This is a genomic window from Pumilibacter intestinalis, from assembly GCF_943193005.1.
Classification (GTDB): Bacteria; Bacillota; Clostridia; order Christensenellales; family Pumilibacteraceae; genus Pumilibacter; species Pumilibacter intestinalis.
In genome coordinates, this window is sequence record NZ_CALPCH010000008.1 from 1 (window position 1) to 57,671 (window position 57,671).

Below are 57,671 nucleotides of genomic sequence, written 5' to 3' on the forward strand. Positions count from 1 at the left end.
GTCGCTTATAATAAACACGCCGAGCGGAGAAGCGGGCATACTGTATCACACATTGCCTATGGTTACGGTGCTGAAATCGGGAACGATAAAAATGAAGCGTAACGGCAGGTGGATGGAGGCGGTAAATTCCGACGGGTTCGTATCGGTAACGAGAGAAAAAGTTACGGTGCTTTCGCAGAACTGCGAGTGGCCGCACGAAACCGACTCCGAGCGCGGAGAGGAAAACCGAGATATGGACGACGAGGAGCGCAAGGCGAAATCCATATACGAGTATAAAACGGCTAAAGCGCAACTTGCGGCGCAGTTCGCGAAACTCAAAATTAAAAATTACGGAGACTGATAAAATGTAACATGCGTTATTACTGCGGCATAAATAACATTGCGCTTTGCTTAACGGCGGCGTATGGAGGTGACAAGCGCGTTAAGGCTTGAAATCAATCTCGATACTTTGAGAAACAATCTTGCCGCACTGAAAAAACTTACTCCCGCCCGTATTTGCGCGGTGGTTAAAGCCGACGCATACGGGCACGGAACCGGCGTGCTCGCCGCGCTTACGGAAGCGGACGAATTCGCGGTATCGAGCGCGGGCGAAGCTCTGGAAATATCGGAAATAACCGACAAGCCGATAAACATACTTTCATCGCCCGATAAGACCGTTTCGGCGGAATACCGAGCTAACGTGTTTCCGTCGGTATCGGATATAGCCGATTTGGAGTTTGCGGCGGCGCGAGGAGCTAAAGCCGTAAACATAAAAGCGGATACGGGCATGAGCAGATACGGTGCGCCGCTCGAGCGGTTGGACGTTTTACTCGAAGCGGCGGACAAACTCGGCGTAAAAATCAAGAGCGCGTTCTCGCACGTGTACCATATTTCCGAGGCGGAAAGGCAGTTTGAGCGATTTATGACAGGCATACAACCCCTAAAAGACTATATTCCGCAAAAGCACATACTCGCGAGCAACTTTGCGGTTTTGCCCGAGTATATGCACCTCGATATGGTAAGACCGGGAATTGCGTTGTACGGCTACGGGCACGAGTCCGTTAAGCCGATTGCCAAAGCTTTGTGCGGCGTAACTCTTGTGAGAAATGTGAGCGAGTCGGACAACATAGGCTACGGCGTGTTTAAGAGCGGGCGAGTGCGTAAAATAGCCGTGCTCGGAGCAGGTTACGCCGACGGCGTGCGGCGCGTAATCGGAAATTCGCCGCGATACGTGAGCATAAACGGTAACATGTGTCCGCTTATAGGACAGGTTTGTATGGACGCCGCAATGGCGGATGTGAGCGGGCTTGACGTGAAAGCGGGCGACACTGCATACGTTTTGTGCGCCGAGTACAACGCCGACTCGATAGCAACGGCGTGCGGCACTATAAGTTACGAGGTTTTGACGGGTTTCGGAAAGAGGGTAAAAAGATATTACGTTCGGGATTAGGTAATGGAAAAAAGGCAAGCGAGAAAAATATTGAAAGAAATACGTGCGAACGTAACCTACCGCGCCGAAAAAGAGGATAGAATATGCGCGGCGGCGTTGTCGCTCGCCCGAGATTTTTCCAAAATATTCGTATACGTTTCCATGGGCACGGAGGTTTCCACTCGCGGAATTATAACGGCTCTGCTCGAAGAAAAGGAAATATATGTGCCGTACACGCTTGCCGACAATTCCATGCACGCCGTTCGCCCGCATTTGCCTATGGATTTCGTTGTTTGCGGCATGGGCAACGTGAAATCCGACAATAATATTTATTACGACGGACAAGCCGACTTGATAATTACGCCGCTGCTCGGGTTCGACTCGAACTGCAACAGATTGGGTTACGGCGCGGGATGTTACGACAGATACTTCGAAAAGTATCCGAACGGAATAAAAGCGGGGCTTGCGTTTTCCGAACAGCAATGCGAAATATCTTTGGAGAGTTCGGACTTTCCTCTCGATATGATAATAACTCCCGACGGGATAATAAGGAGAAACAATGGATAAGACAAAGAAAAACGAAATCAAGCGTTATGTTTTGAGCACGCTTACGCTTTACGGGTTTTCGCTCATCTTCGGGCTTTTGAGCATGATATTCATCATAGACAAAATACCCGAGTGGCTGCAATTCGTAATCAGCTTTGTGTTTGTTGCGCCTACCGCGTATATATCTTTTTCGCAGGGTAAGGCGCAGGGCGAAAAGATATTCAAAGAAAACGCAAAGACCACTCTTACGGATATTCATTCCGAGCAGGCTTTGAAAATACCCGAATATAAGTGCGTGTTTCACGTAATCGGCTTTATCGTGCCGCTGTATATTTTGCTTATTTTGGCGGTAATACTCAAAAACAACGTGTTGCAGTTTATAGCCGTTATCTTCGAGTTTCCCGCGGCTCTCATGTTTTCGTCGGTGGGACTGCTCGATTTGGCAAAGCCCTCCGCAGTAACGCTCGCGGTGTTTTTGCCCTACGCTCTCGTGATAGCGGGTTTGTTTGTGCTCGGCTATATTTTGAGCGTGTTGCGACTCAAACGCCGTCACGCCGATATCAAGAGCGAACTGAGGACCTTCGATAACTGACATGAGAGTTATAGCAGGAAAATACAGGGGTAAAAAATTGCTGCCGCCGCCCGATAAAAGCGTTCGCCCTACCACCGACCGAATAAAGGAAACGGTGTTCAATATACTTGCGAGCCGATACGGAATAGGCGGGAGGGTGCTCGATTTGTTTTGCGGGAGCGGCGCGCTCGGAATAGAGGCGTTGTCGCGCGGGGCGGAACGAGCCGTTTTTGTGGATAAATCGCCGCAAAGCATACGCCTTACATACGATAATCTGAAAGGCATCGAAGAGCCTTGCGATGTGTACAATACCGATTACAAAGTCGCGCTGTCAAAACTCGGAACCGCGTTCGATATGATTTTTCTCGACCCGCCGTATAATTGCGGGCTTGAGGCCGAAGCGATTAAAATAATTGCCGAAAAAGGTCTTTTGAATAAAGGCGGCGTAATATTTACCGAACATTCGCGTGAAAATAGCTTGATAAATTTGCCGTCATCATATATAATAGACACACGACATTGCGGCAATACGAGTATATCGTTTATTACCGTTGCGGAGGTTTAGCATGAAAGACAACGGGCTTCTTGCCGGCTCGTTCGACCCGTTCACGTACGGGCATTACGATATAGCCGCGCGGGCGGCGAAACTGTTTTCGCACTTGTATGTGGCTGTGGCTGCAGATACGGGCGATAAGAGATGCGTTGCGTCGCTCGACGAACGTATGGAAATAGTAAAAAAATCGGTTGCGGATATTCCCAACGTGTACGTGTACGCGTTCGACGGATTTTTAACCGATTTCGCACGCGATATCGGAGCGTCTACTATAGTGCGCGGATTGCGTACTTTCAAAGATTTCGAATACGAAAAATCGCTTTCGCAGGTATACAAATCTCAATGGAGCGATATCGAGTCGGTATATTTGATATCCACGCCCGAATATTCTCTTATATCGGGCACTATAGTGAGAGACCTCGCGCTTTCGGGCGGTTCGCTCGGCGGATACGTTTGCCCGTCGGCACGCAATCTGATAGAAAAAATTTACGGTAGGAGATGACCGGTAATGGACGTAATGCGAATAATAGACGAACTCGAAGCCGAACTCGGCGAACGCCGCGGCGGACTGTTCAGCAAAAAAATAGATATAGGCAAATGCGTACAGCTAACCAAAGCCATTCGCGGAGCTATGCCCGATGCGGTGCGCGAAGCCGAGTATGTGGTTGAGAACAAGCAAAAAATACTCGAAAACGCCGACAGCGTGGCAAAGAACACCATTCGAGAGGCGGAAGAACGCGCCGAACACATAATCGACAATTCCGAACTCATTAAACGCGCCGAACTGGAAGCCAAGCAACTTATGGAAACGGCGTACATGCAATGCGACGCGCTCGTGGATAAGACCAAAGCACACCTCGATATTATGTTTAGAGACGTGGAACAGTTTTTGCAATCTTCTTTGGCTATGATACGAAACAACAGAGAAGAACTGCGCGGAGCAATGATAGTTAAGACCAACAAAAATCAGTAAGGTGAGATATGTTTGAAAAAGTAAGGGCGGTGTTGTCGCCCGAGGAAGTAACCCAAAGAGTGCCTTTCGGCAACGAACTAAAGAAGATAAAGCAAAAGCGCGACGGCATATTGCGCGATATTTTTACGGGCAAAGACAGCCGATTGCTTTTGATAATAGGACCGTGCTCTGCGGATAACGAAGACGCGGTGTGCGATTACGCGTCGCGGCTCGCAAAACTCAACGAGCGCACCAAAGAAAAAATATTTATTGTTCCCAGAGTGTATACCAACAAACCGCGTTCGCGCGGCGAAGGGTACAAGGGAATGCTTCACAATCCCGACCCGCACAAGGGCACGGATATTTTGGAAGGCATATTGCATTTGCGCAAGATGCACATACGCGTTGTGAGCGAAAGCGGGCTTACCTCCGCCGACGAAATGCTTTATCCCGATAACCACGCCTATCTCGAAGACGTTTTGTCTTACGTTGCCGTGGGCGCGCGCTCTACCGAGAACCAACAGCACAGGCTTGTCGCGAGCGGCGTCGATATTCCCGCGGGCATTAAAAACCCCATGAACGGAAGTATTTCGGGAATGCTCAATTCCATTTACGCGGCGCAGATAGCAAACGAATTTCAGTACAGAGGGTGTCAGGTTAAAACGAGCGGCAATGCTCATGCGCACGCCGTTTTGCGCGGAAGCGTGGATATATACGGCAACAACCGCCCCAATTACCATTACGAGGACTTGGTGGGGTTAAAAAAAGAGTACGAAAAACAAAATCTCGCCAATCCCGCCGTAATAATAGACACCAACCACAGCAACAGCGACAAAAAACCTCTCGAGCAAATACGGATTGCGAAAGAGGTGCTCACCGTTCGCAAAGAAAACGCGGAACTGCGCAAACTCGTGAAAGGGTTTATGATAGAAAGCTATATAGAAGACGGAAACCAATCGCCCGAAGGCAACGTTTACGGCAAATCCATTACCGACGCCTGCCTCGGATGGGACAAGACCGAGCGGCTTATATGCGATATAGCCGAGTCGCTTTGATTATTCGGTTATAAGTTTTCTGTTCCAAAAAGCGTTGCCGTCTTTGCTCGTTATAAGCGAGTAAATACTGCCCGCAAGCGCGTCGGTTTGCGCCGAAAATAACGCGTCATCGGATAAATTCGAATAATCGGCGTTTTTCACTGCCAAGCCCGTAAGTCCGTTTATAAGACTCTTGCGGGCTTTTTTAATTGCTATCAACCTTGCCGCGGCGTTTTGCGAGCGTTGCACCGTTTCGCGGGTTATTCCGAGCAAAGTTTGCAAACATATGCGTTTTATGCGACTCATAGTATAGCGTTTGCTCTTGGATTTTGCTATAATTTGAGATAGGGAAGCGTATTTCGCGGCGTTTTCGGATATCTTGATATCCAAGCCTTCGGCGGAGTCGAAAGCGTTCGCTATGTTTTTTGTGCGCAGAGCGTGCACGGAGAGAGCTTCGTAAAGTTTTTGGTTTACGGGATATCGCTCGAATTCGTCAATCATCAATTCGAAACTTTCTTTCGGAACGTACGGTTGCAGTTCGCCGTATCTTTTTTGCCCGAGCAGTTCGCGAGCGGCGGCTGCCGAAATATATTTGCCTACGGTTTCCGTGCTGTTGTAGCCGTTGCCCAATCGCTTCACGAAAACGGGCGCGATATCGCAATTAAGCTCGTATATGGCTTTGAGATATTCCACGGCGAGCACGTTGTTGGGTTTAGACAGCACCTGTTCGCAGTCTTTTATTTTTGGCGCGGCGGATACCGTGGCGCGGGTTAACGCGGCGGCATAAGGCATTCCGTCGCTTAGCGCGTTTTTAAGCGCGTTAACGTAAGTTTGGTTTTGCTCGCACTGCACCTCGGCAATGTTTTTAACCGTTTCGCCGCAGTCCTCCGCGCCCATTGCCAAATACTTTACAAAGGGTATGCGGCTGATTGCGCGTACCGCGCCGCGAGCGAAAATATTGCCCGCCGAGCAGGAGAATACCGCCGGCATTTCCGCAACTATATCCATGCCGCCGCGAAGTGCGGCGAGAGCGCGAATTTGCGGCGAAACCACGGCGGGTTCGGCGCGTTGGGTGAAAAAACCGCTCATCATGCCCAAAACGCAGTCTGCGCCGCTCAAGGCTTTGGCTTGCGCTATGTGGTAAGCGTGTCCGCTGTGGAAAGGATTGTATTCGCATATAATCGCTACGGCATTCATAAAAACATTATAGCAGAAAAGATTTGTTTTTACAAGGATTTCGTTGACAATACTCTTACGCGGTGATATAATATTATCAATATAATTTTCCCGAGATTACGGACAAGTAACGCCGAAAAACGTCTATAAGAGAGCGTCGCCGCGGCTGAGAGCGTCGCAGAAAGGTTGTCGGATTGCGAAACCGCCGTATAGGAGAGCGTGTTGACCGAGCGCATTCATCGGTCGGAGAGGTTGCTTTTTAGCAACGAACAAAGGTGGAACCACGGTAAATACCGTCCTTTGGCTTATGCCGAAGGACTTTTTTTATTAGGAGGAGACGGACATGAAAATCAAATTGACCGACGGAAGCGTAATCGAAGCCCAAAAAGGCGTAACCGCGCTCGAAATCGCCGCGCAAATCAGCGAGGGGCTTGCCCGCGCCGCTCTTGCGGCAAAAGCGGACGGCGTACTCGTGGGGCTTGACTACAGGATAGAAGAAGACTGCGCTTTGCAAATAGTTACGTTTAAGGACGAGGAAGGGCGCGACGTGTACCGCCATACCGCGGCGCATATAATGGCGCAGGCGGTTAAGAACGTGTTTCCCACCGCCAAGCTCGCTATAGGACCTGCGGTTAAAAACGGATTTTATTACGATTTCGACTTCGAAGAACCTATCACTTTGGCGGATTTCGATAAAATCGAAAAGGAAATGCAGGCGATAATAAAAGCCGATTTTCCCATAGTGCGCACCGAGGTAACGCGCAAACAGGCTCTCACGCAAATGAAAGGTTTCGACGAGCCGTATAAAATACAGCTTATAGACGAGCTTCCCAAAGACGAGAAGATAACTCTTTATACGCAGGGCGGCTTTACCGACCTTTGCCGCGGTCCGCATTTGCCGAGCACGGGCAGGGTTAAAAATTTCAAGCTCACTCAACTTGCCGGCGCGTATTGGCGCGGAAACGAAAAGAACAAAATGCTCACCCGCATTTACGGAACGGCGTTCGAGAAAAAGTCGGATTTGAACGAGTATATAGAGCGCATGGAAGAAGCCAAGAAGCGCGACCACAACAAGCTCGGGCGCGACCTCGGTATATTCATGACGAGCGACGTTGTGGGGCAGGGATTGCCCATACTCATGCCCAAAGGCGCGAAAATTCTTCAGATACTGCAGCGTTTTGTGGAGGACGAAGAAGAAAAGCGCGGGTTTATGATAACCAAAACTCCGAATATGGCAAAGTCCGATTTGTACAAGATATCGGGGCACTGGTATCATTATCGCGACAAAATGTTTGTGCTCGGCGAGGTGGACGAACACGGCGAAGCGGTGAAAAAAGACGACGAGATTGCGGCGTTGCGCCCCATGACATGTCCGTTTCAATATCAAATATTCAAAAACGGCTTAAAATCTTACCGCGATTTGCCGTGCCGTTACAGCGAAACGGCAACCGAATTCCGCAACGAGGCGTCGGGCGAGATGCACGGGCTTATAAGAGTAAGGCAGTTTACTCTTTCGGACGGTCACATTGTTTGCACCAAAGAGCAGGTTGCCGAAGAGTTCAAACGCTGTCTTGATTTGAGCTACTATTTCCTCGACTGTTTGGGTATGCGCAACGACGTATCGTTCCGTTTCAGCAAGCGCGGCAAAGCCAAGTCGGATAAATATATTGACGACGACGAGGCGTGGGAAAACACCGAAGCTATGATGAAAGAAATTCTCGACGAGTTAAAGCTCGATTACGTTGAAGCGGACGACGAAGCGGCATTTTACGGTCCCAAACTCGACGTGCAAACTACCAACGTATACGGAAAAGAGGATACGCTCATTACAATTCAAATCGACTTTGCGGCAGGCGAGAGTTTTGATATGCAGTACGTAGACGTAGACGGCGTGAAAAAGACTCCGTACGTGATACACCGCAGTTCCATAGGTTGCTACGAACGCACGCTTGCAATGCTCATAGAAAAGTACGCGGGCGCGTTCCCGCTGTGGTTCAGTCCCACGCAGGTGCGCGTGCTGTCGCTTACCGACCGCACCGCCGCAAACGCAGAGCGTATAGCCGAACAATTGCGGCTCGAGGGCATACGCGCGGAAGCGGACAATCGCAACGAAAAAATCGGTTACAAAATACGCGAAGCGCAGATGGAAAAGATACCGTATATGCTCGTAATAGGAGACAAAGAAGCGGAAAGCGATTGCGTATCCGTTCGCGGCAGGAGCGCGGGCGACCTCGGGCAAATGAAATTAGCCGACCTTATAGCAAAACTCAAAGAAGAAATCGAGAAAAAGGTGTGTTAAATATTTGACATTTGCGCGGATATAGTCTATAATTTATCTATAGAAAGCAAACGGGTTTCCGTTTCACCGGCAGATTTCGTTCTCGCCGCGTTCATAAAACTTTACGGCAATGTATTTTGTTTGTGCGTTTTAGAGCGGAAGTTTGCTTTCGCTCTATTATTTTTGTGGAGGAACACGACTATCAATCTCAGAGACGTTGAGCTCAACGAAAGAATTTGCGACCGCGAAGTTCGCGTAATAGACGACGATAATACTCAGCTCGGTATTATGTCGGCTATGGAAGCGAACCGCATTGCCGACTCCAAAAACCTCGACTTGGTAAAAATAAGTCCTACGGCTACGCCGCCGGTGTGCAAAATCATGGATTTCGGCAAGTTCAAGTTCGAAATGCAAAAACGAGAGAAAGACGCGCGCAAAAATCAAAAGATAACCGAGCTCAAAGAAGTTTGGCTTTCTATGACGATAGACACTCACGACTTGGAAACCAAAGCCAAAGCCGCGCTCAAATTTTTGAAAGCGGGAGACAAGGTGAAAGTTTCCATACGTATGAGAGGTAGGCAACAGGCGCACGCGGCGTTGGGCGTGGAGGTTATGCGCGACTTCTACAAAATAGTGGAAGAAGCGGCTGTAATAGACAAACAGCCCACTACGGAGGGTAGAAATATCCTCATGATTTTATCACCTAAAAAATAACTTTATCGGAGGATATAACTATGCCAAAAATGAAAAGTCACAGCGGCGCGAAAAAGCGTTTTCGCGTAACCGCTTCGGGGCGCGTGAAACGCGCTCAGCAAGGCAAAAACCACATCTTGACCAAAAAGTCGCGTAAGCGTAAAGACGCTCTTCGTCAGGGCGCATACATGGCTTCCGACAAAGAGGCGCGTACCATCAAATCGATGATACAAAAGTAATAGCGGGAGGTAACTAATATGAGAATTAAGAGAGCGGTTAACGCCGTTAAGAAACGCAGAAAAATAATGAAACTCGCCAAAGGATACTTTGGCTCCAAGTCCCGTTCGTATCGCATAGCGAGAGAAGCGGTTATGAAATCGCAGATGTACGCATTTGTGGGGCGCAGACTCAAAAAGCGCGATTTCCGCAAACTTTGGATAGCGCGTATAAATGCGGCGGCGAGAATGAACGGTTTGTCTTACAGCAAATTTATGCACGGTCTTAAAGTTTCGGGCATAAACCTTAACCGTAAGGTACTTGCCGATATTGCCGTGAACGACGCCGCAGGCTTCAAGGCGTTGGCGGAAACAGCCGGTAAAGCGGTTGCTCAGTAGCCTGAATTCGGGGTGCCGTTGTGCGGCGCCCCTTTTTATATGCAGATAACGCCTATAGTTTCGCGCTCGAACGCTTTGATTAAAAAGATACGTAAACTGCGCGACAAAAAATACAGAGAGCAATTCGGAGAATACGTTGCGGAAGGTAAGCGTTGGGTATCGGACGCGTTGCGAATTTGCCCCAAAAACGTGGTTGCCGTGCTTTGTTCGTCGGATACCAGATGCGAGTACGCCGATTTCGTTATAGAGGCATCGCTGTTTGCCGAACTTGCCGATACCGAGAACAGTCAGGGAGTAATCGCCGTAATGCGTATCCCTACGTTTTCGCATAGTCCGAGCGGAAATCACTGCTTGTTTTTAGACAGGGTGAGAGACCCCGGCAATATGGGTACTATAATTCGCACCGCAGTAGCGGCGGGTTATACCGATATAGTGCTTCGCGATTGCGTAGACGTGTTCAATTCAAAGGTTATACGCAGTAGTATGACAGGCATACTAAGCATAAATCTGCATTTTGACAGCAAATTATCGGATTTGAAAGAGTGCGGATATACCGTAGTTGCCGCCGACCTTCAAGGCGAAAATATTTTCGAAACCGATTTTGCGGCTCAAAAAGTTTGTTTGGTGATAGGTAACGAAGCAAACGGCATAGACCCGTTGCTGTTGCAACAATGCGACAAAACCGTTACCATACCCATGGAGGGCGAAATAGAGTCGCTCAATGCCGCCGTAAGCGCGGGAATACTCATGTATCAACTCAAATACCGAAATAGATAAAAGGAGAAACAATAACAGTATGTCGGGACACAGTAAATGGGCTACCATTAAGAGAGCAAAAGGAAAGACCGATGCGGCGAGAGCCAACGTATTCACAAAGATAGGGCGCGAACTTGCGGTTGCGGTTAAAGCGGGAGGACCCGACCCCAACAATAACGCCAAATTGCGCGACGTTATTTCCAAAGCCAAAGCCGCCAATATGCCCAACGATAACATAACCCGCAGTATAAAGAAGGCAAGCGGAGAGCTCGGAAGCATAAACTACGACGCCATTACCTACGAGGGTTATGGTGCGGGCGGCGTTGCGGTTATAGTGGAGACGCTCACCGACAATAAAAACCGCACGGCGGGCGACGTAAGACACATTTTCGACAAGTGCGGCGGTTCTATGGGAACTACCGGTTGCGTGTCTTATCTTTTCGAAACTCGCGGCGTTATGCTTGTTGAAAAGAAGCCTACCGATGACGACGACGAAATGATGATGCTCGCGCTCGATTGCGGAGCGGACGATTTCAATGTGGAAGACGGCATGTACGAAATTCTTACAAATCAAGCCGATTTTTCGGCGGTGCGCGAAAAGTTGGAGGCGCAGGGCGTGGCGTTCGTGAAAAGCGAAATCGCAAAAATTCCCTCCAATTATATAAGCGTGGACGACGCCACTCTTCCGAAAATTCAGCGCATGCTCGATATGTTCGACGATAACGACGACGTGCAAAACGTATACCACAACGCCGAACTGCCCGAAGAAGAGGAAGAAGAATGATTGGCGTTACCGCAAGTTGCGCTTTGGCAAAAGAAAACGCACATGTAATCGCTCTTGCCGATACGCGGGATAAAAACAAAATGCTCGAGTTTGCCGCCGCCGCCGTGCTCGAAAGCGCGGCGGAGATTTTAGCCGCCAACGCCAAGGACGTTGCGCATTGCGAGCGCGGCGCACAGTTTGCGGACAGACTTATGCTGAACGAAAGCCGCCTTAAAGATATGGCGGAAGGGCTTGAAAAACTTATAGAGCTTCCCAATCCCATAGGCGAAATCGCCGAGGAATGGACTGTGCCGAACGGCATGCGCATAAGCAAAGTGAGAGTGCCGCTCGGCGTTATCGGAATAATATACGAAGCTCGCCCCAACGTAACCGTAGACGCGATAGGATTGTGCATAAAGACGGGCAACGCGATAGTTTTGCGCGGCAGTAAAGAAGCGTATAGCTCAAATGAAGCTCTCGTTGCCGCCGTAAAAGCGCGTTTGCGTAGCGGCGGATACAATCCCGAGTTTATTCAGCTTATTCAAGACGTAAGCCGTGAGGGCGCGGAAACGCTTATGACCTGCCGCGATTACGTGGACGTGCTCATTCCGAGAGGAAGCGCGTCTTTAATTCGCACCGTAGTGGAAAAATCCACCGTACCCGTTATAGAAACGGGAGCGGGAAATTGCCACGCGTATATAGAACAAACGGCGGATATCGACAAGGCGTTGGATATCGTGCTTAACGGCAAGTTGCGCCGCCCGAGCGTGTGCAACGCTCTCGAAAGTCTGCTCGTAGACGAGTCGGCGGCGAAAAAGTTTCTCCCCGTAATTCTCGGCGCGCTCAAAGAAAAGGGCGTTGAGATTGTCGGTTGCGAAAAGACGCGTGCCGTTTGTCCGTTCGTTGTGCCCGCGTCCGAGGATGATTACGCGGCGGAGTATCTCGCTTTGAAAATTTCGGTAAAGGTGGTTCGCGGAGTCGAGGAGGCGTGCGAACATATCAACAAATACTCAACCAAACACAGCGAAGTGATAGTTACCGAAAGCAAAGAGGCTGCGGAATATTTCACGTCGCGTATAGACAGCGCGGCGGTTTACGTTAACGCGTCAACTTGCTTTACCGACGGTTTTCAATTCGGGTTCGGAGCTGAGATGGGAATTTCCACTCAAAAACTTCATGCCCGCGGTCCGCTCGGACTGAAACAGCTTACAAGCGAAAAATACGTTATACGCGGCAACGGTCAAGTACGCGCTTAGCGACTTAATTGCCAAAGGAATACGTTTATGGATGAATTCGAAGAATTATTCGGAGAGAAAAAGCCCGAGAAAAAGATTGCGGGCCCGGAGGGACACCGCGCGAGAGTGCGCGACGCCATGGAGCGCAATCCCGAGTTGTCGGGTTTCGACGACTACGAGCTTCTCGAATATTTGTTGTTTGTCACAAATCCGCGAAAGGACACCAAGCCGCTCGCGAAAGAGTTGATACGAATATTCGGTTCGTTGTCGGCTGTGCTGTATGCCGATTACGGAGAATTGCGGCGTGTTCCGGGTGTGGGCGACCTTACGGCGCATTTGCTTTCGAACGTGTTGCATATCGTTATGCGCGCCGAATATTCACGTTTCGAACACCCTTGCCGCATTACCACCGCGGCGGATACGGCGAGATACATGTACGCTCGTTTCCTCGGCAGAACCAAAGAGGTTTTGTTGATGACGTCGCTTAATATTAACGACGAAGTGATACAAACCGACGAGATTGCGGCGGGCTCGGTGGACTCCGCGCCTTTCGATTTGGTGAAACTTTTGAGAATTGCCGACAGAAACGGAGCGAAGAAAATAATTCTCGCGCACAATCATCCCGGCGGAACTCTCGGTTTTTCGGATGCCGATATAGAGTCTACCGCGCGGGTGATAGAGTGTTGCAATCTCACGGGCTACACGTTTAACGACCATTTGATATTCGTGGGCAACAGGTACATAAGCATGTTCGCCAAGGATATGATGTCGTCGGTTATCGCCGAATGCGGAAAAGCGTATAAAGCGGCGAACGATATGGCGGCTAAAGAATTATCGCGGCGAGCGAGAATGATAAAAATAGGCGAAAAAACCGCCCTTAACGCCGAAAACGACGGCAAAATGGCGGTTTTGAACATGTATAAACAGGTAAACGCAATGCCCGAAAGCGAGCGGTTAAAGATTATAGGCGACCTTATTCGTTCGGTAGAGCTGTAAAATATATCAATTTAAGCGTTCTGCGAGTTTTTTGAGTTTTGCTACGCGTGCAAGCACCGTCCTTTTTGACGGTCCGCCCGCTGTTTTTCTTGCGGCTACTATATTCTGTATTTTAACCGTTTGCAAGATATCCGAGCCGAACATATCCGAAAATTGTTTGTATTCGTCTATCGAGAGTTCTTCGAGTGATTTTTCGTTGTCGCAACAATAACGTACGAGCATGCCAATCGTTTTGTGAGCGTCTCTGAACGGCATTCCTTTTTTTACCAAATAGTCGGCGCAGTCGGTTGCCGCGGTGTATCCGCCCGACGCGCCGTTTTGCATTATATCGGTATTGAAAGTAAGCGAGGGGAGCAGGGCGGTGAAAATTTCAAGGCATGCTTTAACTGTATCTTCGCAGTCGAACACGGCTTCTTTGTCTTCCTGCATATCTTTGTTGTAGGCAAGCGGCAATCCTTTCATTACCGTTAAAAGGGTAACGAGGCTGCCGTATACGCGCCCCGTTTTGCCGCGTATAAGCTCGTTCATATCCGGATTTTTCTTTTGCGGCATTATGCTCGAGCCCGTGCTGAATTCGTCGCTTAGGGTAACGAAACCGAATTCGTCGGTTGCCCAATAAATGAGTTCTTCGTTAAAACGCGACAAGTGCATCATTATAAGCGAGCAGTCGGAAACGAATTCTATGGCAAAGTCGCGGTCGGATACTCCGTCGAGCGAATTTTGCGTAACGGCGGGGAAATCGAGGAGTTCGGCAACCCTGTTTCTATCGAGAGGATAAGAGGTTGTTGTGCATGCTCCGCTTCCGAGCGGCATTACGTTTATGCGCTTGCGGCAGTCGGCAAGCCTGTCGGCGTCGCGCAGAAACATTTCGCAGTAAGCCGACAGGTGATGAGCAAGCGTTGTGGGTTGCGCCTTTTGCATGTGGGTGTAGGCGGGCATATACGTTTCGGCGTGAGTTTCCGCCAAATCGCACAGCGTGCTTACGAGCGCGGACAAAAGCCCTATGATTTCGGTTACGCAGTCGCGCATGTATAATCTGATATCGAGCGCGACTTGGTCGTTTCGCGAACGTCCCGTGTGCAATTTTTTGCCGACCTGCCCGAGCCTGTTTGTAAGTTCTTCTTCAACAAACATGTGAATGTCTTCGGCGTCGGCTATTTTGAGTTTGCCGCCGTTTATATCGTAAAATATATCCGACAACGCACGGCAAATGCTCTCGGCTTCGTCTTTGGGAATAATTCCGCACTCGCCGAGCATGGTGGCGTGGGCGATACTGCCCATTATATCGTGCTTATACAGTCGCTTGTCTATCGGAAGAGAACGGTTGAACGAGTCGGCTTGCTCGTTGAGAGCCGACTTGAAACGCCCTGCCCACATTTTCATATCGGAAATTTCGTCCTTTTATTTCTTTTTGTTTCTTTGCAACATTTTCGCGCGAACTTTAAGCGGCAATCCGAACAGGTTGATAAAGCCCGCCGAATCCTTTTGGTCGTAAACCTCGTCCGCGCCGAAAGTGGCTATGTCCTCGTCGTAGAGCGAGTACGGAGATTTTACTCCCGCGCCTATTATATTGCCTTTGTAGAGTTTTATGCGCGCCGTGCCCGTTACCGTTTGTTGGGTGGAGTCTACGAACGCGCTCAACGCTTCGCGAAGCGGGGTAAACCAGTTGCCGTCGTATACGAGTTCGGCAAAACGAAGCGCAACCTGTTCTTTGTAGTGCGAGGTTGCTCTGTCGAGAGTTATCTCTTCGAGATTGCGGTGCGCCGCATAAAGTATTGAACCTGCGGGGTTTTCGTAAACGCCGCGCGATTTCATGCCCACAAGGCGGTTTTCCACCATATCGCAAACGCCTACGCCGTGTTTCGCGCCGATTTCGTTGAGTAGCGCAAGCAGTTTTGCGGGCGAAAGCTTTTTGCCGTTTACGGCTACGGGCGTGCCTTTATCGAATTCGATTTCCACGTATTCCGCTTTGTCGGGAGTTTGAGCTATGGGCTTGCTTATGAGCAGCATTTCGTCTTGCGGCTCGTTCCACGGGTCTTCCAAGTCGCTTCCTTCGTGCGAAAGATGCCAAATGTTTCTGTCCATGGAATAGGGGTGCTTTTTGGATACGGGCACGTCGAGTCCGCGCTCTTCGGCGTAAGCGATTTCCTCTTCGCGCGATTTGATATCCCATATGCGCCACGGGGCGATAATTTTCATATCGGGACTGAGAGCTTTTATGGAAAGCTCGAACCGAACTTGGTCGTTTCCTTTGCCAGTGCAGCCGTGGCATATCGCAGTCGCGCCTTCGCGTTCGGCTATTTCAACGAGTCGTTTCGCTATAACGGGTCGAGCGAAACTCGTTCCGAGCAAATATTTGCCCTCGTAAACCGCGCCCGCTTTGAGAGTGGGGAACACGTAATCGCTTACGAATTCTTCGGTAAGGTCTTCTATGAAGATTTTGGAAGCGCCGCTTTTGATTGCCTTTTCGTTGAGCGGCGCAAGTTCTTCGCCTTGTCCTACGTCGGCGGCTACGGCTATAACTTCGCAATCGTAGTTTTCTTTCAGCCACGGTATGATTATGGTGGTGTCCAGTCCGCCCGAGTATGCAAGAACAATTTTCATTTTTTCCATTATCGGCTCCTTAGCGTCAATCACTTGACTTAAATTAAAAATAATATTATATTTATAATAATACATTTTATCGGATTTTGCAAGAAAATTACTGTACAAATGCAAGAAAACAGGAGACGGATTTGACTATTTTGGGTATAGACCCCGGATATGCCACCATAGGCTACGGAATTGTGAATAAAGACGGGGCTTCGCTTAATGCGATAGACTACGGGGTTATACAAACGCCCAAGGAAGAAAGTATTCCCGTCCGTCTTGCCATGCTCGACGACGCGCTCACCGCCATTATAAACAAATTCAAGCCCGACGCCGTTTCGGTGGAAGAACTTTTTTTCAACACCAACATAACCACGGGCATAAAAGTTGCGCAGGCAAGAGGGGTGATACTCTTGTGCGCGATAAAGAAATGCGGCAGATTGTACGAATATACGCCGCTTCAGATAAAACAGGCTCTTACGGGCAACGGCAGAGCGGAAAAGCACCAAGTGCAGTTTATGGTGAAAGCGTTGTTAAAACTCGATACCGTACCGAAACCCGACGACGCCGCCGACGCTCTTGCCGCCGCGGTGTGTCATGCGAGCTTCGGCGATTACGCGCATAGAATTCTTAATTAGAGGACAACATGTATAACTATATCAAAGGAATATTTTCATCTGCGGAAGAAAACACCGTTGTGATAGAAGCAAACGGGGTGGGATACGAACTTTTGGCGAGCGACAAAACGATAGAAAGACTGGGGAAACCGGGCGCGGAATGTAAGGTTTTTTGCTATTTGAGCGTGCGCGAAGACGAAATGAGTTTGTACGGTTTTGCGGACAGGCAGGAAAAAGAGTTTTTCAAGAAATTGATTAACATATCCGGAATAGGCTGTAAAATGGCGATTTCCATACTGAGTAGCGGTACTTTGTCTGACATAATATCGGCAATCGCGGGTGCAGACGTAGGGAAATTAAGTAAAATCAAAGGCGTTGGCAAAAAGACTGCGGAGAGAATAGTGGTTGAACTGCGCGACAAGATAGCTCCCGGCTCTGATACGTCGGTGTTTGTTACGTCGCCCGTTATAAGTGCGCAAACCTCTGACGGAGAGGCGGTAGAGGCTCTTATATCGCTCGGATACACAAGGCAGGAGGCTGTTGCCGCAGTAGTAAGAAACGAAAAGCCGGGTATGACTACCGAGCAGATAATACTTGCCGCGCTTAAAGGATGATTGCGGAGATGAATATGGACGAAGAAAGATTTATTACAAGTACCAAAATAGCCGACGACGGAGCGCTCGACGTTACGCTTCGCCCCAAAACACTCAAAGAATACGTTGGGCAGGAGAAAATCAAAAGCAATCTCAAAGTGTTTATCGAGGCGAGTAAAAAGCGGAGAGAGGCACTCGACCACGTGTTGTTATACGGTCCGCCGGGGCTTGGAAAGACTACTTTGTCACACATAATAGCCTCCGAATTGGGTGTTCAGATAAGAATTACGAGCGGTCCTTCGATTGAACGGGCGGGCGACCTTGCCGCAATTCTCACAAATCTCAGCGAAAACGACGTTTTGTTTATAGACGAAATACACCGCCTTAACAGGTCGGTTGAAGAAATACTTTATCCGGCAATGGAAGATTATGCGCTCGATATCGTGATAGGTAAAGGACCTTCTGCGCGGAGCATGCGCTTGAATTTGCCGCATTTTACGCTTATAGGAGCTACCACTAGGGCGGGTATGCTCACGGGACCGTTACGCGACCGTTTCGGAGTGATATGCCGATTGGAAATGTATTCGCCCGACGATTTGGCTGTGATTGTGGGCAGGAGCGCGGATATATTGAAAATGGAGTTATCCAAAGACGCCGCCGTGGAAATAGCGAGCCGTTCGCGGGGCACGCCGCGCATAGCCAACAGGCTGTTAAAACGAGTGCGGGATTTTGCCGAGGTGGAGCAAAACGGAAAAGTGGACGTAAAACTTTGCCGATACGCGCTCGACTTGCTCGAGGTAGACGGGCTGGGGCTTGATTTCAACGACAGGAAATATCTTGCCGCCATTATACAAAAGTTCGAGGGCGGACCTGTGGGACTGGACACTGTGGCTTCGGCAATAAACGAGGAAGCTGTTACAATAGAGGACGTGATTGAACCGTATTTGATACAACTCGGTTTTATTGCGAGAACTCCGCGCGGCAGAGTGTGTTTGCCTGCGGCATACAAGCATCTCGGAATAAAACAAAACTTTGCGGCGGGCGAGCAAATCGCGCTCATAGACGACGAAAACGGAAACACCAAATGAAAACAAGCGATTTTTACTACGATTTGCCCGAAGAGCTGATAGCTCAGTTTCCCATTTATCCGCGCGACAGTTCCCGTCTTATGGTATACAACCGCGCCGAAGATAAAATCGAGCACAAAGTTTTTTGCGATTTAACCGACTATTTGAAAAAAGGCGACGTGTTGGTTATAAACAACACGAGAGTTTTGCCTGCGCGAATTTACGGCGTTAAACAAGATACGGGCGCGCGCATAGAGTTCTTGTTGCACAAACGGCAAAATCTTACCGATTGGGAAGTGCTTGCAAAGCCCGCAAAGCGTTTGAAAAGCGGCAGTACGGTTATATTTTCGGATAGTTTGAAAGCCGAAATTTTGAGCGTAGGCGATGAAGGAATAACTAACGTGCGCTTTGTTTTTAACGGCGTGTTCGAAGCGGAACTTTCCAAAATAGGCGAAATGCCGTTGCCGCCGTATATAAAACAAAAACTTTCCGACTCCGAACGCTATCAAACGGTTTATGCAAAACAAGACGGTTCGAGCGCCGCCCCTACGGCGGGATTGCACTTTACGCCCGAGCTGTTGCAAAAAATCAAGGATATGGGCGTAACCGTGGTGGAGGTGTTGCTTCACGTTGGTTTGGGTACTTTCAGACCTGTGAAAGCGGACGAAATTTCGGAACATAAGATGCACAGCGAGCATTACGAAATAACCGAAGCGGCGTGTAATGCGATAAATGCGGCTAAAAAAGAGGGGCGCAGAGTGATTGCCGTGGGAACTACGTCTGTGAGAGTACTGGAAAGCGCTGCCAAATGCGTGGGGGAAATCGAGCCTGCGTGCGGCGAAACTGATATATTTATTTATCCGCCATATCAATTCAAAATCGTGGACGCGCTCGTTACAAACTTTCATTTGCCCGGTTCTACGCTTTTAATGTTGGTGTCCGCTTTGTGCGGAAGAGAAAATACGTTGAATATGTATAATATCGCCGTAAACGAAAAATATCGCTTTTTCAGTTTCGGCGACGCCATGCTTATATTATGATTGAAAGGATTTACTGCGAATGAAAAATTTCGATTACAAAGTTTTGCACGTTTGTGCGCAGAGCGGGGCGCGAGTGGGCGAGTTTACCACTCCGCACGGCAAGATTATTACGCCCGTATTCATGCCTGTTGGCACGCAAGCCACCGTAAAGTCGCTTACTCCGCGAGCGGTGGAAGAAACGGGAGCGCAAATATTGCTTTCGAATACATACCATTTATATATGCGCCCCGGTCATAAGCTCGTTGAAAGGGCGGGCGGATTGCATAAATTTATGGGTTGGAATAAGCCCATTCTTACCGACAGCGGCGGTTTTCAAGTGTTTTCGCTCGCAAAACTCAATAATATCACCGACGACGGCGTTTTGTTTCATTCTCATCTCGACGGGAGCAAGCACTTTTTTACGCCCGAGCTTGCCATGGAAATAGAGAATTCTCTCGGCGCGGATATCATAATGGCGTTTGACGAGTGCAGTACTTACGGTGCGAGTCACGAGTATGCCGTAAAGGCTCTCGATAGGACGATTAAGTGGCTAAAACGGTGCTATGATACGCATAGTACACCCACGCAAATGCTTTTCCCCATTGTACAAGGCAATATGTATGAGGATTTGAGGCTTAAGTCTTTGCAAGAAACCGTACCTTATGCAAAGTGCGGCATAGCCATAGGCGGATTGAGCGTGGGCGAGCCGAAAGACTTAATGTATAAGATTATGGACGTTATGCAACCGCATTATCCGCAAAACATGCCGCGTTATCTCATGGGCGTGGGAAGCGCGGATTGCTTGGTTGAAGGGGTGCTCAGGGGAATAGATATGTTCGATTGCGTACTGCCTACGCGCACCGCACGTTACGGAACGGCAATGACCTCTAAAGGAAAAGTTTCGGTGCGTAACGCTACTTACAAAGAGGATTTCACTACGCTTGACCCCGAGTGCGACTGCTACTGCTGTAAAAATTTTACAAAGTCTTATTTGCGGCATTTGATAAACGCCGACGAAATACTCGGCGCGGAACTACTCAGTATTCACAACATAACGTATCTTACGCGGCTTACCGAAAGAATGCGCGAAGCCATTTTTGCGGATAGGTTCGGGGATTTTGTAGAAGAGTTCAGAAAATCGCCCGAATATTGCTGAGAATTGCGGCGAGCGGAAAAATTGCGTTGAAAAAATTTTGTTGAAATAAATTTGAAAAACGATATGTTTTTGCTTGCAAGATTTACGGGTTTTTGATATAATATTCGGGTATGACTCGCACAGTCCGCTGTTCTATCTAAAATTTCGTAGGGCATGAATGTGTGTTGAAGTAACCGAAGGAGGTAAGTCATGTCTAACAGTATTATCGACGCAATCGAAAAAGAGTACCTTAAAGCCGAAGTTCCGGCGTTCAACGTGGGCGACGTGGTGAAAGTGGGCGTTAAGGTAGTTGAGGGCAACCGCGAAAGAACGCAGGCTTTCGAGGGCACCGTTATCGCAAAGCGTAACGGCGGCGTGCGCGAGACGTTTACCGTTCGCCGCGTATCGTTCGGCGTGGGAATCGAGAGAACTTTCCCGCTCCATTCGCCGCGTATCGACAGTATCACCGTAATGCGCAAAGGTAAAGTGCGCAGAGCCAAACTGTACTATTTGCGTAAACTCTCGGGCAAAGCGGCTAAGATAAAAGAAATCAAATAAGTTTGCTTTGCGCAAAATTCACAGGAAAGAAAACGGGCTTCGAATATTCGGAGTCCGTTTTTTTGCGTAAGATAATGAATTGCGTTAAAAATAGCTTGATTATTTCGCAAAAGTATATTATTATAAAGAATAGGTTAAATTTTACAATCGGAGTAAATTGCTTATGAGTTTAGGTAATGTGTTGATTTCCGTATCTGCGGCAAACGTGCTGTATCCCGTGCTGTTCGCTGTGTTTTGCATAGCGGCGTTGGCTGTTTTTATTTGGCTTATGGTAAAAACGGCGGGGCAAACCCAAACGAAAACCGTTGCGGGCGCGGAAGGCTCTTCAAAAATAGTCAATTACACGGCTTTACTGCTCGTTATGCTTGTGATAGGACTTGTTTTGCGGCTCATCTTCGTGTTTGCGGTAAAGGGTTTCCGTTCGGACGTGAACACGATAGTATCGCTGTTCGAGCACATGAAGAACAACGGGTTCGCCGACAATTACTATTCGGCGCGGGGCATGGGCGTATTTCCGCTAACCTATTATATATACGCTTTTATGGGCATGTTCGCCAATTTGCTGGGGCTTAACACCGACTCTCTTTTGATGCCGTTGTTCGTTAAGCTCCCGCTGATTGCCGCCGACCTCGTTTCGGCGTTCATACTCTATAAACTCGCCGCAAAATACATGAACCAAGCCGCGGCGACGGTTACGGCGGGCTTTGTGTGCGTGTTCCCGCTTTTTGTATTTGCTTCGGGCGTGTGGGCAACGCAGTATTCTTTGCTCGCAATGTTTCTCTTGCTGTCGATTTACTTTTTGGCGGATAAAAACTTTATAGGCACGGTAGGGTGCTACGGTGCGGCTTTGCTCGTTCATAAAGACGCAGTATATCTGTTTCCTATGTTTGCGGTGTTCGTTGTTTACGGCTTGGTAAAGGCGAGCGTTACGCTTCACAAAGCGCGTAAAGAAAAGGCAGTATCTTTCGAAAGCGTTTTATCCGACTCTTCGTTGCGCCCCGTGTTTACCGTGCCCGTGAGCATTGCGGGTACTTTGATACTGTCTTATCTTGTGTCGTTGCCGCTTATGATTGGCTCGTTCGGCGCGGGGTTCTTCACTTTTATGTACAGAGTATATTTTGCGCCGCTTGCCTCGTTTTCCTCGTTCGGGCACAACTCGCTCGGAATATTCAACCTGTTCATGCGTAACGGCGAGCAGTTCGGGCACAATTTTCCCACCGTTATATTCACTGTTTTGTTTGCGGTAATAATTACCGGTATAGTTTTGCTCGTGTATCTCAGTAAGAAAAACAGAGCTAATCTCGTGTTTTTGGGCGGCTATATAGTTTTGACTCTCGCAACCTATTTCGTAGGGTTTACCGAATTCGGATTGCTTGCTTCTGTTGCGTTGTTCCTCGTTTCGTTCTTGCTTGTGCGCGATAAACGCATAATAACGGTGTTCGGCATGCTGTCTTTGCTCATCACGGTTAACGCGGCTACGGTAATGGCGTACGCAAATTATTTCAATAATCTCACCGATTACAACTTTACCTCGGCGGTGGGATATACGGGTTCGGAAATACTCTCGGGCGGCATATCGGCGGTGAACATAGTTTGTTCCGCGCTTGCCGTTTTGACTCATTTGTACGCGTCCGTGGTGTTGCTCGACATTTCCATGAGCAACAAGCGCAAGGTTTTGCCTTATGACTCAAACATAGGTTTCGGCAGAGCTATGGCTGAGTTTTTCAGCATTAAGAAAAAGTAAGCATGCTTTCCAAAATAAAAAGCTTCGGGTTATCCGGACTTAACGGCTACGTGGTGGACGTAGAGGTAGACGTAAGCGCGGGACTGCCCGGTATAGAAATGGTGGGGCTGCCCGACACCGCCATAAAAGAAAGCAAAGAGAGGGTGCGAAGCGCGATAAAAAACAGCGCGTTCAAGTTCTCTCCCAATAAGATAACCATAAATCTCGCGCCCGCCGATACCAAAAAGGAAGGACCTCTTTACGACCTTCCCATAGCTATGGGCGTTTTGGCGGCAACGCAACAGCTTGACGTAAGATTGCTTGAAAACACGGTTATAGTGGGCGAGTTGTCGCTCGACGGAAGCATAAGGCGCGTGCGCGGCATTTTGCCGATACTTATGTCGGCTAAGCGTGCGGGCTACAAAAAGGTTATAATACCGTGGGACAACCGTAACGAAACGGTCTACGTTGAAGGCGTGGAAGTGTTTGCATTTCAAACGCTCGCGCAAGCCGTAGCGCACGTTAAGGGCGAAAACGCGGTGCCCGCCGTGCAAAAAGCGGACGGCGAATACATAAATTCCGATACCGTTTACGGCGAAGACTTAAAATACGTTAAGGGTCAATACGCGGCAAAACGCGCTTTGGAAATAGCGGCGGCAGGCGGCCACAATATGCTGATGATTGGTCCGCCGGGAGGCGGCAAAACCATGCTTGCCAAATGTTTGCCCACCATCTTGCCCGATATGACTCTCGAGGAAGCTCTCGAAACGACAAAGATACATTCGGTTGCGGGCTGTCTCGAAGACGACGGCGGATTGGTTAAACGCCGTCCGTTCCGTTCGCCGCACCATACCGCAAGCAGAATAGCTCTTACGGGCGGCGCGTCGGCGGCAAGACCGGGCGAAATCAGCTTGGCGCACAACGGCGTGCTTTTTATGGACGAACTGCCCGAGTATCCGCGTTCGGTGCTCGAGGTTTTGCGCCAACCGCTCGAAGACCACCAAATAACGGTGTCGCGAGCCGCTCGCACGGTGTTGTTTCCCGCAGATTTCATGCTTGTTGCGAGCATGAACCCTTGCCCGTGCGGCAACTACGGCTCGTCGCGCGGGGAGTGCACTTGCACGCCCGCAATGATAGAAAAGTATCATGCGCGTATCTCCGGTCCGCTAATGGACAGGATAGACCTTCAGATAGAAATAGACAACGTTACATACGACGAACTCACCGCAACCGAAGAAGCCGAGGACTCCGCAACGGTGAAAGAGCGGGTTAACGCGGCGAGAAAAATTCAGAACGCGAGATATGCGGGCAGCGGCATTTATTGCAACGCGGCGATGAACTCGCAGATGCTCGATAAATATTGCGCGTTAAACTCCGACGCTCAAATTTTGCTTAAGAACGCGTTCGATAAGCTCGACCTTTCCGCTCGGGCATATTCGCGCATACTCAAAGTAGCTCGCACCATAGCCGATTTGGCGGGCGAAAAAGATATAGAGGCGGAACATATAGCCGAAGCGATACAGTACAGAAGCCTCGACAGACGATATTGGAAGTGAACGAGTGGTAAACGAAAATACAATTTATTTTTGGCTCGGTTTATCGGGCATAACATCCAAAAGGGCAAACGCGCTCGCGGAAAAGTTTTCGCCGTTCGAACTTTGGGAAAGAGTGGGGAAAACTCTTACCGAAAAGAGTTTGTTCGGAGAGAAAGCGTATGACGCGCTCGTAAGATTTCACAGCGAAGAATTTTTGGCGCAAAGCATAGATAAACTCGACGATATGGGAATATCGTTTATTACCTACGATAAGTTTCCCGATAAACTGCGGCAGAAAGAGGTTGACCCGCCCGTTATGCTCTATTACCGCGGAAACGCGGCGCTCTTAAATACCGAGTCGGTTGCCGTGGTGGGTACGCGTGCTTGCAGTGCGTACGGCAAAGAAGCCGCAACTCGACTCGTAAAAGATTTGTGCGAGTCGAATGTAACGGTGGTAAGCGGGCTTGCTTCTGGCGTGGATACGTACGCGCACAGGGCGGCGCTTAGGGCGGACGGCAAAACGATAGCGGTGCTCGGAAGCGGACTTAACTGCGTTACTCCGCTCGGTAACGCGGGATTATGCAACGAAATTATCGAGTCGGGCGGATTGGTAGTATCCGAATACCCGCCGAGATACGCCGCCACAAAGTATACGTTTCCCGAACGAAATCGCATAATAAGCGGATTGAGCGCGGGCGTGATTGTGGTGGAAGCCGCGCTTAAAAGCGGTGCGCTCATAACGGCAAATTATGCGCTCGAACAAAACCGCACAGTGTTTGCAGTGCCCGGAAATATAACGAGCATAAAGTCGGTAGGCACTAACCGTTTGCTGTACGAAGGGGCTGTTCCCGCGCTCTGCGCCGCCGACGTTTGCGATACTTTGGGACTCGATTGCGCAAAAATCGTTAAAAAACCGCGTGCAATTCAGCTTGACATTTTCGAGCAAAAGATATATAACATACTTTTGTCGGGAGAAGAAAATTTCGACAGCCTTGTAATCAAAGCGGAATTGCCGCCGCCCAAACTTTCCGCGGTGCTGTCCGCAATGGAAATAAAAGGCATAATAGACAAAAAGCAGTCCAACTTTTACCGTTTAGCATAAGCGAGGTGTTACGTTTGAAATTAGTTATCATAGAAGGTATAGGCAAGAAAGAAACCGTAGAAAAATATCTCGGCTCGGGGTACAAGGTTTTCGCAACCAAAGGACACGTGCGGGATTTGCCCACTAAAACGCTTGCGGTAAACGTAAAGAAAGATTTCGAACCCAAGTACGTTATAATGGACGATAAAAAAGAGGTTGTGGAGCAACTAAAAAGCGCGGTATCCAAAGCCGACGAAGTATTGCTCGCCACCGACCCGGACAGAGAAGGCGAAGCTATTTCTTGGCACGTTGCCAATATTTTGGGCATTCCCGCCGACAGTCCCGTTAGAATAGAATTCAACGAGATAAGCAAAAAGGCGGTACAAAACGCGCTCAAGCACCCTCGGGCGATAGATATAAATCTCGTAGACGCGCAACAGGCGCGCCGCGTTCTCGACAGGCTTGTGGGTTACAAATTGAGTCCCGTGCTTTGCAAGAAGATACAAAACAAACTTTCGGCGGGGCGCGTGCAATCGGTTACGTTGCGGCTTGTGGTGGAACGCGAACGCGAAATACTTAATTTCAAACCCGAGGAATACTGGCCGTTTTTCTCCGTTCTCGAAAATCAATCCAAAGTTACGGTGAAAGCCGCTCTTTCTTCGCGCGGCAAGCAAAAGTTCAAAATACCCAACGAGCAAGTGCTCAAAGAGGTTATTTCGGAACTTGACGGAAAAGAGTACGAGGTTACGAACGTAAAGCGTTCGGTTACCAAGTCCAAGCCGCCCGCGCCGTTTATAACGAGCACCATGCAACAGGACGCGCAAAACAAGCTCGGAATGTCGTCTAAGCAAACCTCGAGCACCGCGCAGACTTTGTATGAGGGCATAGACTTGCCCGGCGAGGGAAAAGTGGCGTTGGTTACTTATATACGTACCGACTCCACCCGCGTTGCCGACGACGCGGTTCGCGAAGCGCGAGCCTTTATATCCGCTAAATTCGGCGAAAAGTTCATACCCGCAAAACCCAACGTGTATAAGTCCAAAAAAGGAGCGCAGGACGCGCACGAAGCGATACGCCCCATATCGCTCGAGCGCACGCCCGAAAGCATAAAGGATTCGGTCAACAAATATCAATACAAGCTCTACAAGCTCATTTACGACCGTTTCATGGCGAGCCAAATGAGCGAAGCGACATACAACTCGCTTGCGGTGGATATCGCGGCGGGAAATTACGGCTTTAAGGTAAACGGAAAATCTCCGCTGTTTGCCGGTTACACCGCGGTGTACAACATGTATACCGAAAACAAGGACGAAGACGAAAGCTCGGATAAACTGCCCAATTTCGAGGTGGGCGAAAAACTCGGATTTAAGGAATACAAATACGAGCAAAAATTCACAAAGCCGCCCGCGCGTTTTACCGAGGCGAGCCTTGTGAAAATGATGGACGAAGAGGGCATAGGCCGACCCGCCACTTACACGCCCACCGTAACGCTGTTGAGCGCGAGAAACTATATCGAGCCGGAGGGCAAGTATCTTAAACCCACGCAACTCGGTATGGACGTAACGGATATGCTCGTAAAATATTTCCCCGAGATAATGGACGTAAAATTTACCGCGGATATGGAAAAGCGGCTCGACGAAATAGAGGACGGCGGCGTTATATGGCAGCGCGTTGTGGGCGACTTTTACAACGGGTTCGAAGAAAAGATATCGAGTGCGCTCGGAGACAGCTTCAGTTTGAAAGCTCCCGACCAAAAAACGGACGTTGCGTGCCCTACGTGCGGCACTCTCATGGTGGTGAAATCGGGCAGGTTCGGCAAATTTTTGGCTTGCCCAAATTATCCCAAATGCCGCACAACTCTTCCTTACGACGAAGAAACGGGCAAACCCGCAACGCCGCAATCTTCCGCGCCCGCTCAGGAAACGGACGTTAAGTGTTCCAAATGCGGCAGAACTATGGTGCTCAAGCAGGGCAAATTCGGACCGTTCTTGGCGTGCCCCGGTTATCCCGAGTGCAAAAATATCGTAAACATAGAAAGCAAAGACGACGGTAAGCCGGATATTCCTTCCGCGCCGTGCCCCAAGTGCGGCAAGCCCATGAAAAAAATAGTTTCGCGCGGTTCCGCTTTTTACGGTTGCACGGGTTATCCCGAGTGCCGTTTTACGGCAAATGCTCCGCTTGCCGAAGGCAAGTGCCCCGAGTGCGGCTCGCCGCTGTTGATACGCAGTTACAAAGACGGAACATATCACGTTTGTTCGTCCAAAACCTGCAAATACAAGACCAAGGCGGAGGCATAGTTGGAAGACGTAACCGTAATAGGGGCGGGACTTGCGGGGTGCGAAGCGGCTTATAAAATCGCTCAAAGCGGATACAAAGTAAAGCTGATAGAGTGCAAGCCCAAACAATTTTCGCCCGCACACAAGAGCGAAAATTTTGCGGAGCTCGTTTGCTCCAATTCTCTCAAGTCGGACGAACGCGCCACGGCGGGCGGCTTGCTCAAAGCGGAAATGCGCTCCCTCGGCAGTCTGCTCATTAAACTCGCCGAAAGCGCGCGCGTTCCCGCCGGCGGTGCGCTCGCTGTAGACCGCGAAATATTTTCGCATAGCGTGACAAAGGCGATAAGCGAGCACAAAAACATAAGGATAGTAAACGAAACCGCATCCGATTGGCAGGACGGCGAACTTACCGTTATTGCCACCGGTCCGCTCACGGTAGGCGGTTTGGCTTCTTCGCTCGAGCGCAGGCTCGGTTCGTCGCTCTCGTTTTACGACGCCGCCGCACCCATAGTGGACGCGCAGAGCATAGATATGAACGAGTGTTTTGCGGCGAGTCGCTACGGAAAGGGCGAAAGCGATTATCTGAATTGCCCGCTCGAAAAACAAGAGTACATTGAATTTTACGAGTCGCTCATAAGTGCGGAGCGTGCGGAACTGCGCGAGTTCGACAAACGCGACGTGTTCGACGGTTGCATGCCCATAGAGATAATGGCGGAGCGGGGAGTTGACACTATGCGTTTCGGTCCGTTGCGCCCGGTGGGCTTTATAAATCCGCGAACCGAAAGGCGGCCGTATGCGGTGGTACAGTTGCGCACCGAAAACGCGCAAAAAACGATGTACAATATTGTGGGCTTTCAAACCAACCTCAAGTTTGCCGAGCAAAAGCGAGTGTTCGGAATGATACCCGCGCTTCGCAACGCCGAATTTTTGCGCTACGGGGTTATGCACCGAAACACTTATATCAACGCGCCGCGCGAGCTTGACCGTTATTCGCGTTTGAATAGATTTACCAACGTGTTTATCGCGGGTCAGCTCGGCGGAGTGGAGGGCTACGTGGAAAGCATAGCGTCGGGGCTTATGGCGGGTATAAACGTGTCGCGGGTGCTCGGCGGAAAAGAACCGCTTACTTTGCCGCCCACCACGATTATGGGCGCGTTGTTCGGGTATTTGTGCACGCCCAATGCCGATTTTCAGCCCATGAACGCAAATTTCGGAGTGTTGCCGCCGCTCCAAACGCATATACGCGATAAGGCGAAACGAAAAGAGGAGTATTGGGATAGGTCGTTGCGCGATTTGGCGGAATTTCAAAAAGAGAATAATTTGATTTGATTTCTGCGATAATTTGTAGTATAATTTATCGAGTGACTTGTTTTACGAATTTTCAACAGGCAAAATAATACGGGAGTTTATTACGTATGGAACTTAGAGGAACAACTATAGTGGCCGTAAAAAAAGACGGCAAAACGGTTATAGCGGGCGACGGTCAGGTCACCGCGGGGCAAAGCGTTGTGATGAAATCCAACGCGGTTAAGGTGCGCAGACTGTACGACGACAAAGTGGTTATCGGCTTTGCGGGTTCGGTTGCCGACGCTTTCACGCTCAGCGAGCGTTTCGAAGGCATGTTGCACAAATACAGCGGCAATCTTATGCGCAGTGCTGTGGAGCTTGCGCAGTTGTGGCGCGGCGATAAAATATTGCGCCAGCTCGAAGCCATGATGATAGTAGCCGACGAGCGCGACTTGCTCGTTGTGTCGGGCGTGGGCGACGTTATAGAGCCCGAAAACGGAATATGCGCAATAGGAAGCGGCGGCAACTACGCGCTTGCGGCGGCTCGCGCACTTGCCGCAAATACTAAAATGAGTGCGAAAGATATCGCGGTAGAAGCTATGAAAATAGCCTCTTCGATTTGCATATTCACTAACGGTAATCTCACCGTTGAGGAGGTGTAACATGGAACTTTCACCCAAGCAGGTAGTTGCGGAACTCGACAAATACATTATAGGGCAAGCCGACGCGAAGAAAGCGGTTGCCGTTGCTCTGCGCAACCGTTACCGCAGGAGCATGTTGCCCGACGATATCCGCGAGGAAATAACGCCCAAAAACATAATCATGAAAGGACCTACGGGCGTAGGCAAAACCGAAATAGCTCGCAGACTCGCAAAGCTCGTTAAAGCTCCGTTTATAAAGGTTGAAGCAACCAAATTCACCGAGGTGGGTTATGTGGGGCGCGACGTGGAGTCTATGATACGCGACCTTGCCGAGGTTGCCGTTCGTCTTGTAAAAGAGGAGAAGCTCGCCGAGGTAGAGGTATCGAGCAAAGCCTCCGCTCTGAAAAAAATCACCGACGCGCTTTACGCAAGCCGCAAAAAGCAACAGTCCGACGTTTCGGAAAGCGTTTTGAGAGCTCAAATAGAGGATGAGCTCAAGTCTGGCAAACTCGACAACCATATGCTCGAAATCGAAGTTAACGATATGCCCAAGCCCATGGAGATTATGCCGGGTAGCGGCGCGGAAATAAACATAGGCGATATATTCGGCAATTTCATGCCTAAAAAGCGCAAAAAACGTAAACTTTCCGTAAAAGAAGCGATGAAGATACTCACGCTCGAGGAAGCCGAAAAGCACATCGATATGGACGCGATAAACAGCGAGGGCATAAAGAGAGCGGAACAGCAGGGCGTAATATTCATCGACGAAATAGACAAGATTGCGGGCAAAGGCGCGTCGAGCGGGCCGGACGTATCGCGCGAAGGCGTTCAGCGCGATATACTGCCCATAGTGGAGGGTTGCACCGTAATGACCAAATACGGCGCGCTCAAGACCGACTACATTTTGTTTATAGCATCGGGCGCGTTCCATGTAAGCGCGATAAGCGACCTAATCCCCGAGTTTCAGGGGCGTTTCCCCGTGTGCGTGGAGCTTAACAGCCTTACCGCAGACGATTTCGTGCGCATACTCACCGAAACCGAAAACGCCATTACGCGGCAATACGCGGCAATGCTCGGCGTGGATAACATAAATCTTTCGTTTAACGACGAAGCGATACGCATGATTTCCGAGGTTGCGGTAGACGACAACAACGTGAAAGAAGATATCGGCGCACGCAGGTTGCACACCATAATGGAAAGTTTGCTCGAAGACCTCAGCTTCAACGCGTCGGGTGACCACCCCACGGTGGACGTGAAAATAGACAAAAAATACGTTGAAGAACACCTCGGTGACAGAGTGCGCCGCCACAATCTCAAAAAATACATTCTTTAAGCAGGTAACAATGATAAACATTCCGAGAGGCACAAAAGACGTACTGCCGAGCGAGAGTTACAAGTGGCAACAGGCGGAAGCTCTCGCCCGTAAGGTTTGTTCGCTTTACAACGTGCGCGAAATTCGCACTCCGGCATTTGAACACACCGAACTTTTCTTGCGCTCTATCGGCGACGATACCGACGTTGTGGGCAAAGAAATGTACACGTTCGAGGATAAGGGCGGGCGCAGTATAACGCTTAAGCCCGAGGAGACTGCGCCCGTTGCCCGCAGTTACGTGGAAAACTCGCTTGAGAGCGAAACTCTTCCGCTCAAAATGTTTTACTTTTCGCCCGTGTTTCGCTACGAGCGCCCCGCGGCGGGCAGACTGCGCGAGCACCATCAGTTCGGAGTGGAGTTTTACGGCGGCGCAGGTGCGGAATACGATTTCGAGGTTATCTCGCTTGCGTACGATTTTCTCACCCGTTTCGGCATTACCTCGCTCGGCTTGCGCATAAACAGCATAGGCTGTCCCGATTGCCGCAAGGCGTACAACAAGGCTCTCAGAGAATTTGCGGCGGCTCACAAAAGCGAGCTTTGCGAAACCTGTCACACGCGGCTTGAAACAAATCCTTTGCGCATACTCGACTGCAAAGTTCCGAGTTGCAAAGAGATAGTTGCGGGTGCGCCGAGCATACTCGACTATATTTGCGACGACTGCAAAGCGCACATGGAAAGGCTGAAAACGCTTTTGACCGCGGCGAATATTCCCTTCGAGGTGGACTCGGGGATAGTGCGCGGACTGGACTATTACACAAAGACGGTTTTCGAATTCGTGACCGACGCGCTCGGTGCGCAAGGCACCGTTTGCGGCGGAGGCAGATACGACGGACTTGTGGAGTCGGTGGGCGGAAAGCCTACGCCGTGCGTGGGTTTCGGCATGGGACTCGAGCGGCTCATACTGCTAAAAGAGGCAATCGGTTCGCCCTTTGCTCCCGCCGAGCGCGTGAAAGTAATGGTGATAAACCAATCGCCGGAATATGCCGACGACGCGATATCGCTAACCGTGCGTTTGCGCCGTGCGGGCGTGCGAGCGGATTGCGACAACACGGGCAGGAGTTTGAAAGCGCAATTTAAGTTTGCGGACAAGCAATGCGCCGAATACGTTGCCGTAATAGGCGAGAGCGAAAAAAAGTCGGGAACTTACACGGTAAAGAGATTGAGCGACGGCAGTGCGGAAACTTGCCCCGCCGACAGGATAACGGAATATTTTTCGGGCAGGTAGAAACAATGCTCGAAAGCCATGACAGAACGGTAAAACTAATAGGAAACGACGGGCTTGCAAAACTCGCCGCGTCGTCTGTGCTCGTAGTGGGGCTTGGAGGCGTGGGCGGTTGCGTGTTCGAAATGCTCGCCCGCGCGGGAATAGGGAAAATCACGGCTGTTGACGGCGACGTTTTCGAAATAACCAATCTCAATCGCCAGATACTCAGCACCGTAGCCAATGCGGGTACGCCAAAAGCGATTGCCGCGGCAAAGCGTGCCGAGGAGATTGCGCCGCACTGCGTTGTGAACGCAATGTTCATGCGCTACTGCGAGCAAACGGCGGACGAAATATTTTCGGAGCGCTACGACTACGTTGCCGACTGCATAGACAGCGTTGCCGACAAAACTGATTTGATAGTTCGTTGCAACAAAGAAAACGTGCCCGTAATATCGGCTATGGGGTCGGGAAACAGGCTTAAACCGCGCTTTACGGTTACCGACGTGTTTTCATCCTCGGGCGACGGGCTCGCAAGAGTTATGCGCAAACGGCTCAGAGAAGCGGGAATAAAATCGCTTGCTGTTGTTTGCGATACGGAGTTGCCGCTAAAGCGCGACGGAACTCCCGGTACGGTGAGTTACGCGCCCAATATGTCGGGTTGCGTTATGACGCAACATATCGTAACGGAGCTGTTATGCAAATAACCGAAAGTTGCGAGGTGTGCTCGCGCAAAGGCAAACTATATTACGTTAAACTCGTTAAGAACGCCAAATGCGACGGATGCAAGGCTTGCGGGTTCGGGCGCAAAAATTACCTCGTAATGCCCGCGCTCTCTCAAATAGATTGCGCTGTAGGCGACCGCGTTGAAATATCCATGCCCGAGCGGCGCGTAAAAGGTTCGTACGTTTATTTGTATTTACTGCCGTTGATACTTACGTTTATAGGCATAATGATACCGTTCGGGCACGGCGAAGCGTGGATGCTCATGGGCGGCGCGATAGGACTTGCGGCGAGCGTGCCCGCGGTGTATTTAATAGAGCTTGCGTTCAGGCGCAAAAAAAAGTATCTTCCCGTAATTTTAAGAAAAATATCCGAAACAAAGGAGACAGATAATGATTGATTTGAAACTTATTTCTTCGGTAGACCCCGAAACCGCCGCGGCTATGGGGCGCGAACTCAAACGCCAGCGCGACAATATCGAGCTTATAGCGAGCGAAAATTTCGTTTCGCCCGCGGTTATGGCGGCGGTAGGTTCGCACCTTACCAACAAATACGCCGAGGGTTACAGCGGAAAACGCTATTACGGCGGTTGCGTGCACGTAGACGAAGTGGAAGACCTTGCGATAGAGCGTGCCAAAAAGCTGTTCGGATGCAATTTCGCAAACGTACAGCCGCATAGCGGAGCAAACGCCAACCTTGCCGTTTATTTCGCTTTGCTCGAGGTGGGTGATACCGTTCTCGGCATGAACCTCGCGCACGGCGGACACCTTACTCACGGAAGCCCCGTAAACTTTTCGGGCAAGAACTACAATATCGTGCCTTACGGCGTGAGCGACGAAACCGAAACCATAGATTACGACGCGCTTGAAAAGCTTGCGAAGGAAAAGAAGCCCAAAATGATTATAGCGGGCGCGAGCGCGTATTCGAGGGTAATAGATTTCAAGCGTTTCCGTGAAATCGCAGACAGCGTTGGCGCATATCTCATGGTAGACGTGGCGCACATAGCGGGCTTGATTGTAACCGGCAATCATCCGTCGCCCTTTCCTTACGCGCACGTAGTTACCACTACTACGCATAAAACTTTGCGCGGACCGCGCGGCGGCATGATAATGTGCAACGACGAAGAAATCGCCAAGAAGATTAACAAAGCCGTTTTCCCCGGAACGCAGGGCGGACCTTTGATGCACGTTATAGCGGGCAAAGCCGTTGCTTTGCGCGAAGCCATGACTCCCGAGTTTAAGACGTATCAAACCAAAGTAAAAGAAAACGCCGCGATTATGGCGGCAGAGTTCGTTAAAGAGGGCATAAGCCTTGTTTCGGGCGGCACCGACAATCATCTCATGCTTTTGAAACTTGCCGAGCACAATACGACCGGCAAAGAAATAGAAGCGCTACTCGACTGTTGCCGCATAACGGTAAACAAAAACACCATACCCAACGACCCGCAGTCGCCGTTTATTACGAGCGGTATACGCATAGGCACGCCGAGCGTAACCACTCGCGGCATGGGCGCAACCGAAATGAAAACCATAGCTTGCCTAATTTCGCGCGTTATAAAGGAAAAAGACGCGGCGATTGCCGAAGTTACCGCGGCGGTTGCCGAACTTACCGAAAAGTTCCCCTTATACGCAGACTGCGTGGCGGAATAAAAGCCGCATGAATAATTTAACACACAAATCCCTACTTATTTAGTAGGGATTTTCTTGACTTATCCGAAAATATGTGCTATACTTTTTACGGCATTAAACGGGAGGAGTATATGAAACTTTCCACAACCGCTACTTACGGACTGCGTATTTGTTTTTTGTTGGCTGTTGCCGATAAAATGCTTTCTTTGAGTTCGCTCGTAGAACAAACCGATTTAAGCGAAAAATATCTCGAGCAAATACTCGGAAAACTGCGCAAAAACGGTATAGTGAGCGCAAAGCGAGGAATAAGCGGCGGATATTATCTCACGAAGCCGGCAAAAGATATAAGCGTGCGCGGCGTTTTGGATGCTCTTAATAGCGGCTTTGAATTTGCCGATTGCGCCGCGGGTGATTGCTCCGACTTGTATTGCCCGAATAAATTGCTTTTCAGACGGATATATTCCGCCGTGAACGAAATAGTTACGACGACAACGCTGGAGGATATGATAAATGATTACAAATGCACTAAATAGGAAGATTTATCTCGACCATTCGGCAACAACACCGCTCGACGAAAGAGTGTTTTGCGAAATGAAACCGTGGTTTACGGAAAAGTTCGGAAACGCCAACTCCATTCATTCGTTCGGCGCCGACGCCGCTTTGGCAGTGGATACGGCAAGGAGAAAGATAGCCGAACTGTTGGGTGCAAAGCCTACCGAGATATATTTTACGTCGGGCGGCACCGAAGCCGACAACTGGGCAATTAAGGGCATGGCGGAAGCGAAGCGCGACAAAGGGAAGCACATTATAGTCAGCAGTATAGAACATGCGGCAATTATGTCGGCATGCAAACAACTGTCTGCCAAAGGGTATGAAATCACATATTTGCCCGTAAATTCAAAAGGACTTGTTGCTCCGCAAGACTTACTGTCCGCAATACGGAACGATACGGTGATGGTTTCGGTAATGCTTGCAAACAACGAGGTTGGAACTATACAGCCCATAAAAGAGTTGTGCGAAATTGCGCACGGCAAAGGCGTGCTTTTTCATACCGACGCCGTGCAAGCCGTAGGCAGTATTCCTGTGTCGGTAAAAGAACTCGGCGTAGACATGCTCTCGCTTTCGGCTCATAAGTTTTACGGACCTAAGGGAATAGGTGCGCTTTATATAAAAAGCGGAGTAAAACCCGATAAACTGCTTGTGGGCGGACATCAGGAACGCACCATGCGCGGAGGAACAACCAATGTGCCCGCCGTAGTAGGCATGGCAAAAGCTCTCGAAATCGCTACGGGCGAACTGAAAAAAAATTCCGAATACGTAAAAGGGTTGCGCGACCGCTTTGTGAAACTCGTAGAAGAAAGAATTCCGCACGTTATTTATAACGGCGACGGGAAAGAAAGACTTCCGCAAAATGCAAATTTTTCGTTTGAATTCATAGAGGGCGAAGCGTTACTGCTTAATCTCGATTTGTGCGGCATAGCGTGTTCTTCGGGTTCCGCCTGTTCTTCGGGTTCGCTCGAGCCGTCGCACGTTTTGCTTGCCATGGGAATAAATCCGGAAACCGCGCACGGCAGTATTCGGTTTTCGTTCGGCAAAGACAATACACGGGATGAAGTGGATTACGTAGTGGAAAAACTTGTTGAAAACGTAAACAAACTTCGCGCTATCTCGCCGCTGTTTGCCATGTTTAACGAAGGAGTGAAAAATGTATAACGAAAAAGTAATGAAAGAATTTTCTTCTCCGCGCAATGCCGGTGAACTTTCGGATGCTAATGCGGTGGGGCAAGTGGGTAATGCTTCTTGCGGAGATATAATGAAAATATTCATGAAGATTAACGACGATAACGTTATAGAAGACGTAAGTTTTCAAACTTTCGGGTGTGCGGCGGCAATAGCCACGTCGTCGGTTGCAACCGAAATGATAAAGGGTAAAACCGTGAATGAAGCTCTTTCAATAACAAACGCGCAAGTTGTTGAAGAGTTGGGCGGATTGCCTGCGCAAAAATTGCATTGTTCGGTTTTGGCGGAAGAGGCAATAAAAGCGGCAATAAACGATTATCTCAAAAAGCGCGTGGGCAAAAACGCATAATTTCATACTGTATAAAAAGCGGCTTTACTGCTTATAATACCTCTAACGGAGGTGAATACGCATGAAAAATTCCATGTTTGTGGGATTGGCTATCGGCATGGTTGCCGGCGCGTGCCTTGCAAGCAACAGCAAGAAAACGCGTCAGGCGGTTACCGATGCGCAAGACCAAATAAAGAGCAAACTTTGCCCTCGGCAGGATGAATTCCAAAACTGCGAGTGCGGACAGAGCGAAAACGGATTTTAATCCACACAATTATAAAAGGCGGACAAAATAGTCCGCTTTTTGTTTTGCTTTTTGCGTTTCGTTGTGTTATACTATAAGTGAAAAAACTTGCTCGCAAGAGTTTTCGCAACATAACGAGGATAAACAATGAGAATTTTGGCAATAGATTACGGAGACGCCCGCATAGGGCTTGCGCTCAGCGACGAAAGCGAAACGCTTGCGAGCCCCATAGGCACGTATAAGTCGCAATCTATGCGTAAAGATATAGATTATATTGCCGCGCTCGCCAAAGAAAAGCAGGCGGGACTAATCGTGTTGGGGCTTCCCGTAAATATGGACGGCAGCAGCGGAGAGCGGGTAAGCAAAACAAAGAGTTTCGGTAACGTGCTCGAAAGAGTGAGCGGCATACAAGTGGAATACAAAGACGAGCGGCTCACCACCGTGACGGCGGAGCAAACGCTCATAGAATGCGGCATGCGCAGAGAAAAGCGCAAACAGGTAATAGATACTCTATCGGCGCAGATAATTCTTCAAAGTTATCTCGACGCGCGAAAACGTATAAACAAAAAATAAAATATCGGAGATATTCAAAATGGAAGAGAACAAAGCGCACGTGGAAATTTACGACGACGACTCGGTTGTGGAATTGTTTGACGAAAACGACAAATCGGTGGAATTTCGCGAAATAGCGAGCATAGAACTCGACGGAAAGTTTTACGAACTGTTGCAGCCCGTTGAGCCGCTTGACGGAATAGGGGAAGACGAAGCGGTAATTTTCGAATATACCGAAGGCGATACGCCCGACGAGCGCAACTTTACGCCGCTTTTCGACGAAGAATTGCTCGAAAGAGTTTTCAACGAGTATCTCAAGGCTTCGAGCGAGTGCGACTGCGGATGCGATTGCTGTGATTGCGAAGACGACGAGTGCGACTGCGACCACGAGCACGAACATTGCGATTGCGGACACTGCCATAGCTGAAACGCCGTTTTTGTAAAAAATTTCAGGAATTTTTCAAAAAGGTATTGACAAAGCATAATTTATATGTTATGCTTATGTCAAGGTAGTTACGCGCGTAACAGTTGGTTGCACGCGTATGCCTAATCGCAACGTGAGGAACAAATGGCAAACAGGGCAGACGTGGCAAAACTCGCAAACGTATCCGTTGCAACGGTTACGAACGTGCTTACGGGAAGAAAACCGGTAGGCGACGATTTGCGTAACCGAGTGTTTGCTGCGGCTTCCAAACTAAAGTATATACCCGACTCGTCGGCGCAAAGGCTCGCCTCGGGCGTAAATAAGCATATCGGCGTAGCAGTTTCGGAAATGACCAATCTCTATCACATAGAGGTGATAAAGGGAATTGAGGCTTACGCCACCGAAAAAGGATTTGCCGTTTCGCTGTTCGATTTAGACAGCAATGCGCAAGACAAGTTCAGGCTTATCGCCTCGCGCAGACTGGGCGGCATAGTAAACTTTGTGTCGGACGTGTATCCCGACGAGTACGTTCAATATTTTATACAAGACAACGTGGTAATGATGAATTTCGAGTGCGAGCAGAGTTTTAGGCTCGATACCGTTTATTCCGACGGCATGGCGTGGCTTATAAGGCAGGCGGCAAAGTTCGGGCATAAACGCGCCGCGTTCATCACAACGCACGAACCGAGATACATGCACCTCGATACCCGCATTAAAACTTTTTGCGAGTTGCGCGACGAGTGCGGTTTCGATACCGACGAAAGCCTTATAGTGGGCAACGATATAGGCGGAAAGCGCACGAGCGAAGAAATAGGTTACGAGCTTACCGCAAGACTTCTCGACGGCGGCAAAAAGTTTACCTGCCTGTTTTGCATAAACGATATGACCGCGCTCGGCGCAATGCGAGCGTTTCACGAGTACGGGCTCGATATTCCGGGCGATGTGTCGGTAACGGGATGCGACGATATTTCCATAGGAAAATACATATTTCCGTCGCTCACAACGCTCGGTTTCGATAAGTTCGTTTACGGGCGCGAGATAGCCAAAACCATTATAGACAAGATTGAAAATCCGCAGTTACCGTATACGCACCGCTCAATCGAGAGCGTGCCGGTGTATCGCAACAGTTTGGGTCCTGCGAAAAAATAACGCGACAATAAAGAAACCAAACGGGAAACGCAAATATTGTTACGCGCGTTACTCGGTTTCGGAATTATCGCGACTATATATAAAAAAGTCAAACAAAGTTCCAAAACACAAGGAGGACAAAGTATGAGAACGGCAAACGTACGTAAAATCGGCGTTGCGGCAGTTGCGCTTATGTGCGCGGCGTCATTGACACTTTTCGTGGCGATAATTTTCGGGGGGGGACTTTAGGCGTAGTTGCCGAAGGCGACTGTGTTGTAGAAAAAGTCGAAACCCAGATAAACAGCAGCGACAGTTTCGAAGCGCATATTACGTTTAGCGTAAGCGCGGCAACGGAACAGGTAGACAATCTTCAAGACCAAGCGGAATACAAAAACAAAGTTTTTATAAACGGCAAGCCGCTTGAAAGTTACAGCGGTTGCTACATGCAATTTTTTGAAAAAGAGGGGAAATACATTCTCAAACTTGCCCTCAATCGCAACGCGCTCGATTGGACTATTCCCGACAATAATGCGGCTAACATGAAACGCTTCTTTGCCAACGAGATAGTTATAAAAGAGGAATTTGCGCTTAAGGACGAAAGCAACAGCGTTCTCGAAAGCGACGAGTATATTTATACGGGGCAAGATAAGTTTATTAAAGGGTATCGCGAATTTTATAATTCCGCACCCGAAGCAACTATAAAGAACGTGGTTTTTGTCGAAAACGGCGACCCCGGAAAATACAGACTCACTGTTTCTTTCGATAAACCGATGTTTGATGCGGAAAAACAGCTCAACCACGTTATGCGCCGCAATATGAGCACTGTAAATTTGGTTAACAATATTCCCGCCGAACTTTTGAAAACGGGCGAAGAGGGCAACAGCGTTGCGGATTTCGCCGTAAAAACGGGAATACGTTACTCTATAGGCAAACTCGTTAAAATCAACGGCATGCTTGTAAGCGATTGGCTCGATTTGCCGCTTAAGTCGGCATACAAGGCGGGCGTAACCGACGATGCGGATATAGCGAAATTCATACAAGCCGTAGGCGATTACGACGGCATGTGCGACGTTCACGTTCAGGGCAACGATATCATCTTTAACCTTTTGAAAAACGGTTCGAAAACTTTCGAACTCGAAAGCGGAGAAAAGACGGTTGAGTGGAACGCTCCCGATATGAGCGGAGATATAAAAGTGGAAATTCTTGCCGGCTTCGGCGGAAAGCAAATGAAAATATCTCAAGGCGCACAGTTTGTTTATGGAGCATCCACTTCCGAGCTTGACGAGAACTTCGAAGAACTGAAAATCGCGAAAGTTTTTGCGCCCGTATATACCGACGGCGTGGAAAACTTTACTATCTCATTGCAATTCGACCAAACTATTTCCAGCGGAGAGCACCCGTATTACTCTTGGGCAAAAGCTCAAATAGCAAGCATTCCGGGCGTACAAGACAAATATTCCGCGACGGAATTCGAACTTTGCGAAAAATATGATTTGTTCCGCCGTGCTCAAAACAACATAGTTATAGGCGGCAAATTCGGCGACAGCGACGAATTCAAAGAGTTATCCATAGGCGAAATGATGAAAGCGTTGCCTATGTCTACCGCTCCGAATGCGGGCGTTATGCACCTTGACGACGGAGACACCGCGCGAGTAATAATAGGCGGAACGTACACGGCGGGCAGCGAGGTGAAAGACTGGCCGTATCACGTTCGCAGTCTTGAGCAGAATTTCACGCTTACCGTAAAAGCGGGTTTCCGCACCCTTACGGGATTTGAAGTTAAAGAAGATTTGAACTTTGTGTTCGACCCCGTAACCGCGCAGTGGTACGAAGGCAGGAGCGTAGACGATATAAACGCCACAGTAGTAAGTTCGGTTATAAACGCGATAGACTCTTTGCCTGCCGCCGACTCGATTACTCTTGCGCACAAAACCGCGGTTTCACAGGTTCGCGCCGCCTACGACGCACTCAGCGCAGAGCGCAAAGAACTTGTAACCAACTACGAAAAGCTCACTGCCGCGGAGAATAAGATAGCCGAACTCGAGGAAGCAAACAACAACGGCAACGGCGATGACAACGACGGCAACGAAAAAGAACCCGAAAAAGAGGGCGGTTGCGGTTCTTCGTTGGGAGCGGTTTCCGTAACGCTTGCTCTTATAATGCTTATTGCCGCCGCGTTCATAACCGTGTTGAAATTGCGGAGGCGGGAATAATGAAAAAGTTTTTCAAGAAACTTTTGACCGTTTCCATGGCTGCCGCGCTCGCTGTTGCGGGCGCGGGTTGCGCCGCTACCGCAAAGGATAAGGAAAAAGAGTACAAATACATTGATTTGACTGCTCCCGTTGCCGAGAAAAGTTCGGAGGCCATGGTGAGCTTTCAAAGCTCGGATACGGAATTCAACAACTTTATAAACGATTACGCGCACCGTCATATGCGGTACGATAACGAGCGTATCGGAGCAATGACTGTAGCCGACAACGCCGCCGTAATGTTCGAGCGCGAGTGGGACTCGCTCGCCTTGAGTTGGTTCGACAGCACTGCTCCCGCGTTACCGCAAAACAATATGGGGCTGTTGAAAAACTGGCTTTCGCGCGTTGCCGTGGATAAATTCGGTTACGTGTGGATGACGGGCGAAGGCGGCGCGGGCGGCGGCATGACAACTCCCGATTTCTTTATGCAAGGCTGGCCGTTCCCGCAATACAATCAAAGCTACGGCGAAACGCCCGGTTTCGAATTTAACGGCACGGATACGCAGGACTGGACTTGTAACGTAGCCAAAGCGCAAGTTGCAAACGGTTTCTATGCTTTCAGCGATACTTTAAGCGCAGACGCGGTATACGAAAACGCCAACTTGAACGTAAACACCGAGCAGTCGCCCTTTTTGGAAGTAGCCATATCTATAAACAGCAGCGACACCATAGGTAAAAACTCCAACGTGGACGATATTTACGTGTATTGGAAGCGCAAAGGCGATACGGACTATTCCGAAAGCCGCATGATTAAGCAAAGCGAATTCTCCACAATGAATTCGCCCGTTACGTCCTCGTTTTCAAAGGCGTTGTTTTTGCCCATGTATCTTCACCCCGAGTGGGGCACGAACACCGATATCTCGGCTGTGAAAATAGTTATACGCCCCAAAGCCGGCAAAAGCATGAAAATCGAATCGCGACTCAATTACGTGCGCTTTAACTACGACACTCGGCAGTCGGCTAACGCCGCGCTGTTGCTCACGGCGGCGCGTAACTATTACGAGTTTACGCGCGATTACGAGGACCTGAAAAAGAACCTCACGCGATACAGGAGCGCGATGCAGTTCATGCTCACTCATCTTAAAGGCGAGAGCGGACTTTTGGACCTCGGATATTTCGTAGGTCATGACGGACTCGTATACGACGACGAAGGCGAGCGCGCGCTCGGGCACGGCATAGGCGACAACTACTGGGATATACTCTCGTTACCTCAAATAAATTTGAGCTCAAACGTGTATTTCAATAAAGCGTTGTGCGCCATGCGCGACCTCGAGATGATGGCGGAACGCCAAAACATTCAGGTTGCCAAACCCTCGGTGAAAGGCGCGACGGATTGGAAAGCCGACGTTGCATATTCTCAAACGGTGCAATCGCTCAATGCTTTGATAGAGCTTTCCAAACAAAAAATATCCGAATACTTTTGGAACGAAAAGACGGGCAGATTGCACCTCGGTTTCAATAAAGACGACAGCGAGCCTGTGGACTACGGATACGTTGTGTTCAACCTCGAAGCCATAGCCGAAGGCGTGGTAGAGGGCGAGAAAGCCGAGAGCATAATGGACTGGATAAGCGGCAAACGGATTGTTGCGGGCGATACCTCTACGGGCGCGGATATATACAAGTTCGAATTTGCGCCGCGCACGTCTACTCTTCGCAATCCCATACAGTACGTATGGCCGTGGAACCCTCGCCACAAGCCGTTCGGCAGACAGGTGCAAGACGGCGGCAGCGTTTTGTGGTCGTCTTACTACGATATCGTTGCTCGGCTCAAAGTGTACGGGGCGGACAACGCGTGGGCGCGTTTTAAGGAAATTCAGACTTGGTACGAAAAAGTAAAAGCGGCAGGCGGCAACGGCTTGATGTTTTACCGCGAGTATTACAACGAGCTCGGACTCGAGGACCCCGACTACTCGCTTCAGGGCGGAGGAACGGACGGCGGCTTGGGTCTTGACGAGGAATTTATAGAGAACGCCATTTTATACGCCGCAATTCCGCTCGGATTTATGGGGCTTAACGGGCGCGAGGCAGAGGTGCTTACCGTATCGCCGCAGCTTCCGCAAGCTTTCGAATATTTCGAGATTGAAAACCTCATGTACAACGGACTCAAATACGATATGGCGGTAACGAATTTGCAGGTTACAATCGGCAACGTGCGCGGAGTCGCGCTCGGAGCTTCGGTTAAGCTCAAATTCAAAGCGGGCGAAGGCTTCGATATTTACGTAAACGGAGCAAAAGTCAAATCGGAGCGCGAGGGCGAATATATAACCGCGGTCGTTCCGTTCGGAGCGTTCTCCGCCGAGGCAAAAAAATAATAAAGGAAAATAAATAGATGAAAAAAATATTGCGCACAATCGGAGCAATAACGCTTTGCCTGTTGATGGCGGCAAGTTTTACGGGTTGCAATTTGGGCGACGACGAGGAGCAAGACGTTTCAAACCGTGAAATTCAGATAAAAGTAAGCATATTGAATACGGCGAGCGAAAAAGCGGCAATGTCCGCTTTTCGCAGAGCGTTTCACGCCGCGCAGGATAAGATAGGCATTAAGGTGGAATATCTGCAGGGCGGAACGCAGTATTTGAGCGGCATTATCACCGATTACACCGCCGACAATCTTGCCGATATCGTTTGGACGTCGGGCGACCAGCACTCGTCGCTTTCCTCGAGCGGAGTTTTCATGAACCTAAGCGAGTTTTTGCAGAAAGAGGACGAAAGCTACTTAGACGATTTTTACCCCGCTATTACGGAGTCGGCAAGGCTTAAAGACGGCGGCAAAAACGATTTGTACTTTATGCCGCGCGACTACAACAAAGTGGTGGTTGCGTACAACCGCGATATGCTTACCGCCGCGGGCGTTGATTTTCCCGCCGACGACTGGACTTGGAGCGACTTTATATCCAAAGCCCGCGCCGTTCGCGAAAAGATGGACGCCAACGCAAATCCCCGCGCGGGACTGCTGAAAAACAATTTGCCCATAGACGGCTTGCTTTCGTGGCAACCTTTGGCGTACACTATGCTGCGCGGTTTCGGCGGCGACGTGTACAAAGACGGCGAATACGAGCACGCGTTTACGCAAAACGGCGACTCCTCGAAATCAAAAGCGTATTTCGAAGAGGTGAAAATGTTGGCGGTTGACCGTTTGTCGGGCATTGACACGCACGACGGGAGCGGATTGTTCGCAGCTCATTCCGCGGCGTTTGCTTTTCTGTCGCGCCCTACGGTTGCCGAGTTCGCATCCATGGGAGTGAATTTCGACTTTGTGCCTTTCCCTCGCATGGAAAACGACGCGGTGGGCGTGGGTTGCGTGGGTTACGCGATATCGGCGAAATCCGAGCACAAGCAAGAGGCGTGGGAGTTCCTCAAGTTCATTGCGAGCAAAGAGGGGCAGGAGGCTTTTGCGCTGACGGGCGCGGAAGTTCCCGTGCGCAAGTCGCTTGCGAATTCGGACACTTGGGTTGAGTGGAAAGCCGAATACATGGATTACACTCCCAACAACAAGGCGTTCACCATGTATCCCGAAAACGATATTTCGGTAAACTACTTTTCCGAGCTTGACGTAAAACTCCATACCGAGGCGGTTGCGAAATTCAAACTCGCCGTACAGGACGCCGAAGAGTGGACGGAAACGCGCGGTTGGGGCGGAGGCGGCGCAAGTTACGAAAGCTGGTTTGCCTCTACCGAAAACACCATAAAATCCGCTTTCGACTCTCTTTTGAGCTAAGGACAAATAGGGAAAAATCATGTTTGCCAAAAAAAGCGCGAAGAAAATATTCTCGACTTATTCGGGGTATTTGTTTATAGCTCCCGTAATGCTCGGCATACTCATATTTACGCTTGTGCCTATGGTGCTGTCGCTTTACTACAGTTTTTTCGACTACAACGTAGTAAGCGCACCCACGAATTTCGGGTTTCACAATTATATAAAAATGTTTACCGTGCGCGGCGAAAACTTTTACAAGTCGCTTTCGGTCACGGGAATTTACACGGTTATATTCGTACCGCTCACCCTCGTGCTGTCGTTTTTTCTCGCGCTGTTACTCAACCGCAAAATGCGCGGCATAAAGGCGTTCAGATTGTTATGCTATTTGCCGTGCATAATTCCCGCGGTGGTGGGCGGCTTATTGTGGCGCGACCTCATGAACGAGCGCATAGGAATATTCAACCGCATACTCGATATGATGGGGTTTGAGCCGTACACCTTTTTCAATGCCGCCGAAACGAGCATGCCCACGTTTATATTTACTACGCTGTTCGGATTGGGCGGCAGTATGTTGCTGTGGCTTGCGGCGTTGTCTAACGTGCCCGCCGAGCTTTATGAGGCCGCGCGTATCGACGGAGCGAATAAATTCGTTCGCACTTTCCGCATTACCATACCCATGTGCAGCGCAACTATATTTTACATGTTGGTAACGGGAGTGATAGGCTCGTTGCAAACTTTCGGCGGAGTATACGTTGTTACGGGCGGCGGAGGCGGCAAAGACAACTCTTTGTTGTTCTACGTTATGAACGTGTATCAAACGGCGTTCGGCTCGGGCATGGAAATGGGGCTTGCGAGCGCACTTTCGTGGGTGCTCTTTCTCGTAATCGCTTTGCTTACTTTGGTACTGTTCAAAACGGGAGGGTGGGTGCACTATGAAGACGATTGAGCCTTTGCACAACATGCGCAACGTAATTGCGCCGCGGCATGCTTTGCGCTTTGCCGTTAAAAATACCGTTTTCAAAACTTTATGGTATTTGTTGCTCGCCGCGGTTTCGTTCTTTTTCCTGTTTCCGTTTATAGTAATGTTTACCCGCGCTTTTATGACCGACCTTGAAGTGCGAATGATTGAATTTTTTCCGTCAAACTGGTTTAATTTCGATAATTTCAAGAAAGCGTTCGATTTGAGCTTTGTTCGCTACCTCAAAAACACCGTTATAGTCGTTGCGGTAAACATTATAGCCGTGCCGTTATCGTGCTCTTTGTGCGCGTACGGATTTGCCAAAATGAAATTTCCCGGCAGAAAGTTTTGCTTTGCGTTCATGCTTTCCACTATGATGCTGCCCTTCGTGGTAACGCAGATACCCATGTTCGTTATCTACGTTAAACTCGGATGGGTAAACTCTTTGTTGCCGCTCACCGTGCCCGCCTTTTTCGGCGGCGGTGCGCTCAACATATTTCTTATGCGGCAATTCATGCGCGGCATACCCAAAGAAATGAGCGAGTCGGCGCGAATAGACGGCGCAAATCATTTGCTCATATACTTGCGTATCGTTTTGCCGCTGTGCAAGCCCATTATCGCGCTTATCATGGTGCAAACCTTTATGGGCGTGTGGAACGACTTTCTCGGTCCGCTCCTCTATATAAGAGAGGAAGCCTACATGACTTTGCCGCTGGGCGTATTCAACAAGTACAACGGCAACACGCAGTTTTTGGGCAACACTCAAATGGCGGCGGGACTTTTGATGATGATACCCTGCGCAATACTGTTTTTCGCGTTTCAAAAGCAGCTTATAGAAGGCATAATGATAGGCGGCGTGAAAGGCTGAAGATAAACGTAAGAATAATTTCCAAACGGCGTTAAAACGTTTGCATAACTTAAATATTTGTGATATAATTGTTCAGGTTTTGAATACACACTCGGACCGGATTTGTTTTTCTGTTGCTTAGAGTAAAATTTGCAATGCTCTATTCTCGAAACAAAGTTGATGGACGGGGAGGTACAAACAGGAGGTAATAAACATGGCAAACGTTGTTTCTATGAAACAGCTTCTGGAAGCGGGCGTGCATTTCGGTCACCCCACCCGGAAATGGAACCCCAAGATGAAGAAATTCATCTACACGGCGAGAAACGATATCTATATTATCAATCTCGAAAAAACCGTTGGGCTCATCGACGAGGCTTACGCGTTCGTTAAAGAAATCGCGGCAAGCGGAAAAAGCATTCTTTTCGTAGGCACGAAAAAGCAGGCTCAGGAAGCCATAGCTCAGGAAGCCACAAAGTGCGGAATGTTCTACATGAAATCCCGTTGGCTCGGCGGCACGCTTACCAACTTTACAACGATACGCTCGCGCATCGAAAGACTCAACAAACTCAATCAGATGGAGAAGATGAACGAATTCAACGTTCTTCCCAAGAAAGAGGTTATAAAACTTATCGCCGAGCGCGACAAATTGGAAGAAAATCTCGGCGGCATCAAAGATATGCGCACTCTTCCCGGAGCTTTGTTTGTGGTTGACCCGCAGAAAGAGCATCTTGCGGTAGCCGAAGCTCGCAGCCTTAACATACCTATCGTGGGCATTGTTGACACCAACTGCAACCCCGACGAGGTTGACTACGTAATTCCCGGCAACGACGACGCAATTCGCGCAATAAAGCTCATAGCCGGCGCAATGGCGGACGCGGTAATAGAGGCTCGCGAGGGCGAAGAAGGTCTTGCGGCACGCCGTCAGATAGAGGCTCAAATGGCTGAAGAGAAAGCCGCGGCGGAAGCTCGCGAACAAGCCGAGCAGGCGCAGGCGGAAACCGCCGACGCCGCCGAAACGGTATAAGGAGGTAATACGATAATGGCATTTACGGCTAAAGACGTTGCCGCGCTCAGAGAGCGCACCGGCGCAGGCATGATGGACTGCAAAAAGGCTCTCACGGCAACCGACGGAGATATGGAAAAGGCGGCTGAATTTTTGCGCGAACAGGGCGTGAACATTGCCGCGAAAAAGGCTTCGCGCATAGCGAGCGAAGGCGCGGTTGCCGCGTTTATAAGCAAAGACGGCAAAATCGGCGCGCTTGCGGAGGTTAACTGCGAGTCCGACTTTGTTGCAAAGTCCGACCCGTTCGTAGAGCTCGGCACTGCGGTTGCCCGTCAAGTGGCGGAAACCAATCCCGCGGATTTGGAGAGCTTGCTCGCTCAAAAATCGGTGGTTGACGCAAATTCCACCGTTACCGATTTGGTTAACAACGCAACCGCCAAAATAGGCGAAAAACTTTCGGTTCGCAGATTTGTGCGTTTCGAGGTTAAGAGCGGCAAAGAAGAGTTTTATCTTCACATGGGCGGCAAAATCGGCGTGCTTTTGGAGGTTGAGACCGAAAAGAACCTTAACGGAAACGAAGAATTCGCTGCTATGTGTCACGATATAGCAATGCACATTGCGGCTTCCGCACCCAAGTACGTTTATCCCGAAGACGTTCCCGCCGAGCAAACCGAGCACGAAAAAGAGATACTCAAGGCTCAGGCGTTGAACGAGGGCAAACCCGCCGCCGTTGCCGATAAGATTATAGCCGGCAGAATTAAGAAATTCTACAAGGAAATTTGCCTTGTGGAGCAGGAATTCGTAAAGAACCCCGATATCACGGTAGGTCAGCTCGTTGCCGATTTCGCCAAGAAAGTAGGTTGCGCCGTTAAAGTAGTGCGCTTCGCTTGCTTCGTGATGGGCGAGGGCTTGGAAAAGAAAGTAGACAATCTTGCCGAAGAAGTGGCAAAGATGCAGCAGAAATAATCGGAACTATAGAACGGGACGCCGAAATTTTGGCGTCCCGTTCTTTTATAAAATACGGAGAAGGGAGAATATTCGAATATGTACAAACGCATTTTATTGAAGATAAGCGGCGAGGCTCTCGCAGGTCCCAAAGGCGTGGGAATAGACCCGGATACGGTCAGCCGCGTCGTTGCGCAACTCGTGGAGCTTCAGCGCAAAGGCATGGAAATAGCCGTTGTGGTGGGCGGAGGCAACTTTTGGCGCGGCAGGCAGGGCATAAATATGGACAGAGTAACCGCCGACCATATGGGCATGCTCGCAACCATAATGAACGCGCTCGCGCTCCAGAACGCAATAGAAAAAGAGGGCGTGCAGTCGCGCGTGCAAACCGCTTTGAGTATTCCCGCGGTTGCCGAGCCTTATATATTGCGTAAAGCTCTCAAGCATTTCGAATGCGGTCGCATAGTGATATTCGCGTGCGGCACGGGCAATCCGTATTTCTCCACCGACTCCGGCGCGGCGTTGCGTGCGGCGGAAATCAAAGCCGACGTTTTGCTTATGGCTAAAAACGTAGACGGTCTTTACGACAGCGACCCCAAAACCAACCCCAAAGCCAAAAAGTTCGATAAGATATCTTACATGGACGTGATAAACAAAGACTTGCATCTCATGGATATCACGAGCATAACCATGTGCATGGAAAACAGCATACCCATTATCGCGTTCGGGCTCGACACCGAAAACGGACTCGTGCGCGCGGCAATGGGCGAAAAAGTGGGCACAATAATCGCGTAAAACAGTTGTGTTATCGCAGTTAATTTGGTATAATTGAAAAAAACGCATCGGAGGAGAACATGGCAATATCCAATCCGCAGGTAAAAGAAGAATTCGACAAATTCGAGGTCAAGCTCAATAAGGCTTTCGACCATCTCAAATCAGAATTTTTATCAATTCGCGCAGGCAGAGCAAATCCGCAGATACTCAATAAGATATCTGTGGACTATTATGGCACTCTCACGCCGCTTTCCCAAATGGCGACCATAACCGTGCCCGAAGCTCGCATGCTCGTTATTTCCCTTTACGACGTGAGCATGCTCAAAGAGGTGGTAAAGGCGATAAACGCTTCGGATATAGGCATAAATCCCACCGACGACGGCAAAACGATACGTTTGGTGTTTCCGCAACTCACCGAAGAACGCCGCAAAGACCTTACGAAACAAATCAAAAAGATTGCCGAAGAAACAAAGGTAGTGCTACGCAACGAACGCAGGGATATAATGGACAGTCTGAAAAAACTCAAGAAAGACAGCGTTATAACCGAAGACGATATTGCCGCCTACGAAAAAGACGTGCAAAAAACTCTCGATAAATTCATTGAGTCGGTTGACAAACTGCTCAAAGACAAGGAAACCGAAATACTTGAAATATAACAGCGTTCCCGACCGCATACCCAAACACATTGCGTTTATAATGGACGGTAACGGTCGTTGGGCGCAAAAGCGTTTGCTTCCGCGCAAATTCGGTCACCGCGAGGGAGTGAAAACCATTCGCAAAGTGGCGGATATTTGCTTTGGGCTGGGTATAGAGTGCGTTAGTTTGTACGCCTTTTCCACCGAGAACAAAGAACGCCCCGAAGAAGAGGTAAACGCGTTGTTTGCGCTAATGGAAGAGTATTTTCCCAAATTCATGGGAGAGATGCTTGAAAACGACGTGCGCATAACCGTAATGGGCGACGTATCGTATTTCCCGGAACGCTTGCGTGCGATTATAAGCGAAGCCGTGGAAAAAAGCAAAAACGGCAAGCGCGGCGTTTTGAATTTCGCTCTCAATTACGGTTCGCGAGCCGAAATAGTGCGTGCGGCGAATATTGCCGTAAAGAGCGGCAAGCAGGTAACCGAGCAATCATTTTCGCAACTGTTATACACCTCGGAATTGCCCGAGCCGGACTTGATAGTGAGAACGGGCGGGGAATACAGGCTCAGTAATTTTATGCTCTATCAATGCGCTTACAGCGAGCTTTGTTTTTCTCAAACTTTGTGGCCCGATTTCGGTAAAAAACAAATTATGGAAATATTAAACGACTATGCCGCTCGAGAGCGCAGATACGGAAAAATCAAACAATGAAAACCCGTTCCATAACAGCAATATTCATAGCCGCGGTATACGTAGGCACAATCTTACTGTCGATATACGTTAACGATATCTTTTACGATATTTTCGTGCTCATGATAGCCGTGGGCGCGGGATTGGAGTTATGCCGAGCTCTTTCCAAAAAATTCTCGCCGGCAATAGATTTATTCGTTGTGCTCTATGTATTTTTCGGATATATAGCGTTTTTCTTTATAGAAAAGTATGCGGCGAGCGGCTTGGGCATTGCGGGATATTTCGGCGTGCTCGTGGTGCTTATGCTCGTTTGTTTCTCTTATTGCGGACTGTCGAAAACAAAGACCGTGCGAAACGCCGTTTCCACTATGCTTGCGCTCGTTTATCCCGTAACAATCCTTGCATACATGCTCGGCATAAACTATTTTCCCAACAATTTGCGAGTGGCGGCGATACTCCTCGTATTCATAGTGTCTTGCCTTACCGATACTTTTGCTTACTTTGTGGGTTCTTTGCTTAAAGGTCCTAAACTGTGCCCTAAAATCAGTCCCAAAAAGACGGTATCGGGCGCGATAGGCGGCATTTTGGGCGGCGTAGGCGGCGCGATGATTGTGTTTGCCTTGGCTAAGTTCGATTTGTTGCGCGTTTCCATGCTTTCCGGCGGTACTGCGGAAAACGTGGTGCATTTTGCAATGCTCGGCGTACTCGGAGCACTCTTGACGCAAATAGGCGATTTGATTGCCTCTTTCTTAAAGCGCAAGTGCGGAATTAAAGATTACGGACACATTTTGCCGGGGCACGGCGGCGTGCTCGATAGAATTGACGGAATGATGTTCAACGCCGTCGTAATTTACATTTACATGAGTTTTCTCGTAATCTGAACGTTATGAAAAGAATATCCGTAATAGGCAGTACCGGTTCGATAGGAACGCAGGCGTTGCAGGTTATAGCAAAATATCCTGACAAATTCCGCGTAGTTGCGCTTACCGCAAACGAAAACGTCGATTTGCTTATTTCGCAAGCCCGTGCGTTCGGCGCGGAGTACGTAGGCATTTGCAACGAAAAGGCATACAAAAAGGTTAGCTCCGAACTCAATTGCACGGTGGAGAGCGGCGAGGACTGCCTTGCTCGCGCCGCGGCAATCGATTGCGATATAGTACTTGTTTCGGTTGTTGGGTGCGCGGGACTGAAAGCCGTTTTGTCGGCTATAGAAAACGGGCACACCGTGGCTCTCGCCAACAAAGAGTCGCTCGTTGCGGCGGGCGCGTTGGTTACTGCAAAAGCGCGTGAAAAGGGCGTAGCGATTTTGCCCGTAGACAGCGAACATTCCGCCATATGGCAATGCCTGAATTGCGGAGAAAAGAAAGACGTTAAGCGGCTGATACTCACCGCAAGCGGCGGACCTTTTTACAGCCGCGCAAAAGAGAGTCTTTTCGATATTACGCCCGAGCAGGCGGTGGCTCATCCCACTTGGAATATGGGCAGAAAGATATCGGTAGACAGCGCAACCATGATGAACAAAGGCTTGGAGATAATCGAAGCGCGTTGGCTGTTCGATACCCAAAATATCGACTACGTAATTCATCCTCAAAGCATAATTCATTCCATGGTTGAATACAATGACGGTGCGGTGATAGCACAATTGTCTTCGCCCGATATGAAATTGCCCATACAGCTCGCTTTCACTTATCCCGAGCGATATAACGCAGATATCAAACCGTTGCCGCTTACGGGAGAGCTTACGTTTTTGCCGCCCAAAGAAGACGTTTTTCCGTTGCCGCGTTTGGCTAAACACAGTATAGACTTGGGCGGTAACGCGTCGTGTATTCTAAACGCCGCAAACGAAGCCGCGGTGGAGCTTTTTTTGAAAGGGCGCATCACCTTTCCCGCTATAGCCGAAACGGTGGAGCGCACGCTTTCGAAGGCAAAGATATTTGACTGCGCCACTTACGAAGAAATCACGGCAACGCACAACGAAATCTACGCAAAACTTATGACAGACTATAATACGTTTACGGAGTGAATACGGTTGGTAGTTTTGTACATTCTGCTCGCTATAATTATATTGCTCGTAATGGTGGTAATTCACGAGTTCGGGCACTATATAGCGGGAAAAATACTTAAATTCAAAATAAACGAGTTTTCGGTTGGATTCGGACCTAAACTTTTCAGCAAGAAAAAGAAGAACGGAGAGGTGTTTTCGCTCCGACTCGTTCCGCTCGGAGGTTTTTGCGCGTTCGAGGGAGAGGACGAAGAGTGCGAAAATAAGGAAACGCGTTCGTTTAATAACGAAAAGCCTTGGAAACGCATCATAGTTCTTTTGTCGGGAGGGGTGTTCAATATTCTTTCCGCAGTGATATTTTCGTTTTTGTTTATTCTAATTGTGGGGTTTGCCGTTCCTCAAGTGTCGGAGGTGTACGCCATAGACGAAGCGGGCACCGTGCCTTACTGCGAACTCAAGCAAAGCGACGAAATAGTGGCGGTTAACGGCGAGCCTATAAACGTAATGCACAACTTTGAAGACTACACGCAAGGTTTGCAACTCGGTGACAGCGTTGTGCTTACGGTAATACGCGACGGCGAGCGTGAAGAAATAACTCTTACGGTCAGGCAGATAACCGCGCCCGACGGTACGAAATACAACGGGTTCGGATTTTCGTCCGCAAGAATTTACGAGAGCGGCAACGTAGCCGACGCGTTTATATACTGCGTTCCGTTTACGGCAAAAATGGCGTGGACCATACTCGGCAGTTTGTTTGACTTGATAACGGGCAAGATAGCCATTACCTCGGTTACCGGACCTATCGGAACGGTGAGCACGATGGCGAGCGTTTCGGCGGCGAATTGGCGAAACATATTTATTCTTTTGCCGCTTATAGCCGCCAACCTCGGCATATTCAATTTGTTGCCCATTCCCGCTTTGGACGGGTCGAAAGTGGTGTTTACGGTAATAGAGTGGATACGCGGAAAACCGATAAACCGCAAAGTGGAAGCATATATTCATTCGGTGGGTTTATTGTTACTGTTCGCTTTTGTGATAATAGTTGATATTATCGGATTGGTATTGCGATAAACGGAGGTGTGCCGAACTGTGAAACTCAAAAGAAAAGTTAAAGTTGGCAATATCGAAATAGGCGGGGGTGCGCCCGTATCCGTGCAATCCATGACCAACACCCTAACCGCCGATATCGAAGCCACGGTAAACCAAATAAAAAAATTGCAAAAGGCGGGTTGCGATATAGTGCGCCTTGCCGTATGCGACGAAAACGACGTAAATTCTTGCCGAAAAATTCTTTCCGCGGTATCCGTGCCACTCGTTGCCGATATACAGTTCGATTGGAAACTTGCGGCGGCTTGCAGTGAAATAGGGTTTGCGAAAGTTCGTTTCAATCCCGGCAATATCGGCAGTAACGAAAACGTGCGCAAGCTCACCGAGGTTTGCAAGGCGAACGGTACGCCCATTCGCATAGGCGTTAACATGGGGTCGCTTTCAAAGAGCGTTCTCGATAAATACGGAAGGAGCGCACAAGCTCTTTGCGAGAGTGCGCTCGAGCACGCGGCTTTGCTCGAAAAGTTCGGTTTTTACGACACCGTGCTTTCGGTTAAGGCGTCGAACGTAACGGAGTGCATAAGCGCGTACAAATTGCTTGACGAAAAGTGCGATTATCCGTTGCACGTGGGTATAACGGAGAGCGGCGGAGGATTGCAAGGCGTTGTAAAGTCGTCGGTGGGAATAGGTTCGCTGCTCGCTATTGGAATAGGCGATACCGTGCGCGTTTCTCTTACGGGCGACCCCGTAAACGAAGTTATCGTAGCTAAAAAAATCTTACAGTCGCTTGGCTTGCGCAAGGGTTGCGAAATAATATCGTGCCCCACCTGTTCGCGTTGCAAAATAGATTTGAGCGCAATACACGACAAAGTGGACAAAATGCTTGAAGGCGTTGATATTCCTCTCAAAGTTGCGGTAATGGGTTGCGTGGTAAACGGACCGGGAGAAGCCGCCGAAGCCGATTTCGGAGTTGCGGGCGGGGGCGACGGAAAGTCCGTTTTGTTCCGAAAAGGAAAGACGCTCAAAACCGTGGCAAACGACGAAATAATTCCAGAACTCAAAAAACTTATAGAAGAAAGCAAGGAAAACAATGGAAAAAGTATTGAGCAAGTTCAATGAAATTACGGAAAATAAGTTTGATTTTATCAAACTTTCTTCCGTGAACGTGAACGTGCGAAAATGCACATGCGAATTTAATTTTATTTATCCCGCCGATAAAGAAACGCTTGTGCGCGACAGGCGCGACTACATAGAAAGCGTTTTCGGTAAGCTGATTAAAAGCGTAGCGGACGTAAAATTCAATTTCAAAAAAAGCCATTTCGATTTCGACTTTTTCAAAGCCGATTTTTTTGCTTTTCTTTCGGCGTTTCCCACTTTGGCGAGCACTTTATCGGATAAAGACGTAAAGTGCGATTTGGACGAAAACGGAGTGTACGTTATCACCCTTATGCTTCAGGAAAGCGTTTACAACTATTGCGTTGCGCAAAATATTTCTTCGGCGGTAGACGACTTTTTGGAAGCGTCCTTTTGCGAAAGAATTCAAGTGCGGTTTGTTTCCATAGGCAAAACCGACCTGCCCGAAATAGTTCAAACGAAGTCCGTTTCGGAATTCGTGCTCGAACGCCCCGACGAGGGCAGATATATCCGACCGCAAAACGTAGAAGAATTTATCGGGCGCATAATTTACGAGCCCGCGCCGTACATTCAAGACGTGACCGCACCCAAAGAAAGCGCGGTGCTGTGCGGCACTATAAACAACATATACGTGCAGAACCGTAAGCCCAAAGAGGGCGAAGAACATTCCGACAGGAAATTTTTCAAGTTTATTCTCGAAGATTTCACCGATAAGATATCGTGCGTATATTTTCCCACAAAGAAAACGGTGGAGCAGTTCTCTTTGCTCATGCCCGGCAAGCAGATTGTTGCACGCGGCAAAGTGGAAGAAGATACCTATCGCGGAGACGGTGCGAAGAGTTTTTTGGTGAAAGATATATGCCTTTGCACGTTGCCAGAGAACTTCACGCCTAACCGTATACGCAGGCGAGTGCCCGACGAATACACAACGGTGTTTCCTCAAAAATACGTGGAGGAGAAACAGTACTCGCTGTTCGACGCCGTGGCGGAAAAGAAAAGCGTTCCGCCGTACATGCTCGGAAAGACTTTTTGCGTGTTCGATATCGAGACCACGGGCTTCAATACCGACCTAAACAAGATTATAGAGATTGGAGCGGTAAAAGTGGTTGACGGAAAAGTCACCGAAACTTTTTCAACCTTTATCGACCCTTGCGAACCGCTTCCCGAACGCATAATTAAACTCACGCACATAGAGGACAAAGACGTAATCGGTCAGCCGCATATAGAGGACGTGTTGCCCGACTTTTACAAATTCACGAACGGCGCGATACTGGTTGGTCAAAACGTACAGTTCGACCACGGGTTTGTAAGCGCATACGGCTCGAAATTGGGAATATATTTCGACAATACGCTCATGGATACGCTGTCGCTGGCTAAGACCTATTATCCGGGGCTTAAGAACTATAAACTCGGCACGCTCACCAAATTTTTCAACGTGGAAAACAAGGGAGCGCACCGAGCGATATACGACGCGTGGGCAACTCTGGAAGTTTTCACCAAATTGGCTGAAAAACTGTCTTAAAAACGCTTGCATAATTTTCGCCGATATGTTAAAATATATATGCTAAGATATGGTTGCATTGAGAGTGGGCAGGTTCGTCCGCTCTCAACTTTATGTAAAGGACTTTTTCGATTGGACGGTATTGCCGAAAAAACAAAGCAGGCTCTCGAGCCGATAATAACCGAACTCGGATACGAGGTTGTGGACGTAGAATACGTAAAAAAGTCGGACGGAATGAACTTGACCGTATATATCGATATTCCGCGCGGAGTTACTATAGACGATTGCGAAACGGTGCACAACGCCGTAAATCCCGTTATAGACGAATTGAACCCTACGGGCGATAAGCCGTATATATTCAATATATCGTCGCCGGGGCTTGACCGACCGTTCAAAACGCAAAGAGATTTCGAGCGGAACTACGGCAAAGAGGTGGAAATCAAACTGTATGCACCTTTGCGCGGTAAGAAAGTTTACGAAGGCGTGCTCGCGGAAAGAACGGAAAACGTAGTAAAAATATCCACTCAATCGGGTGACGAAACAATAGAAAACACTCGTATAGCGTTCGTCAGACTGTTGGTAAAATTTGAATAATTCAGAGGAGACACTCAAATGGTAAGTAAGGATTTTTTCTTGGCACTCGACGAATTGGAACGAGAAAAACGCATCAAGAAATCGGTATTTATAGAAGCGCTCGAAACCGCGCTCGTTATCGCGTATAAAAAGCATACGGGAACGAGCAAGGCTATAGACGTTAAACTCGTGCCCGAGCGCAATACCATAAAAATCGTTGCGTATCAAACCGTTGTGGAGCAGGTGGAAGACAAAGACACGCAGATAAGTTTGGAAGACGCGCGTCTTATAAACCGCAAATACAAACTCGGCGACGTTGTGAGCGAAGAAATATCCGCTCGCGAATTCGGTCGCATAGCCGCGCAAACCGCAAAGCAGGTGATAATGCAAAAGTTGCGCGAAGTGGAAGGCGAACTTGCCTACAACGAGTTAAGTCAGAAAGAAGACGAGCTTGTAACTTGCGTTGTTCGCCGTTTGGAGGGTAAAAACGTATATGTTGAAATAAACAAGCTCGAAGCGGTGCTTATGCCGCAAGACCAAGCCCCCAACGATAAGTTTGCCGTTGGCGACAAAATA

Annotated in this window: 60 protein-coding genes (1 of these 60 running past the window's edge); 57 read left to right on the forward strand and 3 right to left on the reverse strand. The window is 49.2% G+C overall.

The window, feature by feature from the left end; translation table 11 throughout:
• The 8 genes from NFR55_RS05125 to NFR55_RS05160 form a co-directional block, all read left to right on the forward strand.
• Positions 1–340: FoF1 ATP synthase subunit delta/epsilon (locus NFR55_RS05125; protein WP_251546972.1), on the forward strand; the 340-nt coding region annotated here is incomplete at its 5' end.
• Between the two features lie 69 nt (positions 341–409).
• Entirely contained in the window at positions 410–1,429 is a 1,020-nt protein-coding gene (gene alr / locus NFR55_RS05130; RefSeq protein ID WP_251546974.1) for an alanine racemase, read from the forward strand.
• Between the two features lie 3 nt (positions 1,430–1,432).
• Positions 1,433–1,975: a 5-formyltetrahydrofolate cyclo-ligase gene (locus NFR55_RS05135; protein ID WP_275556911.1), complete on the forward strand. Its 543-nt coding sequence runs from the start codon at positions 1,433–1,435 to the stop codon at positions 1,973–1,975.
• The gene (locus NFR55_RS05140) at positions 1,968–2,546 is read left to right on the forward strand and encodes a hypothetical protein (RefSeq protein WP_251546978.1); all 579 of its coding nucleotides are present in this window, start codon (positions 1,968–1,970) and stop codon (positions 2,544–2,546) included. Before NFR55_RS05135 ends, NFR55_RS05140 begins: the two co-directional genes overlap by 8 nt.
• A gap of 1 nt (position 2,547) precedes the next feature.
• Positions 2,548–3,090, forward strand: coding sequence for a 16S rRNA (guanine(966)-N(2))-methyltransferase RsmD (gene rsmD / locus NFR55_RS05145; RefSeq protein WP_251546980.1), 543 nt, complete (start codon positions 2,548–2,550; stop codon positions 3,088–3,090).
• A gap of 1 nt (position 3,091) precedes the next feature.
• Complete coding sequence (gene coaD / locus NFR55_RS05150) at positions 3,092–3,580, forward strand: pantetheine-phosphate adenylyltransferase (protein ID WP_251546982.1); 489 nt, start codon at positions 3,092–3,094, stop codon at positions 3,578–3,580.
• Positions 3,581–3,586: 6 nt separating this feature from the next.
• Positions 3,587–4,051: a hypothetical protein gene (locus NFR55_RS05155; protein ID WP_251546984.1), complete on the forward strand. Its 465-nt coding sequence runs from the start codon at positions 3,587–3,589 to the stop codon at positions 4,049–4,051.
• Between the two features lie 8 nt (positions 4,052–4,059).
• Entirely contained in the window at positions 4,060–5,085 is a 1,026-nt protein-coding gene (locus NFR55_RS05160; protein WP_251546986.1) for a 3-deoxy-7-phosphoheptulonate synthase, read from the forward strand.
• On the opposite strand, the gene NFR55_RS05165 is transcribed toward NFR55_RS05160, so the two are convergent.
• Positions 5,086–6,261, reverse strand: a complete 1,176-nt coding sequence (locus tag NFR55_RS05165) for a nucleotidyltransferase family protein (RefSeq protein ID WP_251546988.1) — start codon at positions 6,259–6,261, stop codon at positions 5,086–5,088.
• Between the two features lie 322 nt (positions 6,262–6,583).
• Here NFR55_RS05165 and thrS point away from each other — a divergent pair, with 322 nt between their 5' ends.
• The 8 genes from thrS (at position 6,584) to NFR55_RS05205 (ending at position 13,575) form a co-directional block, all read left to right on the forward strand.
• Positions 6,584–8,539 (forward strand): threonine--tRNA ligase, encoded by a 1,956-nt coding sequence (thrS, locus tag NFR55_RS05170; RefSeq protein ID WP_251546990.1) that lies wholly within the window; start codon positions 6,584–6,586, stop codon positions 8,537–8,539.
• 162 nt (positions 8,540–8,701) lie between these two features.
• A complete protein-coding gene (gene infC / locus NFR55_RS05175) occupies positions 8,702–9,232 on the forward strand; it encodes a translation initiation factor IF-3 (RefSeq protein WP_251546992.1) in 531 nt (176 codons plus the stop codon).
• A gap of 20 nt (positions 9,233–9,252) precedes the next feature.
• The gene (gene rpmI / locus NFR55_RS05180; RefSeq protein WP_251546994.1) at positions 9,253–9,450 is read left to right on the forward strand and encodes a 50S ribosomal protein L35; all 198 of its coding nucleotides are present in this window, start codon (positions 9,253–9,255) and stop codon (positions 9,448–9,450) included.
• A gap of 18 nt (positions 9,451–9,468) precedes the next feature.
• Entirely contained in the window at positions 9,469–9,825 is a 357-nt protein-coding gene (gene rplT, locus NFR55_RS05185; protein ID WP_251546996.1) for a 50S ribosomal protein L20, read from the forward strand.
• 39 nt (positions 9,826–9,864) lie between these two features.
• The gene (locus tag NFR55_RS05190; protein WP_251547006.1) at positions 9,865–10,602 is read left to right on the forward strand and encodes a TrmH family RNA methyltransferase; all 738 of its coding nucleotides are present in this window, start codon (positions 9,865–9,867) and stop codon (positions 10,600–10,602) included.
• A gap of 19 nt (positions 10,603–10,621) precedes the next feature.
• Entirely contained in the window at positions 10,622–11,365 is a 744-nt protein-coding gene (locus NFR55_RS05195) for a YebC/PmpR family DNA-binding transcriptional regulator (RefSeq protein WP_251547008.1), read from the forward strand.
• Positions 11,362–12,600 (forward strand): glutamate-5-semialdehyde dehydrogenase, encoded by a 1,239-nt coding sequence (locus NFR55_RS05200; RefSeq protein WP_251547010.1) that lies wholly within the window; start codon positions 11,362–11,364, stop codon positions 12,598–12,600. Before NFR55_RS05195 ends, NFR55_RS05200 begins: the two co-directional genes overlap by 4 nt.
• 27 nt (positions 12,601–12,627) lie before the next feature.
• Positions 12,628–13,575 carry a JAB domain-containing protein gene (locus NFR55_RS05205; protein ID WP_251547012.1) on the forward strand — a complete coding sequence of 316 codons (948 nt, stop codon included), beginning with the start codon at positions 12,628–12,630 and terminating at the stop codon, positions 13,573–13,575.
• A gap of 6 nt (positions 13,576–13,581) precedes the next feature.
• Here NFR55_RS05205 and argH read toward each other — a convergent pair whose 3' ends face one another.
• Together argH and NFR55_RS05215 are read right to left on the reverse strand one after the other, a co-directional pair.
• Entirely contained in the window at positions 13,582–14,958 is a 1,377-nt protein-coding gene (gene argH / locus NFR55_RS05210) for an argininosuccinate lyase (RefSeq protein ID WP_251547014.1), read from the reverse strand.
• A gap of 18 nt (positions 14,959–14,976) precedes the next feature.
• The gene (locus NFR55_RS05215; RefSeq protein ID WP_251547016.1) at positions 14,977–16,188 is read right to left on the reverse strand and encodes an argininosuccinate synthase; all 1,212 of its coding nucleotides are present in this window, start codon (positions 16,186–16,188) and stop codon (positions 14,977–14,979) included.
• 122 nt (positions 16,189–16,310) lie between these two features.
• Here NFR55_RS05215 and ruvC point away from each other — a divergent pair, with 122 nt between their 5' ends.
• The 41 genes from ruvC to nusA form a co-directional block, all read left to right on the forward strand.
• Positions 16,311–16,802, forward strand: a complete 492-nt coding sequence (gene ruvC / locus NFR55_RS05220) for a crossover junction endodeoxyribonuclease RuvC (RefSeq protein WP_251547019.1) — start codon at positions 16,311–16,313, stop codon at positions 16,800–16,802.
• 8 nt (positions 16,803–16,810) lie between these two features.
• Positions 16,811–17,395: a Holliday junction branch migration protein RuvA gene (ruvA, locus tag NFR55_RS05225; protein ID WP_251547022.1), complete on the forward strand. Its 585-nt coding sequence runs from the start codon at positions 16,811–16,813 to the stop codon at positions 17,393–17,395.
• Between the two features lie 14 nt (positions 17,396–17,409).
• Entirely contained in the window at positions 17,410–18,462 is a 1,053-nt protein-coding gene (ruvB, locus tag NFR55_RS05230; RefSeq protein WP_251547031.1) for a Holliday junction branch migration DNA helicase RuvB, read from the forward strand.
• The gene (gene queA / locus NFR55_RS05235) at positions 18,459–19,481 is read left to right on the forward strand and encodes a tRNA preQ1(34) S-adenosylmethionine ribosyltransferase-isomerase QueA (RefSeq protein WP_251547033.1); all 1,023 of its coding nucleotides are present in this window, start codon (positions 18,459–18,461) and stop codon (positions 19,479–19,481) included. Before ruvB ends, queA begins: the two co-directional genes overlap by 4 nt.
• Before the next feature lie 19 nt (positions 19,482–19,500).
• The gene (tgt, locus tag NFR55_RS05240) at positions 19,501–20,616 is read left to right on the forward strand and encodes a tRNA guanosine(34) transglycosylase Tgt (protein WP_251547035.1); all 1,116 of its coding nucleotides are present in this window, start codon (positions 19,501–19,503) and stop codon (positions 20,614–20,616) included.
• A 189-nt stretch (positions 20,617–20,805) separates the two neighbouring features.
• On the forward strand, positions 20,806–21,153 hold the full coding sequence (rplS, locus tag NFR55_RS05245) for a 50S ribosomal protein L19 (RefSeq protein WP_251547037.1): 348 nt from the start codon (positions 20,806–20,808) through the stop codon (positions 21,151–21,153).
• 163 nt (positions 21,154–21,316) lie between these two features.
• Positions 21,317–22,897, forward strand: coding sequence for a hypothetical protein (locus NFR55_RS05250; RefSeq protein ID WP_251547039.1), 1,581 nt, complete (start codon positions 21,317–21,319; stop codon positions 22,895–22,897).
• 2 nt (positions 22,898–22,899) lie between these two features.
• Positions 22,900–24,432, forward strand: coding sequence for a YifB family Mg chelatase-like AAA ATPase (locus NFR55_RS05255; protein WP_251547041.1), 1,533 nt, complete (start codon positions 22,900–22,902; stop codon positions 24,430–24,432).
• Between the two features lie 4 nt (positions 24,433–24,436).
• Positions 24,437–25,513: a DNA-processing protein DprA gene (gene dprA, locus NFR55_RS05260; RefSeq protein ID WP_251547043.1), complete on the forward strand. Its 1,077-nt coding sequence runs from the start codon at positions 24,437–24,439 to the stop codon at positions 25,511–25,513.
• Positions 25,514–25,527: 14 nt separating this feature from the next.
• Complete coding sequence (topA, locus tag NFR55_RS05265) at positions 25,528–27,789, forward strand: type I DNA topoisomerase (protein WP_251547045.1); 2,262 nt, start codon at positions 25,528–25,530, stop codon at positions 27,787–27,789.
• Positions 27,790–29,097, forward strand: a complete 1,308-nt coding sequence (gene trmFO / locus NFR55_RS05270) for a methylenetetrahydrofolate--tRNA-(uracil(54)-C(5))-methyltransferase (FADH(2)-oxidizing) TrmFO (protein ID WP_251547047.1) — start codon at positions 27,790–27,792, stop codon at positions 29,095–29,097.
• Between the two features lie 86 nt (positions 29,098–29,183).
• The gene (gene hslV, locus NFR55_RS05275; RefSeq protein ID WP_251547049.1) at positions 29,184–29,717 is read left to right on the forward strand and encodes an ATP-dependent protease subunit HslV; all 534 of its coding nucleotides are present in this window, start codon (positions 29,184–29,186) and stop codon (positions 29,715–29,717) included.
• Position 29,718: 1 nt separating this feature from the next.
• Complete coding sequence (hslU, locus tag NFR55_RS05280) at positions 29,719–31,029, forward strand: ATP-dependent protease ATPase subunit HslU (protein WP_251547051.1); 1,311 nt, start codon at positions 29,719–29,721, stop codon at positions 31,027–31,029.
• Between the two features lie 10 nt (positions 31,030–31,039).
• Positions 31,040–32,293, forward strand: a complete 1,254-nt coding sequence (gene hisS, locus NFR55_RS05285) for a histidine--tRNA ligase (RefSeq protein WP_251547053.1) — start codon at positions 31,040–31,042, stop codon at positions 32,291–32,293.
• A 5-nt stretch (positions 32,294–32,298) separates the two neighbouring features.
• The gene (locus NFR55_RS05290; protein ID WP_251547055.1) at positions 32,299–32,976 is read left to right on the forward strand and encodes a tRNA threonylcarbamoyladenosine dehydratase; all 678 of its coding nucleotides are present in this window, start codon (positions 32,299–32,301) and stop codon (positions 32,974–32,976) included.
• Positions 32,967–33,392: a SoxR reducing system RseC family protein gene (locus NFR55_RS05295; RefSeq protein WP_251547057.1), complete on the forward strand. Its 426-nt coding sequence runs from the start codon at positions 32,967–32,969 to the stop codon at positions 33,390–33,392. Before NFR55_RS05290 ends, NFR55_RS05295 begins: the two co-directional genes overlap by 10 nt.
• Positions 33,385–34,641, forward strand: coding sequence for a serine hydroxymethyltransferase (gene glyA, locus NFR55_RS05300; RefSeq protein WP_251547059.1), 1,257 nt, complete (start codon positions 33,385–33,387; stop codon positions 34,639–34,641). The genes NFR55_RS05295 and glyA overlap by 8 nt, the downstream gene beginning before the upstream one ends.
• Before the next feature lie 110 nt (positions 34,642–34,751).
• Entirely contained in the window at positions 34,752–35,153 is a 402-nt protein-coding gene (locus NFR55_RS05305) for an RrF2 family transcriptional regulator (RefSeq protein ID WP_251547061.1), read from the forward strand.
• Positions 35,131–36,333: a cysteine desulfurase NifS gene (nifS, locus tag NFR55_RS05310; RefSeq protein WP_251547063.1), complete on the forward strand. Its 1,203-nt coding sequence runs from the start codon at positions 35,131–35,133 to the stop codon at positions 36,331–36,333. The genes NFR55_RS05305 and nifS overlap by 23 nt, the downstream gene beginning before the upstream one ends.
• Positions 36,326–36,709 carry a Fe-S cluster assembly scaffold protein NifU gene (gene nifU / locus NFR55_RS05315; protein WP_251547065.1) on the forward strand — a complete coding sequence of 128 codons (384 nt, stop codon included), beginning with the start codon at positions 36,326–36,328 and terminating at the stop codon, positions 36,707–36,709. Before nifS ends, nifU begins: the two co-directional genes overlap by 8 nt.
• Before the next feature lie 61 nt (positions 36,710–36,770).
• Positions 36,771–36,953, forward strand: coding sequence for a hypothetical protein (locus NFR55_RS05320; protein ID WP_251547067.1), 183 nt, complete (start codon positions 36,771–36,773; stop codon positions 36,951–36,953).
• A gap of 126 nt (positions 36,954–37,079) precedes the next feature.
• Positions 37,080–37,505 carry a Holliday junction resolvase RuvX gene (gene ruvX / locus NFR55_RS05325; protein ID WP_251547069.1) on the forward strand — a complete coding sequence of 142 codons (426 nt, stop codon included), beginning with the start codon at positions 37,080–37,082 and terminating at the stop codon, positions 37,503–37,505.
• 19 nt (positions 37,506–37,524) lie between these two features.
• Positions 37,525–37,911, forward strand: coding sequence for a DUF1292 domain-containing protein (locus NFR55_RS05330; RefSeq protein ID WP_251547071.1), 387 nt, complete (start codon positions 37,525–37,527; stop codon positions 37,909–37,911).
• A gap of 141 nt (positions 37,912–38,052) precedes the next feature.
• A complete protein-coding gene (locus NFR55_RS05335; RefSeq protein ID WP_251547073.1) occupies positions 38,053–39,057 on the forward strand; it encodes a LacI family DNA-binding transcriptional regulator in 1,005 nt (334 codons plus the stop codon).
• A 173-nt stretch (positions 39,058–39,230) separates the two neighbouring features.
• A complete protein-coding gene (locus NFR55_RS05340) occupies positions 39,231–41,249 on the forward strand; it encodes a hypothetical protein (protein ID WP_251547075.1) in 2,019 nt (672 codons plus the stop codon).
• Positions 41,249–43,597, forward strand: coding sequence for a glucosidase family protein (locus tag NFR55_RS05345; protein ID WP_251547077.1), 2,349 nt, complete (start codon positions 41,249–41,251; stop codon positions 43,595–43,597). Before NFR55_RS05340 ends, NFR55_RS05345 begins: the two co-directional genes overlap by 1 nt.
• A 17-nt stretch (positions 43,598–43,614) precedes the next feature.
• Positions 43,615–45,003, forward strand: a complete 1,389-nt coding sequence (locus NFR55_RS05350; protein WP_251547079.1) for an ABC transporter substrate-binding protein — start codon at positions 43,615–43,617, stop codon at positions 45,001–45,003.
• A gap of 19 nt (positions 45,004–45,022) precedes the next feature.
• Positions 45,023–45,928: a carbohydrate ABC transporter permease gene (locus NFR55_RS05355; protein ID WP_251547081.1), complete on the forward strand. Its 906-nt coding sequence runs from the start codon at positions 45,023–45,025 to the stop codon at positions 45,926–45,928.
• On the forward strand, positions 45,915–46,808 hold the full coding sequence (locus NFR55_RS05360; RefSeq protein WP_251547083.1) for a carbohydrate ABC transporter permease: 894 nt from the start codon (positions 45,915–45,917) through the stop codon (positions 46,806–46,808). Before NFR55_RS05355 ends, NFR55_RS05360 begins: the two co-directional genes overlap by 14 nt.
• 193 nt (positions 46,809–47,001) lie before the next feature.
• Positions 47,002–47,811: a 30S ribosomal protein S2 gene (rpsB, locus tag NFR55_RS05365; RefSeq protein ID WP_251547085.1), complete on the forward strand. Its 810-nt coding sequence runs from the start codon at positions 47,002–47,004 to the stop codon at positions 47,809–47,811.
• 15 nt (positions 47,812–47,826) lie between these two features.
• Positions 47,827–48,756: a translation elongation factor Ts gene (tsf, locus tag NFR55_RS05370; protein WP_251547087.1), complete on the forward strand. Its 930-nt coding sequence runs from the start codon at positions 47,827–47,829 to the stop codon at positions 48,754–48,756.
• 78 nt (positions 48,757–48,834) lie between these two features.
• A complete protein-coding gene (gene pyrH / locus NFR55_RS05375; RefSeq protein WP_251547089.1) occupies positions 48,835–49,530 on the forward strand; it encodes a UMP kinase in 696 nt (231 codons plus the stop codon).
• A 59-nt stretch (positions 49,531–49,589) separates the two neighbouring features.
• Complete coding sequence (gene frr / locus NFR55_RS05380) at positions 49,590–50,165, forward strand: ribosome recycling factor (protein ID WP_251547091.1); 576 nt, start codon at positions 49,590–49,592, stop codon at positions 50,163–50,165.
• The gene (uppS, locus tag NFR55_RS05385; protein ID WP_251547092.1) at positions 50,155–50,859 is read left to right on the forward strand and encodes a polyprenyl diphosphate synthase; all 705 of its coding nucleotides are present in this window, start codon (positions 50,155–50,157) and stop codon (positions 50,857–50,859) included. Before frr ends, uppS begins: the two co-directional genes overlap by 11 nt.
• On the forward strand, positions 50,856–51,719 hold the full coding sequence (locus tag NFR55_RS05390; RefSeq protein ID WP_251547094.1) for a phosphatidate cytidylyltransferase: 864 nt from the start codon (positions 50,856–50,858) through the stop codon (positions 51,717–51,719). Before uppS ends, NFR55_RS05390 begins: the two co-directional genes overlap by 4 nt.
• A gap of 5 nt (positions 51,720–51,724) precedes the next feature.
• Positions 51,725–52,861, forward strand: a complete 1,137-nt coding sequence (gene dxr, locus NFR55_RS05395; protein WP_251547096.1) for a 1-deoxy-D-xylulose-5-phosphate reductoisomerase — start codon at positions 51,725–51,727, stop codon at positions 52,859–52,861.
• Between the two features lie 6 nt (positions 52,862–52,867).
• Positions 52,868–53,911: a M50 family metallopeptidase gene (locus tag NFR55_RS05400; protein WP_251547098.1), complete on the forward strand. Its 1,044-nt coding sequence runs from the start codon at positions 52,868–52,870 to the stop codon at positions 53,909–53,911.
• A gap of 18 nt (positions 53,912–53,929) precedes the next feature.
• Positions 53,930–55,006, forward strand: a complete 1,077-nt coding sequence (gene ispG / locus NFR55_RS05405) for a flavodoxin-dependent (E)-4-hydroxy-3-methylbut-2-enyl-diphosphate synthase (RefSeq protein WP_251547100.1) — start codon at positions 53,930–53,932, stop codon at positions 55,004–55,006.
• Positions 54,978–56,543, forward strand: coding sequence for an exonuclease domain-containing protein (locus NFR55_RS05410; protein ID WP_251547102.1), 1,566 nt, complete (start codon positions 54,978–54,980; stop codon positions 56,541–56,543). The genes ispG and NFR55_RS05410 overlap by 29 nt, the downstream gene beginning before the upstream one ends.
• A 111-nt stretch (positions 56,544–56,654) precedes the next feature.
• The gene (locus tag NFR55_RS05415) at positions 56,655–57,116 is read left to right on the forward strand and encodes a ribosome maturation factor RimP (RefSeq protein WP_251547103.1); all 462 of its coding nucleotides are present in this window, start codon (positions 56,655–56,657) and stop codon (positions 57,114–57,116) included.
• Between the two features lie 18 nt (positions 57,117–57,134).
• Positions 57,135–57,671, forward strand: partial view of a transcription termination factor NusA gene (nusA, locus tag NFR55_RS05420; protein ID WP_251547104.1) — the 5' portion only. Its footprint extends 618 nt past the window's final position; the window shows 537 of its 1,155 coding nt (coding positions 1–537); it begins with the start codon at positions 57,135–57,137; the stop codon falls past the right edge of the window.

Excerpts from the sequence above, each read along its gene's own strand:
- NFR55_RS05135 (WP_275556911.1), top strand. The coding sequence starts at position 1,433 with ATGGAAAAAAGGCAAGCGAGAAAAATATTGAAAGAAATACGTGCGAAC.
- NFR55_RS05140 (WP_251546978.1), top strand. The coding sequence starts at position 1,968 with ATGGATAAGACAAAGAAAAACGAAATCAAGCGTTATGTTTTGAGCACG.
- rsmD (WP_251546980.1), top strand. The coding sequence starts at position 2,548 with ATGAGAGTTATAGCAGGAAAATACAGGGGTAAAAAATTGCTGCCGCCG.
- coaD (WP_251546982.1), top strand. The coding sequence starts at position 3,092 with ATGAAAGACAACGGGCTTCTTGCCGGCTCGTTCGACCCGTTCACGTAC.
- NFR55_RS05155 (WP_251546984.1), top strand. The coding sequence starts at position 3,587 with ATGGACGTAATGCGAATAATAGACGAACTCGAAGCCGAACTCGGCGAA.
- NFR55_RS05160 (WP_251546986.1), top strand. The coding sequence starts at position 4,060 with ATGTTTGAAAAAGTAAGGGCGGTGTTGTCGCCCGAGGAAGTAACCCAA.
- NFR55_RS05165 (WP_251546988.1), bottom strand. The coding sequence starts at position 6,261 with ATGAATGCCGTAGCGATTATATGCGAATACAATCCTTTCCACAGCGGA.
- thrS (WP_251546990.1), top strand. The coding sequence starts at position 6,584 with ATGAAAATCAAATTGACCGACGGAAGCGTAATCGAAGCCCAAAAAGGC.
- rpmI (WP_251546994.1), top strand. The coding sequence starts at position 9,253 with ATGCCAAAAATGAAAAGTCACAGCGGCGCGAAAAAGCGTTTTCGCGTA.
- rplT (WP_251546996.1), top strand. The coding sequence starts at position 9,469 with ATGAGAATTAAGAGAGCGGTTAACGCCGTTAAGAAACGCAGAAAAATA.
- NFR55_RS05190 (WP_251547006.1), top strand. The coding sequence starts at position 9,865 with ATGCAGATAACGCCTATAGTTTCGCGCTCGAACGCTTTGATTAAAAAG.
- NFR55_RS05195 (WP_251547008.1), top strand. The coding sequence starts at position 10,622 with ATGTCGGGACACAGTAAATGGGCTACCATTAAGAGAGCAAAAGGAAAG.
- NFR55_RS05200 (WP_251547010.1), top strand. The coding sequence starts at position 11,362 with ATGATTGGCGTTACCGCAAGTTGCGCTTTGGCAAAAGAAAACGCACAT.
- NFR55_RS05205 (WP_251547012.1), top strand. The coding sequence starts at position 12,628 with ATGGATGAATTCGAAGAATTATTCGGAGAGAAAAAGCCCGAGAAAAAG.
- argH (WP_251547014.1), bottom strand. The coding sequence starts at position 14,958 with ATGAAAATGTGGGCAGGGCGTTTCAAGTCGGCTCTCAACGAGCAAGCC.
- NFR55_RS05215 (WP_251547016.1), bottom strand. The coding sequence starts at position 16,188 with ATGGAAAAAATGAAAATTGTTCTTGCATACTCGGGCGGACTGGACACC.
- ruvA (WP_251547022.1), top strand. The coding sequence starts at position 16,811 with ATGTATAACTATATCAAAGGAATATTTTCATCTGCGGAAGAAAACACC.
- ruvB (WP_251547031.1), top strand. The coding sequence starts at position 17,410 with ATGGACGAAGAAAGATTTATTACAAGTACCAAAATAGCCGACGACGGA.
- queA (WP_251547033.1), top strand. The coding sequence starts at position 18,459 with ATGAAAACAAGCGATTTTTACTACGATTTGCCCGAAGAGCTGATAGCT.
- tgt (WP_251547035.1), top strand. The coding sequence starts at position 19,501 with ATGAAAAATTTCGATTACAAAGTTTTGCACGTTTGTGCGCAGAGCGGG.
- rplS (WP_251547037.1), top strand. The coding sequence starts at position 20,806 with ATGTCTAACAGTATTATCGACGCAATCGAAAAAGAGTACCTTAAAGCC.
- NFR55_RS05250 (WP_251547039.1), top strand. The coding sequence starts at position 21,317 with ATGAGTTTAGGTAATGTGTTGATTTCCGTATCTGCGGCAAACGTGCTG.
- NFR55_RS05255 (WP_251547041.1), top strand. The coding sequence starts at position 22,900 with ATGCTTTCCAAAATAAAAAGCTTCGGGTTATCCGGACTTAACGGCTAC.
- hslV (WP_251547049.1), top strand. The coding sequence starts at position 29,184 with ATGGAACTTAGAGGAACAACTATAGTGGCCGTAAAAAAAGACGGCAAA.
- hslU (WP_251547051.1), top strand. The coding sequence starts at position 29,719 with ATGGAACTTTCACCCAAGCAGGTAGTTGCGGAACTCGACAAATACATT.
- hisS (WP_251547053.1), top strand. The coding sequence starts at position 31,040 with ATGATAAACATTCCGAGAGGCACAAAAGACGTACTGCCGAGCGAGAGT.
- NFR55_RS05290 (WP_251547055.1), top strand. The coding sequence starts at position 32,299 with ATGCTCGAAAGCCATGACAGAACGGTAAAACTAATAGGAAACGACGGG.
- NFR55_RS05295 (WP_251547057.1), top strand. The coding sequence starts at position 32,967 with ATGCAAATAACCGAAAGTTGCGAGGTGTGCTCGCGCAAAGGCAAACTA.
- glyA (WP_251547059.1), top strand. The coding sequence starts at position 33,385 with ATGATTGATTTGAAACTTATTTCTTCGGTAGACCCCGAAACCGCCGCG.
- NFR55_RS05305 (WP_251547061.1), top strand. The coding sequence starts at position 34,752 with ATGAAACTTTCCACAACCGCTACTTACGGACTGCGTATTTGTTTTTTG.
- nifS (WP_251547063.1), top strand. The coding sequence starts at position 35,131 with ATGATTACAAATGCACTAAATAGGAAGATTTATCTCGACCATTCGGCA.
- nifU (WP_251547065.1), top strand. The coding sequence starts at position 36,326 with ATGTATAACGAAAAAGTAATGAAAGAATTTTCTTCTCCGCGCAATGCC.
- NFR55_RS05320 (WP_251547067.1), top strand. The coding sequence starts at position 36,771 with ATGAAAAATTCCATGTTTGTGGGATTGGCTATCGGCATGGTTGCCGGC.
- ruvX (WP_251547069.1), top strand. The coding sequence starts at position 37,080 with ATGAGAATTTTGGCAATAGATTACGGAGACGCCCGCATAGGGCTTGCG.
- NFR55_RS05330 (WP_251547071.1), top strand. The coding sequence starts at position 37,525 with ATGGAAGAGAACAAAGCGCACGTGGAAATTTACGACGACGACTCGGTT.
- NFR55_RS05335 (WP_251547073.1), top strand. The coding sequence starts at position 38,053 with ATGGCAAACAGGGCAGACGTGGCAAAACTCGCAAACGTATCCGTTGCA.
- NFR55_RS05345 (WP_251547077.1), top strand. The coding sequence starts at position 41,249 with ATGAAAAAGTTTTTCAAGAAACTTTTGACCGTTTCCATGGCTGCCGCG.
- NFR55_RS05350 (WP_251547079.1), top strand. The coding sequence starts at position 43,615 with ATGAAAAAAATATTGCGCACAATCGGAGCAATAACGCTTTGCCTGTTG.
- NFR55_RS05355 (WP_251547081.1), top strand. The coding sequence starts at position 45,023 with ATGTTTGCCAAAAAAAGCGCGAAGAAAATATTCTCGACTTATTCGGGG.
- NFR55_RS05360 (WP_251547083.1), top strand. The coding sequence starts at position 45,915 with ATGAAGACGATTGAGCCTTTGCACAACATGCGCAACGTAATTGCGCCG.
- rpsB (WP_251547085.1), top strand. The coding sequence starts at position 47,002 with ATGGCAAACGTTGTTTCTATGAAACAGCTTCTGGAAGCGGGCGTGCAT.
- tsf (WP_251547087.1), top strand. The coding sequence starts at position 47,827 with ATGGCATTTACGGCTAAAGACGTTGCCGCGCTCAGAGAGCGCACCGGC.
- pyrH (WP_251547089.1), top strand. The coding sequence starts at position 48,835 with ATGTACAAACGCATTTTATTGAAGATAAGCGGCGAGGCTCTCGCAGGT.
- frr (WP_251547091.1), top strand. The coding sequence starts at position 49,590 with ATGGCAATATCCAATCCGCAGGTAAAAGAAGAATTCGACAAATTCGAG.
- NFR55_RS05390 (WP_251547094.1), top strand. The coding sequence starts at position 50,856 with ATGAAAACCCGTTCCATAACAGCAATATTCATAGCCGCGGTATACGTA.
- dxr (WP_251547096.1), top strand. The coding sequence starts at position 51,725 with ATGAAAAGAATATCCGTAATAGGCAGTACCGGTTCGATAGGAACGCAG.
- NFR55_RS05410 (WP_251547102.1), top strand. The coding sequence starts at position 54,978 with ATGGAAAAAGTATTGAGCAAGTTCAATGAAATTACGGAAAATAAGTTT.